The organism is Corynebacterium sp. CCM 9204 (genome assembly GCF_041357695.1).
Classification (GTDB): Bacteria; Actinomycetota; Actinomycetes; order Mycobacteriales; family Mycobacteriaceae; genus Corynebacterium.
This window is the reverse complement of record NZ_JAUERX010000005.1, coordinates 114681-172125: the sequence shown is the minus strand read 5'-3', so window position 1 is coordinate 172125 and position 57445 is coordinate 114681. Positions and strand designations below refer to the sequence as shown.

At 63.7% G+C, this 57445-nt stretch carries 49 protein-coding genes, 1 tRNA gene and 2 pseudogenes (1 of these 52 running past the window's edge); 30 read left to right on the top strand and 22 right to left on the bottom strand.

The features are described 5' to 3' along the window. The first annotated feature begins 704 nt into the window (after positions 1-704). Positions 705-1607 carry an ABC transporter ATP-binding protein gene (locus tag QWU43_RS10690; RefSeq protein WP_370917839.1) on the top strand — a complete coding sequence of 301 codons (903 nt, stop codon included), beginning with the start codon at positions 705-707 and terminating at the stop codon, positions 1605-1607. After that, complete coding sequence (locus tag QWU43_RS10685; protein WP_370915448.1) at positions 1604-2347, top strand: ABC transporter permease; 744 nt, start codon at positions 1604-1606, stop codon at positions 2345-2347. Before QWU43_RS10690 ends, QWU43_RS10685 begins: the two co-directional genes overlap by 4 nt. A 389-nt stretch (positions 2348-2736) precedes the next feature. Here QWU43_RS10685 and QWU43_RS10680 read toward each other — a convergent pair whose 3' ends face one another. Further along, positions 2737-3066 carry a hypothetical protein gene (locus tag QWU43_RS10680; protein ID WP_370917838.1) on the bottom strand — a complete coding sequence of 110 codons (330 nt, stop codon included), beginning with the start codon at positions 3064-3066 and terminating at the stop codon, positions 2737-2739. 193 nt (positions 3067-3259) lie between these two features. On the opposite strand from QWU43_RS10680, the gene QWU43_RS10675 reads away from it, so the two are divergent. The 4 genes from QWU43_RS10675 to QWU43_RS10660 are packed head-to-tail and all read left to right on the top strand — an operon-like array spanning position 3260 to position 7175. Next, entirely contained in the window at positions 3260-3463 is a 204-nt protein-coding gene (locus QWU43_RS10675) for a hypothetical protein (RefSeq protein ID WP_370917837.1), read from the top strand. Between the two features lie 40 nt (positions 3464-3503). Next, positions 3504-4748, top strand: a complete 1245-nt coding sequence (locus QWU43_RS10670) for a hypothetical protein (RefSeq protein ID WP_370917836.1) — start codon at positions 3504-3506, stop codon at positions 4746-4748. Then, positions 4738-5943 carry an iron-sulfur cluster assembly scaffold protein gene (locus QWU43_RS10665; RefSeq protein WP_370917835.1) on the top strand — a complete coding sequence of 402 codons (1206 nt, stop codon included), beginning with the start codon at positions 4738-4740 and terminating at the stop codon, positions 5941-5943. Before QWU43_RS10670 ends, QWU43_RS10665 begins: the two co-directional genes overlap by 11 nt. Further along, the gene (locus tag QWU43_RS10660; RefSeq protein ID WP_370917834.1) at positions 5940-7175 is read left to right on the top strand and encodes an MFS transporter; all 1236 of its coding nucleotides are present in this window, start codon (positions 5940-5942) and stop codon (positions 7173-7175) included. The genes QWU43_RS10665 and QWU43_RS10660 overlap by 4 nt, the downstream gene beginning before the upstream one ends. A gap of 136 nt (positions 7176-7311) precedes the next feature. On the opposite strand, the pseudogene QWU43_RS10655 reads toward QWU43_RS10660, so the two are convergent. From QWU43_RS10655 to QWU43_RS10640, 4 genes and pseudogenes are all read right to left on the bottom strand, one after another. After that, positions 7312-7712 (bottom strand): annotated as a pseudogene (locus QWU43_RS10655) (hypothetical protein). Positions 7713-8117: 405 nt separating this feature from the next. Then, positions 8118-8191 (bottom strand) — tRNA-Gly (locus QWU43_RS10650). A 77-nt stretch (positions 8192-8268) separates the two neighbouring features. Then, positions 8269-10416 (bottom strand): YhgE/Pip family protein, encoded by a 2148-nt coding sequence (locus QWU43_RS10645; RefSeq protein ID WP_370917833.1) that lies wholly within the window; start codon positions 10414-10416, stop codon positions 8269-8271. Continuing rightward, positions 10413-11267, bottom strand: coding sequence for an ABC transporter ATP-binding protein (locus QWU43_RS10640; protein ID WP_370917832.1), 855 nt, complete (start codon positions 11265-11267; stop codon positions 10413-10415). The genes QWU43_RS10645 and QWU43_RS10640 overlap by 4 nt, the downstream gene beginning before the upstream one ends. Positions 11268-11416: 149 nt before the next feature. Here QWU43_RS10640 and dcd point away from each other — a divergent pair, with 149 nt between their 5' ends. From dcd to QWU43_RS10605, 7 genes are all read left to right on the top strand, one after another. Next, on the top strand, positions 11417-11980 hold the full coding sequence (gene dcd, locus QWU43_RS10635) for a dCTP deaminase (protein WP_370917831.1): 564 nt from the start codon (positions 11417-11419) through the stop codon (positions 11978-11980). After that, positions 11977-12783 carry an ABC transporter ATP-binding protein gene (locus QWU43_RS10630; protein WP_370915457.1) on the top strand — a complete coding sequence of 269 codons (807 nt, stop codon included), beginning with the start codon at positions 11977-11979 and terminating at the stop codon, positions 12781-12783. The genes dcd and QWU43_RS10630 overlap by 4 nt, the downstream gene beginning before the upstream one ends. Positions 12784-12797: 14 nt before the next feature. Beyond that, the gene (locus tag QWU43_RS10625; protein WP_370917830.1) at positions 12798-13418 is read left to right on the top strand and encodes an ABC transporter permease; all 621 of its coding nucleotides are present in this window, start codon (positions 12798-12800) and stop codon (positions 13416-13418) included. A gap of 7 nt (positions 13419-13425) precedes the next feature. After that, positions 13426-14100, top strand: a complete 675-nt coding sequence (locus QWU43_RS10620) for an ABC transporter permease (RefSeq protein WP_370915459.1) — start codon at positions 13426-13428, stop codon at positions 14098-14100. Next, on the top strand, positions 14097-15077 hold the full coding sequence (locus tag QWU43_RS10615; protein WP_370915460.1) for an ABC transporter substrate-binding protein: 981 nt from the start codon (positions 14097-14099) through the stop codon (positions 15075-15077). Before QWU43_RS10620 ends, QWU43_RS10615 begins: the two co-directional genes overlap by 4 nt. 179 nt (positions 15078-15256) lie before the next feature. Next, positions 15257-15388 (top strand): hypothetical protein, encoded by a 132-nt coding sequence (locus QWU43_RS10610; RefSeq protein ID WP_370915461.1) that lies wholly within the window; start codon positions 15257-15259, stop codon positions 15386-15388. A 115-nt stretch (positions 15389-15503) separates the two neighbouring features. Beyond that, on the top strand, positions 15504-16829 hold the full coding sequence (locus tag QWU43_RS10605) for a UDP-glucose/GDP-mannose dehydrogenase family protein (protein ID WP_370917829.1): 1326 nt from the start codon (positions 15504-15506) through the stop codon (positions 16827-16829). Positions 16830-16889: 60 nt separating this feature from the next. On the opposite strand, the gene QWU43_RS10600 is transcribed toward QWU43_RS10605, so the two are convergent. The 6 genes from QWU43_RS10600 to QWU43_RS10575 form a co-directional block, all read right to left on the bottom strand. Continuing rightward, on the bottom strand, positions 16890-18209 hold the full coding sequence (locus tag QWU43_RS10600; RefSeq protein WP_370915462.1) for a YibE/F family protein: 1320 nt from the start codon (positions 18207-18209) through the stop codon (positions 16890-16892). A 100-nt stretch (positions 18210-18309) separates the two neighbouring features. Beyond that, positions 18310-19500, bottom strand: a complete 1191-nt coding sequence (locus QWU43_RS10595) for a hypothetical protein (protein WP_370917828.1) — start codon at positions 19498-19500, stop codon at positions 18310-18312. Positions 19501-19656: 156 nt separating this feature from the next. After that, the gene (locus QWU43_RS10590; protein ID WP_370917827.1) at positions 19657-20922 is read right to left on the bottom strand and encodes a pyridoxal phosphate-dependent aminotransferase; all 1266 of its coding nucleotides are present in this window, start codon (positions 20920-20922) and stop codon (positions 19657-19659) included. Positions 20923-21060: 138 nt separating this feature from the next. Continuing rightward, on the bottom strand, positions 21061-22092 hold the full coding sequence (locus QWU43_RS10585; protein WP_370917826.1) for an ABC transporter substrate-binding protein: 1032 nt from the start codon (positions 22090-22092) through the stop codon (positions 21061-21063). Between the two features lie 164 nt (positions 22093-22256). Further along, positions 22257-25250, bottom strand: a complete 2994-nt coding sequence (locus QWU43_RS10580; protein ID WP_370917825.1) for a heterodisulfide reductase-related iron-sulfur binding cluster — start codon at positions 25248-25250, stop codon at positions 22257-22259. A gap of 284 nt (positions 25251-25534) precedes the next feature. Beyond that, positions 25535-25954: a hypothetical protein gene (locus QWU43_RS10575; protein WP_370917824.1), complete on the bottom strand. Its 420-nt coding sequence runs from the start codon at positions 25952-25954 to the stop codon at positions 25535-25537. Between the two features lie 393 nt (positions 25955-26347). Between QWU43_RS10575 and QWU43_RS10570 the strand changes: the two genes are divergently transcribed. Genes QWU43_RS10570 through QWU43_RS10540 form a run of 7 tightly spaced genes read left to right on the top strand, consistent with a single transcriptional unit; the run spans position 26348 to position 32976 of the window. Next, the gene (locus QWU43_RS10570; protein WP_370917823.1) at positions 26348-28024 is read left to right on the top strand and encodes a nitrite/sulfite reductase; all 1677 of its coding nucleotides are present in this window, start codon (positions 26348-26350) and stop codon (positions 28022-28024) included. After that, positions 28021-28278, top strand: a complete 258-nt coding sequence (locus QWU43_RS10565) for a hypothetical protein (RefSeq protein ID WP_248140933.1) — start codon at positions 28021-28023, stop codon at positions 28276-28278. Before QWU43_RS10570 ends, QWU43_RS10565 begins: the two co-directional genes overlap by 4 nt. Then, positions 28275-29054, top strand: a complete 780-nt coding sequence (locus QWU43_RS10560) for a phosphoadenylyl-sulfate reductase (RefSeq protein ID WP_370917822.1) — start codon at positions 28275-28277, stop codon at positions 29052-29054. Before QWU43_RS10565 ends, QWU43_RS10560 begins: the two co-directional genes overlap by 4 nt. Then, positions 29051-30004 (top strand): sulfate adenylyltransferase subunit CysD, encoded by a 954-nt coding sequence (gene cysD, locus QWU43_RS10555; protein ID WP_370917821.1) that lies wholly within the window; start codon positions 29051-29053, stop codon positions 30002-30004. Before QWU43_RS10560 ends, cysD begins: the two co-directional genes overlap by 4 nt. Next, positions 30004-31311, top strand: coding sequence for a sulfate adenylyltransferase subunit 1 (locus QWU43_RS10550; RefSeq protein ID WP_370917820.1), 1308 nt, complete (start codon positions 30004-30006; stop codon positions 31309-31311). Before cysD ends, QWU43_RS10550 begins: the two co-directional genes overlap by 1 nt. Then, positions 31304-32044 (top strand): sirohydrochlorin chelatase, encoded by a 741-nt coding sequence (locus QWU43_RS10545; protein WP_370917819.1) that lies wholly within the window; start codon positions 31304-31306, stop codon positions 32042-32044. The genes QWU43_RS10550 and QWU43_RS10545 overlap by 8 nt, the downstream gene beginning before the upstream one ends. Next, the gene (locus QWU43_RS10540; RefSeq protein ID WP_370915471.1) at positions 32032-32976 is read left to right on the top strand and encodes a sulfite exporter TauE/SafE family protein; all 945 of its coding nucleotides are present in this window, start codon (positions 32032-32034) and stop codon (positions 32974-32976) included. The genes QWU43_RS10545 and QWU43_RS10540 overlap by 13 nt, the downstream gene beginning before the upstream one ends. Before the next feature lie 123 nt (positions 32977-33099). Here QWU43_RS10540 and QWU43_RS10535 read toward each other — a convergent pair whose 3' ends face one another. The 5 genes and pseudogenes from QWU43_RS10535 to QWU43_RS10515 all read right to left on the bottom strand — a co-directional run bounded on the left by QWU43_RS10535 (position 33100) and on the right by QWU43_RS10515 (position 35882). Next, positions 33100-33465: a DUF3887 domain-containing protein gene (locus QWU43_RS10535; protein ID WP_370915585.1), complete on the bottom strand. Its 366-nt coding sequence runs from the start codon at positions 33463-33465 to the stop codon at positions 33100-33102. A gap of 30 nt (positions 33466-33495) precedes the next feature. After that, positions 33496-33597, bottom strand: a pseudogene (locus QWU43_RS10530) (DUF3887 domain-containing protein); the annotation flags it as partial. A gap of 500 nt (positions 33598-34097) precedes the next feature. Next, entirely contained in the window at positions 34098-34259 is a 162-nt protein-coding gene (locus QWU43_RS10525; RefSeq protein WP_370917818.1) for a hypothetical protein, read from the bottom strand. A gap of 276 nt (positions 34260-34535) precedes the next feature. Next, on the bottom strand, positions 34536-34997 hold the full coding sequence (locus tag QWU43_RS10520) for a hypothetical protein (protein ID WP_370917817.1): 462 nt from the start codon (positions 34995-34997) through the stop codon (positions 34536-34538). Positions 34998-35228: 231 nt separating this feature from the next. Then, the gene (locus QWU43_RS10515; protein WP_370917816.1) at positions 35229-35882 is read right to left on the bottom strand and encodes a hypothetical protein; all 654 of its coding nucleotides are present in this window, start codon (positions 35880-35882) and stop codon (positions 35229-35231) included. A gap of 99 nt (positions 35883-35981) precedes the next feature. On the opposite strand from QWU43_RS10515, the gene QWU43_RS10510 reads away from it, so the two are divergent. Then, positions 35982-36623 carry a nucleosidase gene (locus QWU43_RS10510; protein ID WP_370915474.1) on the top strand — a complete coding sequence of 214 codons (642 nt, stop codon included), beginning with the start codon at positions 35982-35984 and terminating at the stop codon, positions 36621-36623. Between the two features lie 550 nt (positions 36624-37173). On the opposite strand, the gene QWU43_RS10505 is transcribed toward QWU43_RS10510, so the two are convergent. Both QWU43_RS10505 and QWU43_RS10500 read right to left on the bottom strand, forming a co-directional pair. Beyond that, complete coding sequence (locus tag QWU43_RS10505) at positions 37174-38586, bottom strand: AI-2E family transporter (RefSeq protein ID WP_370917815.1); 1413 nt, start codon at positions 38584-38586, stop codon at positions 37174-37176. Positions 38587-38701: 115 nt separating this feature from the next. Further along, positions 38702-42178 carry a proline dehydrogenase family protein gene (locus QWU43_RS10500; RefSeq protein WP_370917814.1) on the bottom strand — a complete coding sequence of 1159 codons (3477 nt, stop codon included), beginning with the start codon at positions 42176-42178 and terminating at the stop codon, positions 38702-38704. Between the two features lie 1150 nt (positions 42179-43328). Between QWU43_RS10500 and dnaK the strand changes: the two genes are divergently transcribed. The 7 genes from dnaK (at position 43329) to adhP (ending at position 50989) form a co-directional block, all read left to right on the top strand. Next, positions 43329-45161, top strand: a complete 1833-nt coding sequence (dnaK, locus tag QWU43_RS10495; protein WP_370915480.1) for a molecular chaperone DnaK — start codon at positions 43329-43331, stop codon at positions 45159-45161. Next, complete coding sequence (locus QWU43_RS10490; protein WP_370915481.1) at positions 45162-45335, top strand: hypothetical protein; 174 nt, start codon at positions 45162-45164, stop codon at positions 45333-45335. It begins immediately after the preceding gene. After that, complete coding sequence (gene grpE / locus QWU43_RS10485) at positions 45332-45982, top strand: nucleotide exchange factor GrpE (protein WP_370917813.1); 651 nt, start codon at positions 45332-45334, stop codon at positions 45980-45982. Before QWU43_RS10490 ends, grpE begins: the two co-directional genes overlap by 4 nt. A 121-nt stretch (positions 45983-46103) precedes the next feature. Continuing rightward, positions 46104-47285, top strand: coding sequence for a molecular chaperone DnaJ (dnaJ, locus tag QWU43_RS10480; protein ID WP_370917812.1), 1182 nt, complete (start codon positions 46104-46106; stop codon positions 47283-47285). 104 nt (positions 47286-47389) lie between these two features. Next, positions 47390-47848 carry a heat shock protein transcriptional repressor HspR gene (locus tag QWU43_RS10475; protein ID WP_370915484.1) on the top strand — a complete coding sequence of 153 codons (459 nt, stop codon included), beginning with the start codon at positions 47390-47392 and terminating at the stop codon, positions 47846-47848. A gap of 402 nt (positions 47849-48250) precedes the next feature. After that, on the top strand, positions 48251-49768 hold the full coding sequence (locus tag QWU43_RS10470) for an aldehyde dehydrogenase family protein (RefSeq protein WP_370915485.1): 1518 nt from the start codon (positions 48251-48253) through the stop codon (positions 49766-49768). A gap of 186 nt (positions 49769-49954) precedes the next feature. Next, positions 49955-50989, top strand: a complete 1035-nt coding sequence (adhP, locus tag QWU43_RS10465) for an alcohol dehydrogenase AdhP (protein ID WP_370915486.1) — start codon at positions 49955-49957, stop codon at positions 50987-50989. A gap of 110 nt (positions 50990-51099) precedes the next feature. On the opposite strand, the gene QWU43_RS10460 is transcribed toward adhP, so the two are convergent. Further along, entirely contained in the window at positions 51100-52392 is a 1293-nt protein-coding gene (locus tag QWU43_RS10460; protein ID WP_370917811.1) for an alpha/beta hydrolase, read from the bottom strand. Further along, positions 52385-52633, bottom strand: coding sequence for a hypothetical protein (locus QWU43_RS10455; protein ID WP_370915488.1), 249 nt, complete (start codon positions 52631-52633; stop codon positions 52385-52387). Before QWU43_RS10455 ends, QWU43_RS10460 begins: the two co-directional genes overlap by 8 nt. A gap of 203 nt (positions 52634-52836) precedes the next feature. Here QWU43_RS10455 and QWU43_RS10450 point away from each other — a divergent pair, with 203 nt between their 5' ends. Continuing rightward, positions 52837-53661: a carbon-nitrogen hydrolase family protein gene (locus QWU43_RS10450; protein ID WP_370917810.1), complete on the top strand. Its 825-nt coding sequence runs from the start codon at positions 52837-52839 to the stop codon at positions 53659-53661. 15 nt (positions 53662-53676) lie between these two features. On the opposite strand, the gene QWU43_RS10445 is transcribed toward QWU43_RS10450, so the two are convergent. After that, complete coding sequence (locus QWU43_RS10445) at positions 53677-54831, bottom strand: monooxygenase (RefSeq protein ID WP_370915490.1); 1155 nt, start codon at positions 54829-54831, stop codon at positions 53677-53679. Between the two features lie 87 nt (positions 54832-54918). Beyond that, positions 54919-55701, bottom strand: coding sequence for an L-threonylcarbamoyladenylate synthase (locus QWU43_RS10440; RefSeq protein ID WP_370917809.1), 783 nt, complete (start codon positions 55699-55701; stop codon positions 54919-54921). Positions 55702-56073: 372 nt separating this feature from the next. Here QWU43_RS10440 and clpB point away from each other — a divergent pair, with 372 nt between their 5' ends. Then, positions 56074-57445, top strand: partial view of an ATP-dependent chaperone ClpB gene (clpB, locus tag QWU43_RS10435; protein WP_370917808.1) — the 5' portion only. Its footprint extends 1190 nt past the window's final position; the window shows 1372 of its 2562 coding nt (coding positions 1-1372); its start codon is at positions 56074-56076; the stop codon falls past the right edge of the window.

Sequence of the window (57445 nt, the reverse complement as noted above, 5' to 3'; positions counted from 1 at the left end):
TCGAGTATCACACATGAGGCAACGAATATCGGTTGCAATTCTGATTAGTTGTTAAGTTTTCGTTGTGGTGCTGGAAACGAACCCAAGTGGAGACATTGGCCAGGTTTGCGCTCCCCTAGTATGGGGGTAGTGGTGGCGTCTGATGTCAGTTTCCATGTCCAGGAGAGCTGCATATTTACTGTGGAAGCACGGATCTCGGCTCCTCACGGACCGAGGGCGCGCCATTTGTCCGGAGCTGGGGTGGGCGGATGCGGGATCATTTTTCACCGTTGCCTGTCGTCCTTGACCCGGTATGTGGGCGGGCACTGGCCGACGCGAACCTACCCGGATGCTCGTCGTGTATCCGGGGTGTTTCAGTGGATGTTTAGAGACCCGTTTGGATGCAGACTTTGGGATGGCTGCGCCAGGGCTGCATCGACACCGGTGAGCATGAACCGGAAACCACCATCATGGAGGCGTAGCCCTGCATGGGCCCACCGGCCCATCGGCTTGATGGAGCAAGAGAACGAAGTGTTGCGTCGAGGCGTAGCTGTCCCAGGCGGACGCAGAAACGGCTCGAACGGTTGACCTGCATCGAGTTTGAGACAATCATGGCAACAGCAGCCGACCAGGCTGCGTAACCACTGTCACCCGTTCCTACGGCAGACCCGCGTGAACTGCCGCGCCCACCTCTGCCCGCCTACACACGAAAGAACGGAACATTAATGACCATCGCCGTATCGACAACGGGGCTCAACGTCACGTTCGGTAGCAAAACGATTCTGAACGACCTTGAGCTCGAGGTGGCATCGGGATCCTTCCACGGAATCCTCGGCTCGAACGGCGCGGGAAAAACGACGCTTTTCAACACTCTTCTCGGCTTTATTCAGCAGACTAAAGGTTCCGTGCGACTCCTCGATACGAACCCGTGGCCGAGAAACGCGAACCTGCTTCGCCGCGTCGGAATCCAGCACCAGCGTCCCGCCTTCTTCGTTCGCATGTCGCTCATCGAGCACCTGCACGCTGTCGCCGATATTTTCGGGTCTGACCGAACCTACGTCAGCACGGTCATTGATGCCCTCAACCTGGGGCAGGTGGCCGACACAAAGTGCGAGAACCTGTCGGGTGGCGAACGCCAGCGCCTCGCGGTCGCCTCGGCTCTCGTTCACCGTCCCGAGGTTCTGTTCCTCGATGAGCCGACGGCCGGACTCGACCCGGTTGCCCGCAAATCCCTCGTCGACCTGTTGAGGGACACGGACTTCACCGACGGACTGACGGTGCTCTACACGACCCACTACCTCGAGGAGGCGGAGCGACTGTGCGACGTCGTGTCGATCATCGATAGTGGAACGATCATCGCGACCGGGTCCCCCCGTTCCCTCATTTTCGGCGCCGAGCTCGGGGCGACCGTCCTGCTGCCGGCGGCCGTGCCCCAGGCGGCGACGATTAAGAGCATTTTCGACCGCGTTGAACTGTCCGACGACGGCATCCTCGTGCACACCGAAGACGCGGCGCGCGCCCTCGTCACGCTGAGCGGGGTCGGCGTCGACTGCGCGGGAGCCCAGATCAGCCAGGGCCGCCTCGAGGATGTCTTTTTCAAGCTCACGGGAAGGAACATCGAACAATGACGTCGATACGTTCGCTCAACCGGGTCCTTCTGAAATCGGACCTGCGTGACAGCACAACACTCGCCACGACCTTCCTCATCCCCGCGGTCCTTCTCATCGTTCTCGTCAGGGCTTTCGGCGACGCCGCGCCGGACCCGTCCATGGACTACGTCAGCCAGATCGCGGCGAACGTCATCGCCTTCGGGGTCGCCTACGTCGGCATATTCGCCGGGGCGCTCCACCTGGCCACCTGGCGCGAGAACGGCATGTTCCAGGTGCTCAAAGCCTTCCCGATCTCCACGGGCATGATCCTCACCTCCCAGGCGTTCGTCGGAGCCCTGCTCATGATCGCCCAGGTGATTGTCGTGTTCCTCCTGGCCCTCACGCCGTGGGTGGGGATGAATCCGGAGGCCCTCGCCCCGGTCGGCCTCGTCCCGCTTTTCCTCGGGTATCTTCTCTTCTACTTCGTTGGGGTGCTGCTGGCGATCGTTTTCCCCTCAATCGCCGCCGTCTCCATGCTCTCGAACCTCATCATCATCCCCCTCGGGTTCGTCGGTGGGGCGGTCATGCCGCTCGAGGTCCTGCCTGACTGGGTGGTCACGCTCGCCCCGTACACGCCGATCCACCATCTCCGCGTGGCGCTCTTCAAGCCTGTGCTGGACGTCGGAACCTGGTGGGATGCCGGGTTGGGATGCCTCTATCTGGTGGGCGTCACGCTCGTCTTTTACCTCATCACCCGCAAGACCTTCACCTGGAAGTAGTGCATGGTTCCCGCCATTCTCGAGACCCCTGGGCGGGTGAGGTTGAGTCGGGCGATGTTCTCGAGGGGAGTCAATTGCGATGGAAAACGTTCGCTGGCTTGCCGATCCCGGGAAAAGCGTTGGTGGTGCCGGTGGGCATATTTATGGTTCTGGCCGAGCTGAGGGTCTGCTGTTCCTGTCTTTGCGTTACGTACATACACGCTTTGATCAGGGCTAATAGCAAGTCGCTGGCGGCAATACCTTTTGGCGCTCCACAATCAACGTCGCCCAGCGTGGTTCACGCCACCTCACGATACCTCCGGGACACGCCAACCTTTGGAACCGAGCCATCCATTTGGACCGTCAACCGGCTCGCAATATCCCGCGTTTCCCCAAGTCACGCGCCAGCTTCATCCCATCATCGTCGCGCATGACCAGCAAGGCGTTGTATCTAACTTGATACGGTCTGCGAGCTCGCCTGCGGAAGCGGCAACTTCCTCGTCGTGGTACTGCGGCGGAAACTTACCACGGTCCAGGCCACCTACAAGGCGAGCCCCTTCGAGAAGGAGCACTACACGCTGCTGACGTTGATGAGTATCTACGGCATTGAGCTGCTGGCAGACAACACCGCCGAGTGCCACGCGAATCTGGTGGGCATCCTCACGGATTTCCTCAAGGTGGAACTGGATGCGCCGGTGGCGCGAGCTGCCCGGGGTGTAGCGGAGGCAAATATCGTCCAAGGGGATGCGTTGAGCTACTTTAAGCCCGATCGGGCTCGTGTCAGGGGGGCTGAACCGTGGGACTGGCCAAAGGTGCACTCTCCAAACATTTTACATCGGCGTGAGCCCGTTTGATGATACCATGGCGGAATCCCATCACTTGGGTGAACCCCAATCAAGCAGCTTCGGTTGCCTGCCGATTAAGGGGATTCAGATGATTCCCATGCATTTGCAGATCCGCGATTTCAGCAACGCTGAGGACGTGTTCTCTGCCGAGTTCCTCCCCACCGATGTCGCCGGCGCTCGTTCGCTCTTCGACATCATGCAGAACGTGGCCGAGAACCTCCGGCGCGAGCGCTTCTTCTGCGCGAGCGCCGGCGACATCGTCGCCCACCTCCCTGCTGCACCAGCGTCTTAACCCTGCCCGTCTTCGGCACGCCCCAGATTTAGGATCAAAAATGTACATCGAGTTTCTCGATCGCCTCGATCGCAAGTTCCATCTGGACATCGAGCCTCGAGAGATCATTCGTGAAGTCATCGCCAGGAATCACATCCCCTTCGATGCCGTGATCGTCCGCAAGGACGGCGAGGTCGTCGATGACTGGCGTGAGGTCTACGACCCCTCCCATGACTACAAGGTTCACATGGTCCGGGCGTACCACCTCCCCGACATTCTCGCGCTGAACGGTTTGTGGCAGAGCCGCGCGACTCCCGACGCGGGCGTTGAAATTCCGGCTGAGCCCTTTTACACGAAGCGTCATTTCGCCCACTCCAAGGGTGGTGACTACAACGCGACCCAGATCGTTTTCGGGCGGGAGGAGTTCGTCGAGTGGATCGAGCAGATGTTCGTCGATGGGACGATCTCCCAGAACCTGATCGAGGACGGGGACAAAGTCCTGCTCGCCGTTTCGGGTGGAAAGGACAGCCTGGCCCTAGGTTACTTCCTCTCCCGCACCAAGCACCGCTTGCCCGACTACTCGCTGAGTGCCGTTCACGTGACGGCCTTCTCCAAACCGGCGGAGACCTCGTACGCCATCAAGATGGCCGAGACTTTCGAACACCCGCTGACCCTGGTCGAAGATGACGAGCTGGTGTCTGCCTACCGCCTCCGGGTGACGCCTCGTGAGGCGCTGTCGCAGGTGCGCGACAAGGTGGATCCCTCCTACCTGATCGCTGCCTCGCACTCGATGATGCGCAGCTCCGTAGAGCGCGTGGCGCGTCGTGACGGCATCAAGAAAGTCGGCTTCGGCCTCATGCGCGAAGACATCCTGACCTCGATCGTGAAGAGCATGTTCGTCGGGTTCCCCTTCGGCGGCAGCTACAAGGGGATGCAGAACGATATCGAGTTCATCTACCCGCTGTGGCCGATCGGCAAGAAGGAGCTGACGCTCTACCTGGAGGCCCTCTACCCCGACAGCAACAAGCAGGGATCTCCCGTGACCTTCCAGCGCGGTTCCCTCGTGCGAGACGCCCATTACATGATCGCCGAGACGATGGAGACCATCCTGCCCGGTAGTTCCTTCCAGATGATGGAGGGTCAACAGCGGCTCTTCGAGTCGTACGTTCGAATGCCGGAGTTCCGCGTCTGCAAGCGCTGCGAGATGAGTTTCCAGGTGGGTCCGGGTGCCCTGCCGGAGGCGAGCGGCCTGTGCGAGCTGTGCCAGACGTTCACCAACCTCGGGGTCGCTGACGATGTCGACTGATCAGAAGCTTCACCCTATTCGTCGCTCCACCTGCGCAACTCCGAGCGTTCAGTTCGACTTCGTCGAAGACGGCTATCTGGACTACTTCGGCGAGGGCTTCTGGCGGTTGTCCGACTGGTCCTGCTCTTCGACCGGGGTCATCCAGGTCGAGCTGGACTTCCTTCAGTCCCTGATCGCTGATAACGGGATCCGGTCCGTCTACGATGTGGTGTGCGGTCGTGATCGGCACCTGGTTCCGCTCCTGAACTCGGGACTCACCGCCGTCGGGGTGGAGATCAAACCTGACAGCGTCGAGATCTGCCGCGGAAATCTGATTGAGCATGGGCATTCTCCTGAACTGGTGGTCTGTGCCGACGCGGGGAACTTCGTCGCACCGGAACCGATGGGCATGGCCATCAGCATGTTCTCCTCGTTCGGCTACGGCACGGACGAACAGAATCAGGAGGTGCTGAACAATGTGCGTGCCAGCCTCCGGGAGGGCGGCATCTTCGTGATGGACCTTCCCAACCGCGAGCAGTTGGTGCGTGACTTCGTGGTCAGGAGCTGGACCGAGGTCGGCGGATACCACTACATGATGCACTTCAACTTCGACTTCGAGACCGGCTACAAGGACTCCTGGTTGAGACTGTTCGACCCTGCGGGTCAGATGAAGACGTATTTCCACCGCGTCAGGCTGTACACGACGACCGAACTCAAGCGCATGCTTGCAGATGCGGACATGGAACTCGTCTCGGTGCTGGGCGACTTCGAGTCTGCCGTCTCCAACTTTGACCGAGAGAGCCGACGGCTCCAGTACGTCGCGAGGGCAAAAATGATCGATCAGGATTTCCTGTACGCCCATGTGAAGGCCCCTGTCCACGGGGGTGCGGCCCATGGTAATCGCGGTGTCTCGGTGCTCAACCCGGGCTGTGGGGACCGCCAGCGGATGATGGTTCGCATGGATGGGTCGCAAGCGCTGTTGCTCTTCCAAGCCGCCGGGTGCTCGCTGTCTAGGGCAGCCACGTTGGTGCTGTTGGAGGCCACTGAAGGGATGTCGCGTGAGGAGTGTCTCGCCCTGACCCCTGACTTCTTGGGTGAGCAGATGGGCAAGGATCTTCTGATGAGCCGTCCACAATGCGTCACGTTGGGGCTGCGGGCTTTCAAGCAGATATGCAACGAGACGGACTTCGACCGGCTGGCGGGTGAATCCGCGTGACGCGTCTTCGAGAATTGTGGCAACGGCCCGTAGGAGTTCCACCCCTGGGGCGAGACGCGAAGATCCTCATCGCGGCAAACAGCGTTAACGCCATCGGCAGTGGAATGGCCGGGCCCTACCTGATCCTGTTTCTGGGCCATAGGCTCGGGGGCACGGCGCCGGCGACCTACTTCATGACGATCCTTGTCGTGGACCTCGTGATCCAGAGCCTGGTCACGCCGCGCATTGAGAAGCGGGCGGGCCTCCGAGACACCGCGGTCCTCGGTGCGCTGTTCCAGGCGCTCGGATGGGCTGCGCTGATTTTCGCGGGCCCCGCGACCGTCGTCGCGGCCGCAATCCTGATCGGCGTCGGGAACGGACTCTTCTTCTCCATCCGCTTCAACCTGCAGATGCGCGTCACGGAGCCGGGGAGCCGACCGTACGCGTTCTCCTTGCGATACCTTTGGGGAAACCTCGCGGTGTTCGTTGGTACCGGGCTGGGGGCTCTCCTCATCATGTGGGGCGGAGAGCCGGCCATCGCCGGGCTGATGGTTGCAAATTCGGTGACTTTCGGCCTGCTCGCGTTGGCCCTGGCGATGATGAACAACTACCGGGTCGAGGTCGATGACTCTGTCGACGAGAAGTCGCCTTCCGGCCGCGCATCCTGGAGGCGGGGGCTGGTGCGGGTGAAGGTGCTCGAGTTCTCCCTCTATTACCTGGCGTCGCTGGTGTTCTTCGGCGCGCTGACGGAAAGCGTCCTCCCCACCCAGTGGGTTCTTCACGACGGACTTCCCATCGCCTTTGGCGGGGTCTCCTTCGGGGTGCTCGCCGGCTTGATCTTGGTGATCCAGATGCCGGTGACCGGGGCGACCAACGACATGTCTGCTGCCAAGACGCTGCTCTTGTCAGCGGGTCTGGCAGCAGCCAGCGCGATCGTGTCCTTGGTGCTCCGTCCGCTCGGTTGGTGGTGGCTGCAGGTCCCGTTGTGCGGGGCGCTGGTGGCTGTTGCGGGTGCGGTGTCCGTGGTCGTTCCCGCCAAGTCGTTGGAACTGTTTGACGGCGCAGAGCAGGCGGTGCAGGGTCGGCTGTTTGCGTTTATGCGATCTGTGGGTATCTACGTCGGTGGGGCGGTGGGAGTTCTGGCTCTGAGGGCAGATAACTCCGGTGTCTACGTGATCATGCTTGTGGGGGCCGCCGCACTGGCGGCGTGGGGTCTCCGTGCAGGGGCGCGTGAGCGCGTCCGCACAAAGTAGGCAGAGCCGGCGTCGGTGCCCGAGACGGCGGGTGCCTCCCCGGTCAGCACCGACGCGAGCTCGCAGGACATCATCGTTCGATGATCGATAGCGCCAGAGCGGTCGGCCCCTTCCGGGATTGGGCGCTCTGGCGTCTCTAGGAACTACTGACGACCTTGAGGGTTTGGTGGGCCATGGAGAGCTCCTCGTTCGTGGGAACGACCGGGACTTTGACCTTGGAGGCGTCGGTGGAGATCATGCGGGGATCGCCGGAACGCTTCCGGTTCTCGGCCTCGTCCAGCTTGACACCGAAGATGCAGAGGTAGTCGCGCACGCCCTTTCGGACCATGTCGTCGTTCTCGCCGATGCCGGCGGTGAAGGTGATGACTCGAGCCCTCCCAGCAGCACAGCGTAGGCGCCGATGTACTTGGCGATGCGACGGCAGTACACCTTGTGGGCCAGCGTGGCCTTCTCATCACTCGGGTTGACGGCGGCCTCGACGTCGCGCATGTCGGTCAGGCCGCAAAGGCCCGCCATGCCGGACTTCTTGTTCAGCATGGTGTCGATGTCGGCGACGGACATGCCCTCCTGCTTGTTCAGGAAGATGAGCACACAGACGAACAGTGCTCTAGCCACGCGTCTATAGAAGAAGAACCCCTATGACATTCCTTATCGCAAACGATCAGAGAAAAACTTCAGATCAGACAAAGTGTAGAATGATCAAACCTTTTCGCGGTCGCCTAATCTTTTAGCGAAAGCCAAACATTCTAGCGACAACCACCGCAGTTGCACCACCCAGGCTGCCAGAGCCTCCTAACCGTCCTCGGACCGTTATCACAACCCCAACGACGCGACTTCCAACAAACCCGTACAACCGCCCAACACCGGTAATAACAAGCAAAAACACCCCTCTTGATCCGCCACCCGACCATGCCGGGCTTTGTATCAAAATGGGTGTCTAAGTGGAGCCGATGACGGGAATCGAACCCGCGCCACCTGCTTGGGAAGCAGGAGTTCTACCATTGAACTACATCGGCATCGATGTCACGCTCTCGCGCAACTACCGGACCATGATAACACGGTCTGAACGGGCCGTGAACATGGTGGTCCGTGGTCAGATCTTGATCGGCGGATGCAGGCGTTTCATGGTCCAGCTTCGGTCCCGGCGCGCAACCACCGCGGTCAGGCATATCGAGAGAATGAACACCAGGAGGACCGCCATGATTGCCTCCGGTAAACGGTGATCGACGTGACCGTACATCAACTGTCGGAAACCGTTGACCGTGTAGGTCATCGGGTTGATCGGGTGAACCCACTGGAACAGTGCAGGCTGGGTTTCGACGGGGTAGAGCCCTCCCGATGAGAGCAATTGGAGCATGAGCAGTGCCATTGCCGTAACTTTGCCCGCTCCGGGGCCGAGCGCCGCGTTGAAGAGCTGATTCATCGCCGTACACATCAGTGAGACGAGGATGCAGAAGACGAGCAGGCCGATCGGATAGACCGGTTCCAGGCCCACACCGTAGCGGGTGACCAGGAAGATCGCGGTGGCCTGCCCGATTGCGATGAGTGCTGCGGGAAGCAGCCCGTCGAGTGCGGCACGTAGCGGCGCGACGCCACTGGCGACGGCCCGATTCTGCAACGGGCGCAGGATCATGAAGATGATCAGCCCGCCGACGAACATGGCGAGGGAGAAAAAGAACGGGGCGAGCCCGGCGCCGAAGGTGTGCGAACCGGTGTCATTGGTGGTGGTTAGTCGCACGGGGCCGCCGAGGACACTCGCTGTGCCTTTCCGCTGCTCTGTGTCCCACTTCGGCACCGCCTCGGCACCCTTGGTCAATCGCGTGGCGAGTTCCCCGGCGCCATCGTTCAGTTGTGCGGTGCCGTCCACGAGTCGGTTCGTTCCGTCGACGAGGCGACCGGCACCGTCATCGAGTTTCTGCAGGCCGTTCTGCAGCTCTCCGGTGCCGGTGACCAGGCGGGAGGTGCCGTCCTGGTGGAGTTTGTTCAGGCCGGTGTTCAGCAGTTGCATACCGTCGTTGAGCTGGGTGACGCCGGTCTGCAGTTCCCCGAGCTTGCCGGGGAGGATGGACGTGCCCTCGGTCAACTGGTTGAAGCCGGAGCGGAACGGGGCCTGCGGGTCGGAGAGCTGGTAGGCGAGCTGGCTCGTGCCGTTCGCAAGTTCGTTGAGCTGAGCGGTCGCAGGGGCGTTCTGGCCGAGTGCGTTGTGGTCGACGTCGAAGGCCATTTGATCGAGCTGGCGAACCACGTTCTGTACGTCGGGGTTGGGGATCGGGCGGAGCTGGTCGGCGAGTTGCCGGATGTTCGTCGATGTTGTGGTCTGGATGTCGGTGACCTGGGACAGTGACGCGTTGAGCTGTTGCACCCCGGCGTCGATGCGGACCGCGCCGTCGGCGAGCTGGTCGACGCCGCCGCCGAGCTGATCCACGCCCCTGGTGAGTGCGGTGAGCTTGGCGGTCGCGCCCTCGACCTGGTCGTTGAGTTGCCGGGTTCCTGCGGCGAGTTTGTCCGCTCCCTTACTGAGTTGTACGACGTTCGCATCGAGCTTGATTGCTCCCGCGTTGAGTTTGCCTGTCGCGGCGAGTGCAGAGTCCAGACCGCCGTTGAGCTTCACTGCGCCCTCGCTGAGTTGGATCGCACCGTCGTTGAGTTTCTCTGCGCCGTCATGCAGTTGTGTGGCACCGTCTGCAGCTTTCTCCAGGCCGGCACCGGCGGACTGGATGCCGATGAGTACCTTATCCACGGCTTCCTCGCCGATGCGCTCGGAGATGACGGGAAGCATGGTGCGCAGGACGTTCTCGCCGATGAGTGTTGAGAGGTAGCCATTGGAGTCGTTGTACGTTGTTTGGATGACGGCCTTGCGGGCGTCGCCGGTGGTGGGGGAGGCCACCGCCTCGGAGAAGTCCGGTGTTAGCTGAACCGAGAAGTAGTACCTGCCGTCCCGCACACCCTCCTCGGCTTCCTGCTCGGAGACGAAGTCGAAGTGGACCCGGTCCTCCTTCTTCAGATGTTCGACGATCTGGTTTCCGGCGTTGATCTCCTCGCCGTCGACCTTGGTGCCTAGGTCGCTGTTGACGAAGGCGACGGGCATCTTGTCGACGTGTCCGAAGGGGTTCCAGAATGCCCACAGGTACAGCGCCGAATAAATGAGCGGCATGAGCATGAGGACGACCATGGCGATACGTCCGAGTTTGGAGCGGAGGAACCGGCGCAGTTCCGTGCCGAGTGTGAGTCCGGCGATCATAGTTCCGCCTCCTTGGCGATGCGGTGGATGCGGCTCAGGTCGGAACCGGCGTGACTGGGTTGGAGATGTGACGCATCCGTGAACAGTTCGATCAGCGTGTAGTCCGGCAGGAAATCGTCGGGGAGCCGGTTGACGGCGTTGACGACGACGGGGATGTCCTCCGCGAGCCGACTCAGTACAGTCACGAGGATCAGCCGATCATCGAACTCGTGGACCTGCTCGAGGTCGTCCATGACGAGCATGCCGATCTCCTCGCCGTTAGCGGGACGCAGCGCGAGGGCGATCCGGATGAGTAGCCGGTCGAGGCCGGAGATCTGGGAGACGTAGGCGTCGAGGGGCGGGAGATCGCGCTCGCCGAATACGGGGCGGCAGACCGATTCGTAGTAGTCCTGGTCGGCTCTCGGGGCCCACATGAGCCATGGTGTGGACCAGGCGCGGTGTTCGGTCAGGATGACGTGGATGCGTACGTCGCGGTCGAGGAGGTCGATGTCGTCCACTCCAGCGATGGCGACGCGTTTGCGGATCACCGACGGTTTCGTCTCCCCGAGTACCTCGAGGGTTCCGGTGCGGGGTTTCATCCGTCCGGAGATCGTCAGTGCAAGGGCGGTTCGTCCGCCGCCGCCTCGACCGGAGAGTACGGTCAACCCGGTACCTGGGATCTCCACGTCGAGGGGGCCGTAGACGGGTCCTTCCCCTCCACACACCGAGATGCCCCGGGCCATGACTGCCGGGTGTGGCTCGCCGTCTGCCGGGGTGTTGCGTTGTTCGACGGTGCGTGACGAGGTCGCGGCTTTCCCCACGGACTGTTCTTGGTCCCGGTCGGGTGTGGGGTCGGGGTGTTCGGAGGACATGGGTGCTCCCGGTGGGGCAGGAATGGGTGATTGTGGTGGACCTGACGCTACAGTAGTGCAACCGGAGGTTGAACTTCCACTTAATGTCATTGTGCGAGTTGAACGTGCTACGAATCCCGAATCCGGAGGTAACCGATAGACTCGGTGCTGTGCTGCTCTCTGACCGTGACATCCGTGCCCGCATCAACTCTGGCGATCTCGTCATCGAGCCGTTCGACCCGCACCTCGTGCAGCCGTCGAGCATCGACGTCCGGATGGACCGCTTCTTCCGTGTGTTCAACAACTCGCGCTACACCCACATCGACCCGAAGCTGCGTCAGGATGAACTGACCAGCCTCGTCGAGGTCCGCGAGGATGAACCCTTCGTTCTGCACCCGGGCGAGTTCATTCTCGGTGCCACGCTGGAGAAGTTCACCCTCCCCGCGGATCTCGCGGGCCGTCTCGAAGGTAAATCCTCGCTCGGACGTCTCGGACTGCTCACCCATTCGACCGCGGGTTTTATCGATCCGGGATTCTCCGGCCATATCACCCTGGAACTGTCAAACGTGGCTAATCTGCCGATCATTCTCTGGCCGGGAATGAAGGTGGGCCAGTTGGCGTTGTTCTGTATGTCGTCCCCCGCGGAGGTTCCCTACGGCGCCTCTGAACTGGGGTCGAAATACCAGGGTCAACGCGGACCAACTCCATCAAAGGCGTATCTCAACTTCCAATGATTCAGTTCGATCACGTTGTCAAGACCTTTCCCGGCGCAGCCACCCCGGCAGTCAGGGATTTCACCCTCGACATTCCGGCGCGCTCCACCACCGTACTGGTCGGCAGCTCCGGTTCGGGGAAAACCACTCTCCTGCGGATGATCAACCGCATGGTTGAACCCACTGAGGGGCGGGTGCTCATCGACGGCGAGGATCTTGCCGGGGTCGATCCCGTCAAACTCCGGCGCAGTATTGGCTATGTCATGCAGAACTCCGGGCTGCTTCCGCACCGTACCGTCGCTGACAATATCGCTACTGTCCCACGGCTCAACGGCGTCTCCCGGAAGCAGTCCCGCGAACGGGCCCACGAACTGCTGGACCTGTTGGGGCTCGATGGATCGCTAGCGAAGCGTTACCCCGGTGAACTCTCCGGTGGTCAGGCACAACGTGTCGGCGTTGCCAGGGCACTGGCGGACGACCCGAACATCCTCCTGATGGACGAACCTTTCGGTGCCATCGACCCCGTGGTGCGCCGGGATCTCCAGGAACAGATCCTGGAACTCCAGGCGAAGATCTCCAAGACCATCGTCCTAGTCACCCATGACATTGATGAGGCGTTCCTGCTCGGTGACACCATCGTGCTCCTGGAGATGGGCGCCCGGATTGCGCAGGCTGGAACCGCCGAGGATTTCGTCACCGACCCCGCCAGCGATTTTGTCGCCAGTTTCGTCGGTACCCAGGACCGGGAGCTCACCCTGCAGGAGCGCAACGGTACGACCGTCGCCGTCGACCGGCATGGCCGGGTCAAAGGGGTGGTCCGGTGAACTGGGGGTGGATCATGGCGAACCTCGACCGCATCGGCGAACTGGCTCTCGCCCATGCGAACCTCAGTTGGCCCGCGATTATCGCGTCACTCATCATCGCGCTTCCTCTGGGCTGGGCCGCGAGCCGCAACCGAATCTCCCGAGAACTGCTCGTTACCGCATCTGGACTGCTCTACGCCATCCCGTCGCTGGCCCTGTTCGTGGTTCTTCCCCTGATCATCGGCACGTCCGTGCTCTCTCCGTTGAACGTCATCATCGCGATGACGCTCTACGGGCTCGCGCTGCAGATCCGTACCACCGCTGATGCGTTCGACTCGGTGCCGGAACCGCAGAAGCAGGCGGCCGTCGCCATGGGATATCCGGCCTGGCGGCAGATCCTCACCGTCGAACTCCCGCTCGCTGGACCGATCATCCTCGCCGGTCTCCGCGTTGTCAGCGCATCCACGATCTCACTGGTCAGTGTCGGTGCGCTCACTGGTGTGCAGTCTCTTGGCACCCTGTTCACCAACGGCTTCGCCCGTTCGTTCCCCACCGAGATCATGGCTGGCGTCGCCGGAACCGTGATCCTGGCGCTGCTCTTCGATGCCGTCCTCGTCATCGCGGGCCGCCTGCTCATGCCCTGGGCAGGGAGGTGAGACAAGGATGGACCATTTCAGCGGAGCTGTTTCATTTATAGCCGACCCATCTAACTGGCCCGGTCCCGGAGGAATCACCGTCCGCCTCGGTGAGCACATCCTGTACTCTGCGCTTGCCGTCGGTATCGCACTGCTCATCGCGCTCCCACTCGGTCTCTTCCTCGGGCATACGGGGAAAGGCGCATCTGGGGTGATCGCGGCAACCGGTGCCCTCCGTGCCATGCCGTCCCTTGGGCTGCTGACGTGGCTGACCCTCGAAATCAGCTTCGGAATCCAGTTACCCATCGTGCCCTCCACCATCGTGCTGCTCATCCTCGCGGTACCGCCAGTCCTCGCTGCGACCGTCTCCGGGGTGGCGACGGTGTCGGGCCCCGTCGTTGATGCTGCTCGGGCGATGGGGCACAACGAAGGTCAGATCATGACCCGCATCGAACTTCCGTTGGCGGCCCCCACGATCGTCGGCGGGGTACGATCGTGTGTGCTCCAGGTACTGGCTACCGCCACGATTTCCGCCTACATCGGACTCGGCGGGCTCGGCCGCTACCTCCTGGATGGACTCGCCCTCCGCGACTACGAGCAGATGCTCGTGGGGGCGATCCTCGTCTCCGGGCTCGCACTCGCAGCGGATATGACGCTGGCCCGCGTACAACATCGACTTCGACCGAAAGGCGTCACTTCATGACCTTCCCCAAGAACCAGTTCATTCGCCGCGCAGGAATCGCCATCGCCGGGCTGGCCCTGGTCCTCCCACTCGCCGCATGTGCCGGGTCATCCGACCCGTTGAGTGAGAACAGCACCGACGGTGACTCGAAGCCGAAGCACGCCACCGACAGCATCGTCATCGGTACCGCGAACTTCCCCGAGAGTGAGATCATCGGTCAGATCTGGGCCGAAACGCTGCGTAACGCCGGTTTCGAGGTTGAGGTTAAGTCCGGTATCGGCTCCCGGGACGTCTACCTCAAGGCACTGCAGGAGGGCTCCGTCGATATTGTCCCTGAGTACACCGGTAACCTCGCTCAGTACTTCATGGCCGCCGAGGGCCAGGAGCTTCCGCTCGGGGCGACCGAAGAACAGGTTCTCAACGGCCTGAACAAGGCGCTGCCCGCAGGTCTCGCCACCGGAAAAGCCGCCCCCGGTGAGTCTAAAGATTCCTACCGGGTCACCCGGGAGCTCGCTGAACAAGCAAAGCTGGTCACGATCGCTGATCTGAAGAACCTCGATGACATCCGGATCGCCTCCAACCCGGAACTCAAGGATCGCCCCTACGGCCCCAGCGGTCTTGAGGAATTCTACGGTCTCCCGGCGGATAAACTCACCATCATCCCCATCTCCGATTCAGGTGGGCCACTCACCATCGCGGCACTGACCACGAACAAGGCGAATGTGGCCAACGTTTACACGACCTCCCCGACTTTCAACACCGATGGTGAAGAGATTAATCTGGTCACCCTCGAGGACCCGGAGAACCTCATCCTGCCGCAGCACGTTCTCCCCTTGATGCAGGGCAAGGCGGTATCTGGTGAAGCCCGGGAAGCGCTCACCAAGATCAACGCCGATCTCACCACCGAGGCGCTTCTCGAAATGAACATCCGAAACATCGGCCCGGAGAAAGCCAGTCCAGAGACCATCGCACGGGACTTCGTCGCAGAGAATTCCTGATCCTCGTAGTTAGCTCCGTGCTGTCGGCTGACGCTACAATAAGTGGTGATTCGCGGGGTTTTCTCCCCACCAGTGGCACGGACACCGTGACCCATCGAATAACGCCACCGCTGTCACCGAACCCGGCATTGTTCCGTCCACCGGGTCAGGGAGAGATTATGCAGGAGAGGAGGAGGAACATGCCGACCACAGACGCAAGCTGGTGGACCCCCACCATGAGCGTGATCGTCGTTGTCGCGATCACCGTCATCATCGTGTCGATGGCGCTGTACACGATCTACTGCTACCGCAAGAGCATGCCGAAAGACTGACCGTCTTCGTACTTCTCATCACCGTATCCCGGCCCCCGAATTCTCTCAGGGGCCGGGATACGTCGTTCAAACAGTGTTCACTTTTCCCTCACACTCGCAGAGTACAACTGGTGACATGAAACTGACCGTCATCGGAACCGGGTACCTCGGCGCCACTCACGCCGTCTGTATGGCTGAACTTGGGCACGAGGTGCTGGGGGTGGACATCAGCGACGAACGCATCGAGGCACTCCGTGCCGGACGGGTTCCCTTCTACGAACCTGGCCTCGCCGAAAAACTCTCGGCGAACCTGGCCACCGGCAGACTGGATTTCACCACGGATATCGCCGCGGCGGCCCGTTTCGCAGACGTCCATTTTCTCACTGTCGGCACGCCCCAGCACTCTGAAGGAAGGTCCGCTGACCTGAGTCAGGTCCACGGCGCGGTGACATCGCTGGTTCGGCAGATGCGGGGGCGCCACCTGATCATCGGGAAGTCGACGGTTCCCGTCGGTACCGCCGCGGATCTGCAACTGATGGTCTCCGCACTCGCTGCGCCAAGCACGGAGATACGCATCGCCTGGAATCCGGAGTTTCTCCGGGAGGGACATGCGATCGCGGATACGCTCCACCCGGATCGAATCGTCGCGGGGGTGCCGGGTGATGACGCGGGATACGCGGAGAACACTCTCCGTGACGTGTACGCGGCGACCCTGGCGCAGGGCACGCCGTTCATCGTCACGGACCTTGAGACTGCGGAACTGGTCAAGGGGGCCGCCAACGCCTTCCTGGCGACGAAGATCTCCTTCATCAACGCCATCGCGGAAATCTGTGACCTGAGTGGTGGAAACGTTACTGATCTGGCCCGCGCACTCGGCCACGATGACCGCATCGGGCGGAAGTTCCTCGGCGCCGGGCTCGGGTTCGGTGGTGGCTGCCTGCCCAAGGACATCAGAGCGTTCTCGGCCCGTGCGGAACAACTCGGTGCGACCGGAATCCCCGCACTGCTGGGCAGCGTCGATGACATCAACCTCGGGCAACGCCGGGCGGTCCTTGATACGGTGGTCCGTTCCTTCGATGGCGCGGTTGCGGGTAGGCGGGTGACGGTCCTCGGTGCCGCCTTCAAACCTGACAGTGATGACATACGTGATTCCCCGGGCCTGTTCATCGCAGGATCGCTCGCACGAATCGGTGCCGATGTCACCGTGTATGACCCCCAAGCGATGGGACCGTCGAAACGGGTGCTCCCGGAGCTCACCTATGCGCCAACCGTCTACGATGCGCTGCATCTCACCGAAGCCGTCGTCCTGGCGACGGAATGGCGCGAGTTCATCGAGCTTGATCCCGTGGAGGCGGCATGTCACGCGGATCGTCCTCTGATGATCGACGGCCGCAACTGCCTTCCCGCGCGAGCCTGGATTGATTCCGGCTGGGATTACCGCGGTATCGGACGCCGGTATTGATACCGGTACCACCGAGATACGCGATGCCCGGAGGTTCCGTGTTTCCGGGTGATGGTGAACTCAGTGTGCGTGGGAATGCCCCCGCCCGGAGCAGGTGAAGGCGGCGATTGCCGTGGTGATTGGAACCGACATGGTCAGTGCGAGGGCACCCACGGCGGAGCGCAGGAGTTCGGTGGCCATGATGTCTCCGGTGAGTAGTTCACCGAACGGTCGGTCTGCGACGGTGAGCAGGAGGAGCAGGGGGAGTGCCGCGCCGGTGTAGGAGAGGACGAGGGTGTACATGATGGAGGCAATGTGGTCACGGCCGACACGGATGGCACCCTTGAACAGCCTCCAAGGGGAGGCGTTGGGGTCGATGGCGGCGAGTTCGTTGACGGTCGATGCCTGCGAGATGGTGACGTCGTTGAGTACGCCGAGTGACCCGATGATGAAGCCACACAGCATGAGCCCCGTGACGGAGACGTCGGGCAAGTAGAGCTGGATCATCAGGTTGTCTTCGGACCCCAGGCCACGGAGTTGGGTACCGCTGATTGCGAACTGGGCGAGGACTGCGGCGATGCCGAGGGCGATGAGCGTGCCGCCGAGTGCGGAGGACGTCTTCCAGTTCACCCCGTGCACGAGATAGAGGGCCGCGAACAGGACGGCGGAGCCACAGACAACGGCGAGGGCCAGAGGTGGTCCGCCGCGAAGGAGCGCTGGGAGCAGGAATACGCCGACGCCCGCCAGCGTGACCGCGAGACCGACGAGGGACCGCGCACCCAGCCAGGAACCGAGAAGCACCACCCCGAGGGCAGTGATCAATCCCCAGACGAGAAGGGTGGAACCGCGCTGGTAGTCGGCGAAAGTGTATCCGGTGGTGTCTTCTGAGGTGGTTGATTCATAGAGGAGAATCTTCTCACCCTCTGAGAGTTCAGGGTCGCCGGGTTGACCGGAGAGCATGAGCATCGTTCGTTTCCCCTCGTTGACACCGGACGTGATGTCGATGATGGCCTGTTCACAGACCCGGTCAGAGTGCTCGAGGGGGACGATGGGCGAGGAATCGAAGATCCTGCCGACGGATGGTGAGGTGCAGGAGCCCTCGGTGATGAGGGCGACCGTGCCGGTCACCTTCTCCTTGGACAGTGAGGAGATGTTTTCGAATGAGGGGGTGACGTTGGGTTTTTCGGTGGTTGGCCAGAGCGCCACGACACCGACGATGGTGCCGATGAAGGTGATGATCAGGAAGACACTCAGTATCCACTGAGGACGGGTGAAAGGTCTTTTCTCCCCGCGTCGTTTCGGCAGTGGATTTCCATCGGGGCCGATGCCATGTGCCGCGAGATGGCCGACGATGTGCTCGGTGGGGTCCTCGTGGGTATCGGATCGGGAGTGTCGGCCCATCGCGTGCTCCTTGGATTTTCGGGAGGAGTGTCGTGGTCAGTGACAACAGTAAAATGCCCGCCACGGTCCGGTGTAGTCGGGGTGGCGGGCTGGGTGGGCTCTACCAGCGTGCCCAGTCCTCGATCTTGTCGATGTGGCTGAGACCAAGGTTGCGGATGAACTGGTCATCCTGGTGCCAGTCGCCGTCGATCCACCGGACAGTCATCGTGACAACGGAAACGACATCGCCGTCACGGGCTGTCGCGAAAGCGATGGAAGCGGTCTCCCCGTCGAAGGATTCGACCTTGTAGGCGATCGGGATGGCTGCGGAGTGGTCGGGGGTATTCGGGATCAGGGACGGATCAGCGATCACGGCATCGAGCCGCGCTGGATCGGTGCTGGGTGGAATGAAAGTACGCGCGGTACGGGCGGCGTCGACTCCACCGCGGTTTACACCCTGGTAAATGTGCCAGATTGCGAGCGCCGCTCCTTGAGGGGTTTGGCTGAATCCGTGTGCGATTCCGTCCGTGACCTGCCACGGGCCATCGGACGCGCTGAAGGGGAAATCCCAGGCGGTGTCGCTGGCGGGGTTTTCCTTGAGACGCTGCCATTCGACGGCGGGGGCGGCGGTCAGCCAGTTCTCGTCGTCCGGGGTGAGTGCTTCACCGTCGTCAGTGAAGATGTCTCCAGCCGGATTGGATGGATAGTAGACGGTGGTGCCGTCGACATCGGCGGTACGTCGTTCCCCCGGGTTGATTTCCGCAGCGTAGGCCTTGTCACCGAGTGCGGAGGGCTCGGGAGTGGCGGTGGGCTCGGGAGTTTCGCTTCTTGTTGACGTTCCGCTGGTGCGGCTGCTGTTCCTGTCGCTGGAGCGTGTACTCGAGCTCTTAGAAGTAGAGGAAGTCGGTGTCTTTGATGCGCTTTCCGAGGTGCTTTCCGGGGATCGTTGATTCGACGAAGTCGGTTCAGTCGCTGAGGATGATGTGCCGCTCTTTGAGGTCGTCGATGAGGCGGATTCAGATTCAGAGGAGGTGGTTGAACTCGCGGAGGTTGAGGAGGTTTTCTCCGGGGAAGAGGTGGTAGAGCTGGCAGAGTTTTCCCCGGATGTCTCCGACGTTGATTCCGGTGCCGTGGTTGAGGTCGTGCTCGTTTCCCCCCGTGGTTTCCCCGAGGTGGCGGCACCCGCTTCCTCGTCACCGATGTACATGTAGACACTGGTGGCGATAAGTCCTGCGACAGTAAGGGTGGTCAGGGTCGCGAACATGCCCCGTGGGGTCAGGGTGGAGCTGTCGTATCCGGCGCTTTTCCGCACGCTGGTCCTCATCTCGTCGTCGTTTGTGCGATTATCCGGCGGGTGTGATCGCCGACGCCGGTCATGTGTCCGGCTGCATGATGTCAATGATAGAGAAAACGGCCCGTACACCACGCCGGCGTCCGGGGGACGCCGATGAGACGGGCGCGGGCATTATCACTGACGGTAGTGCGCGAGGAAGTTGCCGAGCCGTTCGATGGCCTCGGAGAGTTCCGCCGTGGAGGGCAGCGTGACCACACGGAAATGGTCTGGTGCATCCCAGTTGAATCCGGTTCCCTGAACCATCAGGATGTGCTCCTGACGGAGGAGATCGAGCATCAGCTTTGCATCATCGTGGATGTCATGCACGTTGCGGTCGATGCGGGTGAAGTTGTACAGGGCACCCATCGGCTTCACGGTACTGAGACCGTCGATGGCGTTGATTCCCTCGTAGGCTACGTTCCGCTGTTCGAGTAGTCGACCGCCGTGCACGGTCAGATCGAAGATCTCCTGGTGCGTCTCCAGGGCAGCGGGGATCGCGTACTGTGCGGGAACGTTGGAGCACAGTCTGGTTCCCGCCAGCAGTTCCAGCCCCGAGATGAACTCTCTGGCATGGTCCTTCGGCCCAGTCAGAACCATCCATCCGGCGCGGTAACCGGCGGCGAGATAGGCCTTGGACAAGCCGTTGAAGGTGATGGTCAACAGATCCGGGGCCAGTGTGGCGACGCTGATGTGTTTGGCGTCCTCGTAGAGGATGCGATCATATATTTCGTCCGCGAACAGCATCAGATCATGTTCCCGGGCAACATCGACGATTCCGGTCAGTACATTGTGGGAGTACACCGCGCCGGTGGGATTGTTGGGATTGATGATGACGATCGCGCGGGTCCGATCGGTGACCTTCGACCGCAGATCTTCCAGATCCGGGTTCCAGCCGTTGGACTCGTCACAGAGATAATGCACGGGAGTGCCGCCGTTCAGTGTGGTCGCCGCCGTCCACAGGGGATAATCCGGCTTGGGCACCAGGATTTCGTCACCGGGGTTCAGCAGGCCGGCCGTGACCATGAGAATCAGCTCGGAGACCCCGTTCCCGATGAAGACATCCTCGACGTCGAATTCCGGGAAATTAGGATCCTCAGCGTAGCGGCGCACCACGGATTCCCGCACCGGGATCAATCCCTTGGCGGTGCAGTACCCCTGTGCGTGGCCGATGTTGTCCATGATTGCCTGGACCGATGCCTTGGGGGCCTCGAAACCGAAGATTTCCGGATTACCGGTGTTGAGTTTCAGGATTTCGACGCCTTGTTGCTCCAAGCGTTCAGCTTCGGCACTGATCGGCCCCCTGATCTCGTAAACGACATTGTCCAGGCGGCTGGCCTGTCGTACCAGGCGTCGTTCACTGCCGGTGGTGGGGTCATGGGAAGGAAGTGTCGCTTCAGTCATGGTTCCTATCGTGCCATCTGAGAGGTGGCATGCGGGGAGCTTCGGGAAAACAGCCCCTTTGTTTTTAGGTAGGTACCCCATGCGAAACTAGTGATTAAGGGGGGAATGCGGGGGAGAATGTTCGCGTCCCCTCCGCCATTACCGGGGCTTCAGTTCATCGGGAACGACGGGGCCGGACACATCGAAAGCTCGGGCCAACTCCGCGAGGATCGCGTACGCACCGGGGAGAGACTCAGAGGTGATCCAGGCCGCGTCATCGGCAATGACCGTCCGCTGATCCAGTTCTGTCCACTGGGGTGTCGCACGGAAACTGTCCAGGGAACGTTCCCCACCGAGTGGACTCATCGTCATGAAGATCCGGTCGGCGGCAACCGCATCGACCTGATCAGCAGTGATCTTGATGAAATTCTGGGTGCCCCGCTGTGACTTCGGTCTGGACAGTCCGGCGTCGGTAAGTACCATGCCGGGGAAGGACGCGTTCGCGAAGATTCTCGTCGGCCCGTTCTGGAAACGTACCACCGAAATAGTTGGGTTCGCTGACTTCACGTTGATCTCGTCACCGATACGTCGTGCCTGTTTCTCGTACTCGGCGAGTAGCGCCGCAGCTTCAGGCTCCGCGCCCATCGCTTTACCGAGTACGAGATACCCGCTTTTCCAGGTTGTAGGAGCACCCTCCGACATCACCGTCGGCGCAATCTCTGACAGACGGTCATAATACTCACCGCTTGATTCCCGGGTTCCCACGATCAGATCGGGTTTCAACGCCGCAATCATCTCAAAATCCGGCTCCCGAGGTGTTCCGATGACTTGGGCATCGGCACCGTACTCATCCAATAAACCCCCCAGGTAATTCCCTAGAGTGGCGCCCTGTGCATGTGTGTCTGCGTAACCGACGAGAGTCCCGTGCAGCATCAGAACGGCATCCGCCCACGGGTCGTCGAGCGCAACGATGGTCTGCGCCGGGGCATCCAACTTCGTCGTACCGAGTGCGTGCACGATGCTGATCTGCCTGGTACTCGTCTCTTGCACGGAACTGTTGGTCGCAGACATCTCCGTTCGGGTCTCCGTTGTTGGGTCCGGAGTATCAGGCTTCGCAGTGCATCCGGAGAGAGAAAAGGACATAGCGACGAACAGAACTGCGGCGCGACGGACGGCAGGCGGTGATATCACGGGCGATCCTTCAAGAGACCGCAGGAATTGCGGTGAATGGATAGTGAGATATTTCCGACGTTAACAGCGTGTGTACCGTTGCGCCGCCCACCACGGAAGCGGTGTCCCCGTTCCTTCCTGGTCCCCTGTCTTTCTAATTGAGCAAAGGAAAGCCCCAAAGTTGTTCAGGCGTTCGGTTGATCGTCGGACATGCCTGTCCCAGCGGGCCGGGCAATGGGGCTGGTCTTACCGGGTGGTGTGGGTGCTCCTGATTGGTGAGTGAGGGAGGTTCCTGGGTTGGGCGTGCCGCTCGGGGCCTGCGGAACACCGGGAACCTTTGAGATCCCGGGGGCTGGGGGGATGCTGGCGCCCGGAGCCCGGGGTATACCCGGTTGCGAAATCCCGGGCGCTTTGGGCGCTCCTGGAACACGGGGGGTGCTGGGGCCTGTGGGTGCTGCAGGTGCACTGGGGGCGGTTGGTGTGGGTGTTGGGGGGACTGGTGGCACTGCTGGTGTGGGGGCTGACGGTGCTGTGGGGCCTGCTGGTGTGGGGGCTGTTCCGGGTGCCTTGGGCGCCCTGGGTACGCCTGTCCGTGTGGCTGGGGGAACAGGTGGAGTCGCGACTGGTGGGGTTTTGGGGACAGCCGGTGGCGCAGGAGGCGCGGGTATACCGGGTGCTGCGGGAACTCCCGGAGCTGGCGGTCGGGTGGATATCCTGGGTGCGGCCGGAGCGGAAGGAACTCCGGGTGCTTTCGGAGGCGCAGGTGCCGTCGGGATCGTGGCTCCGGGCACGCGCGGGGCCGACGGTGTACCGGGGACAGTCGGTGTTTTTTCCGGTGCCGGGACTGTGATCTGTGGGTCTGGGAAACTATCGGGAACAGGGGCTTCGTGGCTGGCCTCTGCACTGCCACAAGTCCCCTCCTTCCGGGGCTTCACCGAGGTCAGGCCGAGGTCCGTTGTGCCTCGGCGGGGTGGTGCAAGGAAGGCGCGCTCGCGGGGTTCCGGCAGTTTGCCGTCGACGAGGACGGCATCGCGGAGCATCTGGGCGACATCGCGCACCTTGGGTTGATCGGCGGTCGGCTTGTCGGAGAGTGCCTTGACCCCGCCGGTGAGCATGACGGTGCAGAAGGGGCAGCCGACGGCGATCTCCTCGGCGCCGGTGGCGAGCGCCTCGCTGGTGCGGTTCTCGTTGATGCGGGTGCCGATGGTCTCGTCCATGAACATGCGGGCACCGCCCGCGCCACAGCAGAATCCCTCGTTCCGGTTGCGGTCCATCTCCCGTAGATCGTGCCCTGTCGCGCCGAGCAGCTCGCGCGGTGGGTCGAAGACCTTGTTGTGGCGGCCGAGGAAACAGGGGTCGTGGTAGGTGATGGGCCTGCGGTCCTCGGGGCGGCGGGGCACCGGGGTGAGGAGTTTCTCGCGGACCAGCTTGTTCAGGATCTGGGTGTGGTGGACGACGTCATAGTGGCCGTCGAAGTCCGGGTACTCGTTGCGCAGGGTGTTGAAGCAGTGGGCGCAGGTGGTGATGATGGTGCGCTGGCCCTTCGGTACACCCTCGAACACGGTGTTGAGGGTGCTGATGTTCTCCTGGGCGAGCATCTGGAAAAGAAATTCGTTGCCGGCGCGCCGGGCGGGATCACCGGTGCAGGTCTCGCCCTTGGAGAGCACCGCGAACTTCACGCCTGCGGTGTGGAGGAGTTCGACGACGGCGCGGGTCGTTTTTACGGCCTCATCGTCGTAGGCGCCTGCGCAGCCGACCCAGAAGAGGTATTCGGTGTCGTTGAAGTCGGTGATGTCCTCACCGAACACGGGTACCTCGATGCCGTCGCGGCGTGCGGCGTCGATCCAGGTGGCACGGTCGGCGGAGTTCCGGCCCCAGGGGTTGCCCTTGGCCTCCAGGTTCTTGAACAGGCCCGCCAGTTCGGAGGGAAACTCCGATTCTGCGAGTACCGCGAAACGGCGCATGTTGGCGATGTGGTCAATGTGCTCGATGTCCACCGGGCACTGCTCGACGCAGGCCCCGCAGTTGGTGCAGCTCCACAGCACGTCCGGCTCGATGGTGCGGCCCTCGCCGACGAGCTTGAGGACATCCACACCGTCATGGGAGGTGTCGGCGTCCAGCAGGGACGGATCGAGAAGATAGGGGGAGTTGGTCACCATCGCGTCGCGGAGGTCGGTCATCAGCAACTTCGGGGACAGTGGCTTCGCGGTGTTCCAGGCGGGGCACTGCTCCTGGCAGCGACCGCAGTCGGTGCAGGTGGTGGCGTCGAGAAGCATCTTCCAGGAGGCGTCCCGGAGGGTGCCCGTGCCGATGGGGTCGGTGTCGGGGTCGAGCTCGTCGACGCTGTCGAGGGTGACTTGCTCTCCGCGCGAGACCATCGGTGCCAGCGCGCCGAGTGCCGGTGCACCGTCCGCGTTGCGTTGGAGGAAGATGGTGAAGAAGGCGGTGATCCGGTGCCAGGCCACACCCCAGGACAGTTGCCGCCCGACGACGAAGAGCCAGATCGTGCCCGACAGCAGTTTGATCAGGGCGAATACGCTGACCATCACGGGGCTTGCGGGGAGGAGCTGCGCGATGTGCATGGTCAGGAAATCGGACCACAGGTGCGGGTGGATGTCGTCGTAGGTGGCGATCTTCGCCGACTTCACGGCGATCATTCCGAGCCCCTCGATGAGGACGACGCCCTCGACGAAGTGCGCGGCGCGGGCGTTGGACCCGTAGAACCGGGACATGCGTTCGCGGGTTCCGGTGTGCAGGCGGGCACCGATCAGGAAACAGATGCCGGCGACGGTGCCGATACCGAGTAGTTCGTCGGCGAGGTGGTACATGCCCCATTCGCTGACGATGGGCCAGCCACCGCGTGGCCAGAAGGTCTGGATGTAGGCCTCGAACCAGAGGACGAATCCGATGAGGAAACCGACCATGACCAGCCAGTGAGCTGCCGCGATGGCGGGTTTCCGGGCCAGTTCGCTGTGGAAGACGACTTCCTTGAACAGCGTGCCGACGCGCCGTGCGGGCCGGTCGGTGCGGCCCGGCAGGGGTTGTCCCGCACGGACGAGACGGAAGAGTCGGCTGGCGCCACGGAGGAAGTAGAACCATGCGGGAAGTGACAGCAGGAAACCGATGATTCCCAGCACGACAGTCGTGCTGGTCATCGTTGGGGCTGCGGCGAGCATCATCGCGGGAGAGGTCCTTGGCGTGGGCAAAAGAATGGGTGTTCAGTGCCTGTCACGAGCGGGCTGGCTGCGTGCGGGCATGGTGCTTCCCACTCTAAGCGGTGCCGTGGTCATCTCCCCAACGGAGTCTGCTTGCCGCGCCACCGGAGAACCCGGTACAGCGGGGAACATGTCTGTTCAGCCAACGTCCGGTGATGGTTCGACAAGTCTGAAAATAAACTTGCCCTGCTGCCAGCTCCGGGACGTGGAGTTGGTAGCAGGGCAGTCGGACGTGTGTGTGGGAGGGTTTACTCGGGGCTTGTCGCTCCGGTGAACAGTGAGCTGATGAAATCGAGGAAACCGAGCACGAGGCGAACTGGTGCGGTGATGAGGGAAAGAACTCCGGTGGTGATGCGTGCGTTGACGAGCTCTTCGTCCGTGATGGGGCCGGCGGGGCAGGGGCGTTCCATCCAGTTGATTGCTTCGGTGGTGACGGGGAGATCGGGGTCGCCGGCGTGTTCCGCCCGGCACTGGTCGACCTCCTCCTGGGTCATCACACCGAACTTCACCACGGCTTCGGCGGGCATGCCGGAGGGGTGGGCCGGGGCGATTGTCGACGACAGGTGCGCGACTGATGAGCCGGTGGCGCCTTCCTCGGCGTGGGCGGGGGTTGCCAGGCCGAGGAGCAGTGCGGGGAGCATGATTCCGGCGAGCAGTTTCTTGGACATTGGGTACTCCTCTGGGGGGGGATGTTGTTTCTGAATATAAGCGACATCGGACTATCGCTGCTAGCGGGTGTCCCCACTGGTTTTTGACGTCGCGGGCCTGGTGGTTGGGAGCGTTACGGCACCGGGGCTACTGCGGTGGGGAGCGTCGCCTGACATGAGGGGTTGGAAAGGTTCAGCAATGTACAGAACGGTCTATTTCATTCATGAATGATGGTCTGTGAAGTTTGCAGGTAAAAGGGCATAAATGGGAAAAAATAGACCGACCTGTTCATAAAAAATGCCGCTTTTATGGCCGTAAAAGTGTTTCCTGTGTCAGACTTGGCCGCACCAACAGCACCCCCATCGCGGCCCCGGCCCCGGCACTGCCGGAACCGGGCTTTCCAAGGAGCACCCATGGCACCGACCACCGTCAAGGAACGGCCCGCCCGGCAGCACAGGCCGGACGGCCAGTGGAAGATCGACGGCACCGAACCGCTCAACGCCGACGAGCGGATCAAGGCCGAGGACCCGGGGATGTCCTGCAAGCAACGGATCATCGACATCTACTCGAAGCAGGGCTTCGACTCCATTGCGGAAGACGACCTCGCACCCAGGTTCAAGTGGGTCGGCCTGTACACGCAGCGCCGCCAGGATCTCGGCGGTGAGCACACCGGTACCGCCACCAACGCGGAACTGCAGGACACGTTCTTCATGATGCGGGTGCGTTTCGACGGCGGCATTGTCAGCACCACGCAACTGCGCACCGTCGGTGAGATCTCCCGCGACTACGCCCGCGGCACCGGTGACTTCACCGACCGGCAGAACATCCAGCTCCACTGGATCCGCATCGAGGACGTTCCCGCGATCTGGGAGAAACTTGACGCCGTCGGACTGTCCACCCTCTGCGGCTGCGGCGATGTGCCGCGGGTGATCCTCGGATCCCCGGTCGCGGGAATCGCCGCCGACGAGATCATCGACGCGACCCCCGCTATCGAGGCGATCACCTCGGACTGGCTACACCGCGAGGAACTCCACAACCTGCCTCGCAAATTCAAGTCCGCCATCTCGGGTTCCCCGCGCCAGGACGTCACCCACGAGATCCAGGATCTCTCCTTCATCGGCGTGAACCACCCCGAACACGGCCCCGGCTTCGACGTCTACGTCGGCGGCGGCCTGTCCACCAACCCGATGCTCGCCCAGCGCCTCGGCGTCTGGGTGCCGCTCGATGATGTACCGGAGGTCTGGGCGTCCGTGGTCAAGGTGTTCCGCGACTACGGCTACCGCCGCCTGCGCAACCGCGCACGCCTGAAGTTCCTGGTGGCGAAGTGGGGCGTGCAGAAGTTCCGCCAGGTTCTCGAAGAGGATTACCTCGGACGCCCGCTCCTCGACGGCCCGGCGGCGCCCGTCAATCCCGGCAACCGTGACCACCTGGGCGTCCACCCGCAGAAGGACGGCCGCTTCTATGTCGGCGTCAAGCCCACCGTCGGCCACGCTTCCGGCGACCAGCTCATTGCCATCGCCGATGCCGCCGAGGCCCACGGCGTCACCCGGATCCGGACCACCGTCGACAAGGAGCTGCTCTTCCTCGACGTGGAAAAGCGGCAGGTCGAGCCCCTCAAGGAGGCGCTCCACGCCACCGGACTGTACCCGGAGCCGAGCGAGTTCCGGCGTGGCGTGATCTCCTGCACCGGCCTCGAGTTCTGCAAACTTGCCCTGGTCACCACCAAGGCGCGGGCGATCCAGCTCGTCGACGAACTGGAGGACCGGCTCGGCGACATGGACGTCCCCCTGAAGATCAGCCTCAACGGTTGCCCCAACTCCTGCGCCCGCTCCCAGGTCGCGGACATCGGACTCAAGGGCCAACTCGTCACCGACGATGAGGGCAACAAGGTCGAGGGCTTCCAGGTGCACCTCGGCGGCGCCCTCGGGTTCGACCCCGACTTCGGCCGCAAGCTGCGCGGACACAAGGTCACCTCCGCGGAACTCGGCGACTACGTCGTTCGCCTCGTCGAACGCTACCGCGAGCAGCGCACCGAGGGTGAGCAGTTCCGCGACTGGGTTCTGCGCGCCGACGAGGGGGACCTGCAGTGAGCTACCGCGTCGACAAGCCCAACCCCAACCGCGGCTTCCCCCAGTACTGCGCCTACTGCGGCGGAACTGACCTCTTCCCCGACGAGGAGACCGACTTCGCGTGGGCCTGCCAGGAATGCCGAAGAGTGTTCTCCGTGATGTTCCACGGGCGCAACGACCCGGCGAACCGGCCCGCGCCCGCGCCCTCCACCGCGGAGGCACTCGCCGCATCCCTCGACCACCACGGACACACACCGGGGGTGCGGGTACCGTGACCGACCTCAGCCGCTTCGCCCGCCCCCGCGCCCACCGCGACCCCGAGGTCTCACCCGCCGGGGCGGCGACCACCGCACCACTCGACCCCGGGACCCGCGCCGAGCTCGCCGCCTTCGTCGACACGCACGCCGACGCACTGTACGACGCCGACGCGGAGACGATCCTCGCGACCGTCGCCGAACACGTGCACGGTCCCGTTGCGGTGACCATGTCGATGGAGAATACCGTCCTCGCGGAACTCGCGTCCCGGTACCTTCACGACGCCGACCTACTGTTTCTCGACACCGGCTACCACTTCGACGAAACCCTCGACGTCGCAGATGCGGTGCGCCACCGGTACCCGCTCCCGCTGGTCACCGCCACCCCGATCCTCACCCGCGCCGAGCAGGACGCCACCTACGGACCCGCGCTCTACCGCCGCAACCCCACAGCCTGCTGCCGAATGCGCAAGGTCGAGCCACTCGCCGCCGCGATGAGCGGCTACGTCGGATGGGTCACCGGACTGCGCCGCGCCGACTCCCCGCTGCGCGCCGACACCCCGGCCGTCACCCTCGACAAAACCGGCCGACTCAAGATCTCGCCCCTGGTGACCTGGTCACTCGAGGAGACCGAACGGTACATCGTCGACCACGACCTCATCCGGCACCCCCTGACCACCCGTGGCTATCCGTCCATCGGATGCGCCACCTGCACCCTGCCCGTCGCCGAAGGCGAAAACCCCCGGGCCGGCCGCTGGGCCGGACAGAACAAGACAGAATGCGGACTCCACACATGACCACCACCCTCACCGACACCACGCCCGACGCCCGTACCGACCGGGGCACCGGCTCGCCGCTGTCCCCGCACCTGAGGGACCTGGAGAACGAGGCCATCCAGATCCTCCGCGAAGTCGCCGGACAGTTCGACAAGGTCGCCCTGCTGTTCTCCGGGGGCAAGGACTCCGTCGTCGTCCACGAACTAGCCCGCCGGGCGTTTGCCCCCGCCGCTGTACCATTCGAATTGCTACACATCGATACCGGGCACAACTTCCCCGAGGTTCTCGACTTCCGCGACCGCCTCATCGAACGCACCGGCGCCCGACTGCGCGTCGCGAAGGTCCAGGACTGGATCGACCGAGGGGACCTCACGGAACGCCCTGACGGCACCCGCAACCCCCTCCAGACCATCCCCCTCGTGGAGACCATCGCCGAACAGGGCTACGACGCCGTGCTCGGCGGTGCCCGCCGCGACGAGGAACGGGCCCGCGCCAAGGAACGCATCTTCTCCGTCCGCGACAGCTTCGGCGGCTGGGACCCCCGCCGCCAGCGGCCCGAACTGTGGAATCTCTACAACGGCGGACACCTGCCCGGTGAGAACATCCGCGTGTTCCCGATCTCCAACTTCACCGAGGCCGATATCTGGGAGTACATCGGGGCTAGGAACATCGAACTGCCGTCCATCTACTTCGCCCACGATCGCGAGGTGTTCCACCGCGACGGCATGTGGCTGACCGCCGGCGACTGGGGCGGCCCCCGTAGGGGTGAAACCTTGGAGACCCGCCGCGTGCGGTTCCGCACCGTCGGGGACATGTCGTGCACCGGCGCCGTCGACTCCGACGCCGACACCGTCGACGCCGTGATCGCCGAGATCGCCGCATCGACCCTCACCGAACGTGGCGCCACCCGAGCCGATGACCGCCTGAGCGAATCCGCCATGGAGGACCGCAAGAAGGAAGGCTACTTCTGATGACCAGCACCCTCACCGCCCCCACCCCGACCGAGGCGCTGTACGACCGCCAGACCCTCCGGCTGTGCACCGCAGGCAGCGTCGACGACGGCAAATCCACCTTCGTCGGTCGCCTCCTGCACGACACCAAATCAGTGCTCGCCGACCAGCTCGCCGCCGTTGAGGCGACCTCCCGGGCCAAGGGCCTGGACCACGTCGACCTCTCCCTACTGGTCGACGGCCTGCGCGCCGAACGCGAGCAGGGCATCACCATCGACGTCGCCTACCGCTACTTCGCCACCGCGAAGCGCACCTTCATCCTCGCCGACACCCCGGGCCACGTGCAGTACACCCGCAACACCGTCACGGGTGTGTCAACCTCCCGCGTCGTCGTGCTGCTCGTCGACGCCCGCAACGGCATCGTCACCCAGACCCGCCGCCACCTCACCGCTGCAGCCCTGCTCGGCGTGGACACGGTGGTCCTCGCGGTGAACAAGATCGATCTCGTCGGCTTCGACGAGTCCGTGTACTGCGCCATCGAGGCCGAGTTCACGGCTCTCGCCCAGCGGCTCGGTGTGACCAGCACCTTCGTGGTTCCCACCTCCGCTCTGCTCGGGGACAATGTCGTCGAGCGTGGCGCCAACACCGACTGGTACACCGGCCCCACCGTCCTCGAGATCCTGGAGACCGTGCCCGCAGGCCCCGAGGCCACCGAGCTGGGTTTCCGGTTCCCCGTGCAGACCGTCATCCGCGATCACGCCACCGACTACCGCGGCTACGCGGGCCGGGTGAGTGCCGGTCAGGTCCGCCCCGGCGACACGGTGCATCTCGGGTCGGGGCGCAGCACGACGGTCACCGGCATCGACACCCCGGACGGGGAAGCGGCGCTCGCGCTGCCCGGCGACTCCGTCGTGCTGCGCCTCGCCGACGACATCGACCTCACCCGCGGTGACCTCATCGCCGGTGCCGACCGCCCCGACGACGTCCGCGAGTTCACCGCAACGCTCGTCGGACTGGCCGAGAAAGCCGTCCGCCCGGGTCAACTGCTCAAGCTGCGCTACGGCACGTCACTGGTCCGGGGCCGGGTCACCCGGATCACCGAAAGCCTCGACATCGACGCCCCGGTCGGTGACGTCGTGCGGGACGCCCCGGGCGAACTCGCCCTCAACGACATCGTGCGCGCCGAGATCCAGGTCGCCGAGGCCCTGCCCGTCGACGGTTTCACCGCCCGCGGTGCCGTCGGCTCCCTCCTGCTCATCGACCCCGCCTCCGGGGACACCCTCGCCGCAGGCCTGGTCGACGGCACCGGCGGTGGTGGCCGTGACTGACCCGCGTCCCGCACTGATCACCCTGTCTCACGGATCCCGTCACCCCCACGCCGACGCCGGTATCGCCGAGCTGACCGCGGCCGCCGGTGACCTCCTGGACCTGCCCGCGCACCCGGCCCACTTGGACCTGTCGACGCCCACCCTCCCGGACGTCGCCCTCCGGCTCGCCGTCGCGGGCGTCCGGGAGGCCGTCGTCGTGCCCCTGCTGTTCACCCGCGCGTTCCACGCCACGACCGACGTCCCCGAGGAAGTGCACGCGGCCACGGAGGTCTCCGGGTTACGGATGACCCTCGCGGACGGGCTCGGTACCGGCCCGGATCTCGTCGACGTCCTCGCGGAGCGCCTGATCACGGATGCCGCGGATCGACGAGACACCGTCCTCCACCCGGTCGGAACGTCCAGCAAGCGGGCATCGGCTGACCTGGCGCGACTCGGGGCGGAGCTCGCCGAGCAGACCGGTCGCCGTGTCGACGTCATCGCCGCCACCGGGCCGGGCGGCGGCCCCGGGGCGGTCCTCGACCGCGCCCGCGCAGCCGGTTCGCTGCACGTTCTCCCGCTGTTCGTCACCCACGGGCTGTTGCTCGACCGGCTGACCGACCGCCTGCCCGCCACCCGCCCCGGGGGCCCGGACATCTCGGTCAGCGCACCGCTCGGCCGCGACCTCGCCGGAATCGTCGCCACCCGCTACTCCGACGCCCTGACCAGCGACCGGACACCGGCATGCGTACCCTGATCCTCATCGCCCTGGCGGGGGCGATCGCGCAGCTCGTCGACGGCGCACTCGGCATGGGCTTCGGCGCGACGTCGACGACCATGCTCATCCTCGCCGCCGGCCTCGGCCCCGCGCAGGCGTCCGCCGTGGTGCACACCGCGGAGCTGGGGACGACCCTGGCCTCCGGGATCAGCCACTGGCGCTTCGGCAACGTCGACTGGCGGCTCGCACTGCGCCTCGGCGTCCCGGGCGCGGTCGGCGCGTTTCTCGGGGCCTACGTCCTGTCGAACCTCTCCACCGCTGCCGCAGCCCCCGTCACGGCGGGGATCCTCACCGCCATCGGGCTGCACCTCCTGCTGCGCTTCTCCCGCGGCGCCCCGCACCACGCGATCGCCACGGAGACCCGCCGCCGGGGACGGGTCCTCGGCCTCCTGGGCCTGACCGGCGGATTCATCGACGCCTCCGGCGGGGGTGGCTGGGGACCTGTCACCGCCTCGACCCTGATGAGCCTCCGGCACGCCGAACCGCGCCGGGTCGTCGGCACCGTGAACACCTCCGAGTTCCTGGTGACCGCCGCCGCCACCACCGGGTTCGCGATCGGCATGCGGGAGGAGCTGCTCGCCCACCTGCCCGCCGTCGCCGCTCTGCTCATCGGTGGTGTGATCGCCGCGCCGTTCGCGGCGTGGCTGGTCAGCCGCATGCCACCCGGTCTGCTCGGCGGGGCGGTCGGTACCGCGCTCATGCTCGTCAACGCACCCCGGGTGGTCGGTGCGCTCGACACCGCGACGTGGGTGCTGCCCACCGTCGAGGGAGTGCTGCTGGCCCTCGGCGTGGGCCTGACCTGTTGTGGCGTGCGGCGGCTCCGGAACCGGGTGCGGGTCATCGATGAAGCTGCGCCGGAGATCCCTGGTTCCGTGGAACGGGGATGCGTGGTGGCCGGGACGGCCAGATGAGGCCATGCCGGTGCCCTGGGGGCGCGGACGCGACGACGTGGAGGAGGTCACCCGTCACCCGGATTCAACGGGGCGCGGGTGATCTCCTCCACGCGCAGTCAGTGGTGGGGCACTGTCGCTGGGTCAGTGGGACCGGTCTCCGGTGAGCGCCTGGTCGGCGGGGAGAAACCAGAGGCCGACCATCTCACCTTCCCGGTTGTAGCTGATCCGTCCCACGAGGTCGGCCGCCTCGAAGTCGAGGAGCTGTTCGACGACGAAGACCTCGTCGGCGAGGCTCACCGTCTGCGCCGGATGCCGGGCCTCCAGCTCGCCGCCGAGGGCCACGACCTGGGCCCAGGCATCCGCCAGGGATTTTGCGTCGAGTTCGTTGCCGAGTACCGGGCCGAGCAGGCGCGCCGCGCCGTCCCAGTCGTGAGCTGTGAGGACGTCGAGGAAGGTCACGGCGCGGGTGATTGCCTCCTGCTGTTGGGTCGGGGTGGGTTTGTTCATGGGGTTTCCTGTCCGTGGGTCGATGGGGTTGCCGAACCTCTGGAACGCCGCCTGTCGGCTGATGCCGAGGGCGTTTCCGATGCTCTGCCACGTTGTGCCCCGTTCCCGGGCCGCGAGGACCAGTGCCCCCAGCGCCTCGGTGGACAGCAGTTGCATGGTGTGTGCCGTGGCCAGGGAGTGGGTGACGTCCCGGGGCGGGGTGTTCCTCGAGATGCTTTCGGTGCCGGGGGTGTCGATCTCCCGGAGTTCCGTGGCGAGCAGGGACGCGACCTGGGTGAGGAGCGTGGCGAGTGTGGTGGTGTTCAGCGGTTCCGACATGTGTAAAGGATATCTTTACGTCGAGAGAGTGTCAAGGAAATGTTTACACGACCCCGGTGGGGATGCGCGACAGGACTGTCGGACCTGGGCGCACGAGCGGTGGGATGTCAGTCGGGGCCCGCACCCCGACACGTCGCACGTATCCTGCACCGTCTGGTGGGGCGGTTGTCGGGAACTCGCAGGTGGCGGGCCGGTGACGAGGACCGTCACCTCGGGTATCCGGCTCTTCGCGTATGAGAGGGGGCTGGTGCGCCGTGGGTAATCACGGGGCTTGAGTGGTCGTGTGGGTCAGGATGGTCTCGTGTTCGATGGGGTCAAGCGGCTGAGGTGGTCTTGGTGCCGGCGGCGATCTGCTCGATCGTCACGCCGTCCTCGGAGGACCGAGCCACGCGAACCGGAACTCCTGGGGGTAGAGCTTGGGCACGGCAGTCACCCTTCCAGCCCCAACCCGAAGGGCATGCCAGATCAGATGTCACCTACTCGTACACCAGCCCCCACTAGATTCTGCGAACCACTGTGAAACATGAAGAGCGCCGAACCGTGTCAAGCACATCACCAGGTGCTAGGTGGCACGGCTAACCATCTCATCGGTGATGGGTGGGCCTAACCATGCTCAAAGCCTACTGATCCCAGCATCGTCCACCCAACATATACAGGTCCGGGTCTGCATCCCTGTGCACACCAAGGCTCCTGGTTCTGGTCACGTACCCACCGCAAAATTGACCATGGCAAACAGATTCTATCCAAAAGCCCTAGTTGTTTGACAGAAGCGCTGCGAGACGTTTAGCCTGCGACATTCCTGTCGTGACGATGGTGAAGCGGTGTTTCCCATCGGCCAGGAACTTTATGTGGGCTGCCCCTCCCAAGTTAATGCGGACCCCTTTCTCCGAGTTGGCACTACCGGTAACCGGCCAGTTAATTAAACCAGAATTCATCCCCGAATCCTCACCAGTAGAGATGTCGCTAATCGATTTGTGATTGAAGCTTCTAGAATAAAAGGGTGCTCTGATTTTAACTAGACTTGATGAGGTGTCTCGCACGACTTCGACCTTCATGGAGTAAGCCGCCCATGCAGAAAAACCTATAACGGCAGCATTGGTAAGGGCTCCCACAATCCAGAAAGAGAAAGGGATTGGCTTCGGCATTGAAGCGACGGCAGCCAGAGAAGAGGCTAAACACATAATAGGCGGTACCGCTGCGCTGAGCTTGACCATCTTGCTAGGTTTAATCAGAATCTGATCTGATTCTTTTGGAAAGTCTTCACACACGGCATTCCCCCCACAGCCAACAACAAGGTCTGCATGAAACTTAGCACTGTGAAACGTGAAGAGCCGGGTATCCCGGGGTCAGCGCGGTTGTCTTCGTCCGCAGTGCAGGCCCGGAGAGCGATGGTCACGTCACGGCCCAGGGAACGTACGGGATTCCGCGGTCCCGCAGGGGACCGGTCACTCGCAGATCGGCACGCCGCGGGCGAGTCGGGCGATGCCGTCCCAGTCGATGGAGCCGGCCAGCGTCGCCGCGGACGCGAGTGCGGCGGCGGTGGGTGGGGCCGAGATCATCGTCTCCGGTAGCCACCAGCCCTCCCACGAGGTGTAGGCCACATCGCGTGTGTCGAGTAGCTCGCGGATTCGGCCCGCGTCCGCGAGGAGCGGCGTGCCCAGCGTCCCGACCCAGGCGTCGGTGGCGATGCGGGTGGTGACGACCCGCGCCGCGGTTAGGGGGTTTTCCGTGCCGGTGGTGTAGACACCGGGGGTCAGGCGCCCTGCCTCCCGCGTGGCGGAGAAGCCCGCGCCGGAGGCGACGTCGGGGGAGATCACGACGGCCTCGTAGTGGCGGCGGAGCTCGGCGACGGTGATGTCCCCGCCGACGCACACGTTGCCGAACAGTTTCAGCCGCGGTGTTGCCGGTGCGTCGGGTTTCTCGGTGAGGGTGTCCCCCGGGGCGTGTTCGGCCAGCCCGTAGCGGATGAGGCCGAAGGGGGCCGGGGTGCGTTCGAAAAGGTCGACGTAAATGTTGCAGCCGCACCCGACGAGCAGTTCGGCGGTCTGGATGCCGACCGGCCCGGCACCGACAACGGCGATCCTCTTGACGGGGTACATGCGTGTCCTTTCCTGTGACGCAGGTTTACGGCACTCCGGTTGATTCTAACCGCACAGGTTCACCACGCCGGTGTCTTTTCTGTGACCTAGAGTGTGGGCATGGAACTTCGCGGAACAATCACCAACGGTCGGCCCCTCCTCGTCTTCGCAACTACCAGTGAGACGCAGGCTATCGACACCGATCTGCCTGTGCTCGTCACGGGGGTTGGCGTGCTGCGTGCGGCGATCGGCTTGACCGAGGTGCTCACGGAGGCGCGTGTCGACGGTCGGGTGCCCAGTGCGATCATCAACCTGGGAACCTGCGGTGGGCTCGTCGACGGCCTGAACGGTGTCTATGAGGTGCGTGAGGTGTACAAGCACGACTTCTCCTCCGAGCTTTTGGAGGAGATCGACGGTAAGCCGGAGATCAACGCCCTCACGCTCGGCACGTCGGGACTGCTGCCCACCGCCCGCCTGGCGACGGGTGACAGTTTCATCGCGGACAGTGCCATCCGGACCCGGCTCGCGGAGCGTGCGGAGCTCGTGGAGATGGAGGGCTACTGCTTCGCCAGGATCGGATACCGCTACGGCATTCCCGTCACCCTGCTCAAGCAGATCAGTGACGGCGCGAACGAGGAGTCCGTGGGCACGTGGGCCGACGCCGTGGCGGAGGGCTCCCGCCAGTTGAACGACGCCCTGCGCACTCTTCTGGACGCCGATGCACTCGTGCAGAACGTCCCGGTCCCTGTGGCGCGTTCCTGACCCCGGGACCTGGACCGAGAAAGCCCCGCGCCCGGGAACCGGGCGCGGGGCTTTCTGACGTGTCGGAGACTAGGGAGTGTCTTCTAAAAGGCGTACTCAGGTCAGGATTGCGCAGAGGTGGACCGCGGCGCGGTCGGTGATGGCGGGTTTGTCGTAGCAGGCGGCCGGGCCTTGCCGGTCGATGGTGCTGTGGATCGTGCTCGTCAGTCCACCACGCGAGCGGCCAATACGGTGACCTGCAGGTTCACACTCCGCGATTGGCTGGTTCTTGTGATTCGATTGAGCCCTCTGTGTCCTGCTCAGGGGCGCGTTGTGTTCGTGCCATGGTGGTGGGCGCGACAGGTGGTGGTATTGATCGAGACGTTCCAGTTGATCATCCCGGGTGCATCCGCGTCAGCGAGAATCGTGTGCAGGGCCCGGTCCCAGGTGCTCTCGGTGTGGCGACCATGGCGCGTGCATACCGTCTGCCATGGGCTGAACTCCTCCCTTGGCGGGTCACGCCATACGGCCGCCGTCTGGCGAATCACCGCTCAGCTATAGGAGACACGTCTTAGTCGTTGCTTGGAATGTCATGCCGTCTGAAGCGTCGCCGGACCGAACGCATCGCCTGGGCGATGTCTATGAGGGCCTTGGAACCGGCTGCGGTCTCGGTCTCGATTTCGTCGATCGTCCGTTCCCCGGATCGGAGGCTGACGATTTCCGCGTGGTAGCGGAGCCACACTGCGACGGTTGCTGCGGCAGGCACGGCGAGGAAGGCCCCGACGATGCCGAACAGTCCGCCACCGACGGTGATGGACAGCAGCACGATCACGGGGTGCAGGTTCATGGCTTTGCTCTGCAGCATCGGGGAGAGGATGTTCCCCTCGATCTGCTGTACCGCGAGGATGAGAAGCAAGACAAAAATGGCGGTGGTCAGACCGTTGGACACCAGGGCGACGAGAACCGCGATGGCGCCCGCAGAGATCGCGCCGACGATTGGGATAAAGCCGGCGAAGAAGGTGATCACCGCAAGCACCAGTGCCAGGGGAATGCCGAGGACGACGAGTCCAATGCCGATGAATATTGCGTCGATGAGTGACACGAGTGCCTGTGCCCGGATGAACCCCGAGAGTGTGTTCCATGTTCGGGTGAGTACCTCGGTGAGATGCCAACCTGCTTTGGTCCCGACATTGCGGCGGAGCCAGGGGAGGAAGGTGTGCCCGTCTTTGAGGAAGAAGAAAGTGAGGACGAGCATGAGGACCATCGTCACCACCATCGAGGTGGCGGTGGAGACCCCCGCGAAGACGCCGGAGGCCAGTTTATTCGCGACCCCTCCCGAGAGAAGCCCGGATGCGCCGTCCTGCAGTTTCAGGGTGATCTCGTTGACGGCGTTTCCGATTTGGTCGGTATTGATGTTGAACGGAGGTTCGGAGAGCTGGCTCTCCAGCTTCTCCAGCCCCGCGAGTCCCTGTTTGAATAGCAGCTTTGACTGATCCGCCACTCTCGGAGCCATTGCCGCGAATACTCCGCCGATGGCGCAGAGGGAACCGAGTAAGACGAACATGGAGGAGACTCCGCCGGGGACACCGTGTTCCTTCAGCCAGCGCACCGGTGGCCACAGCACCGTGCACACGAGGATGGCGAGCAGGATCGGAAGGACACCCGTCCAGATGATCCCGAGCCCGAGCCAGGCGATTCCGCTTGCCACCGCGACGATGATGAAACGCAGTGCCCAGCCTGCGAGCCAACGCCCGTCACGTCCGATGATCACGGCACGGTCGAGTTGACCGGCGCCCGGGTTGGCTGATGACGGTGCTGAGTGTTTGCCCGTGGTGGGGGATTCATCACGGTCGTGGTTGGCCGCGTTGAAGATGGCGTCCCTGGATTTGGCTGAATCATTCGACTTGGGGACGTTGCTGTCCTTCGACTGGGGGGCGAGGTCGTCGGAATGCCCCGGAACCCGGGGGTGCTGATTATCACTCATAATGCTTGCCAACTATGCCAGAGTCTCGGCATTGCGGGTAGTTCATGTGCTCCGGATTTGGGAGGGGAAACTCTGCAGGTAAAAAGCGATAGTCTCCCCTCCGTAACTGGCTGGGTCAGTTGGCCAGGCCCTTGATGTATCCAAACCGGTGCTCGGTCTTGGAAATTGCCTGTTCCAGGAGGAACGGCAGAAGTTCCCGACGACCGTCCGCCAGAACCGGCTGATCCAGGATCACGGAACCTGATTCGACTGCCGCCAGGTACAAATCTTCGGGTACTTCGCCGAGAGCACGGACCCGAACGGACTGTGCACCTGCGAGTTCCGCGGCGAAATCCTCATCGGAGGCCACGCGGATACCGGCACCGAGGGCGCCGAACTCCGCTACGGTCGACGCAGTGGCCGATACGTCGATGACGGTCCCCGTAATCTCGGCCGCGAGTTTCATCCGGAGCAGGTCTCGTACGGTGGCGCCAGCCCCGACTCGTATCTGCAGTGGCTGCAGGAGTGGTCGGTAGCGGAAGACGTTCGATTCGGCGAGGAGTGCAGTGCGGTCGTGCTCCACGCCGAACTCCGTCTGCCACGCGTAGGCGTCGGCCTCCGCTGCACGACGCAGCCAGTGGTTGTCCGCCGGGGTGAGAGTCGGGCCGAGCTGTGCCTTGAACTGTCGCAGCATCTGGGCGATCTGCGTGCTTAAGGAACCCGAGTGCAGCTCGTTGAGGTCGCCCTCGGACCAGGTTCCCTGCTGCCCGATGTAGTTCGGGCCACCAGCTTTCGCGCCGGAGCCCAGGGATGAGTTCTTCCAGCCGCCGAACGATTGCCGCTCCACGATGGCGCCGGTGATGCCGCGGTTGATGTAGGCGTTGCCCACCTCGACGTGCTCGCGCCAGTAGGCGATCTCGTCGGTGTCCAGGGAATGCAGTCCCCCGGTCAGTGCGAAACCGGTGGAATTCTGCCATTCGACGGCCTCTTCGAGGGAATCCGCCCGCATGATCCCGAGCACGGGGCCGAAGCACTCGTGGGTGTGGAACCAGGACCCCGGTTCCACACCGTCGCGTAGGCCCGGCGACCACAGGCGGCCACTGTCATCGAGCTGTCGTGGCTTGACCAGCCACCGCTCGCCCTCGTCCAACTGGGTCAGCCCGTGGGCCAGCTTCTCACCGGGGGCCTCGATGAGGTTATTCATCGTCGTGGAGACGTCGGTGCCGTAGCCGACGTGCAGGGATTCGACGGCGTCGATGAGCTGGTTGAGGAAACGCTTCGACCTGCCCACTGATCCGACCAGGATCACCAGCGATGCCGCCGAACATTTCTGACCCGCGTGCCCGAATGCACTGCGGTAGACATCCGCCACCGCGAGATCCGGGTCGGCGGACGGGGTGACGATGATGGCGTTCTTGCCGCTGGTCTCCGCATTGATGATCATGCGCGGCTTCCAGCTCCGGAACAGCTTTGCGGTCTCCGATGCGCCGGTGAGGATCACGGAATCCACGTCCGGGTGGCTCACCAGGCGCTTACCGGCCTCGTCCTCGTCGGCGTTGACCAGTTGCAGCAGGTCCTCACCGATACCGGCCTCGCGTAGTGCGGCGACCGCGACTTCGGCGCAGCGCACCACCTGCGGTGCGGGTTTGATGATGACCGCGGCACCCGCGGCGAGTGCCGCGAACACGCCACCCATCGGGATGGCGACCGGGAAGTTCCACGGGGGAGTGACCACCACGACGCGGTAGGGCTCGAAGCGGACGCCGCGCACGCGGTCGAGGGCGCGCGCCGACTCTGCGTAGTAGCGGGCGAAGTCGATGGCCTCCGAGACCTCCGGGTCCGCTTCACCGACGGTCTTCCCGGCCTCATGGGTCATCACCGTGATGAGTTCACCGCGGGCGTTCGCCAGTGCCTCGGCGGCACGGTCGAGCAGTTCGGCGCGCTCGGCGCCACTCTTCGCGCCCCAACCCTCGCTTGCGGTCGCCGCACGGGTCACGGCGTCATCAATCTCGCTCACGGAGGTGACGCGCGCGGACTCCACCGGGCCGGGATCGCATGACAGGGCGTCGAGGGCCCATTGCCGGTTCGCGGGCAGGGACGGGTCGGTGTCCGGTTCCCCGATGAAGTGGCCCGGTACCGCACCGGAGGAAGTGCCGACCTTCCCCGTTTCCTCGGCTGTTCGGTCCTGGGTGCGGCGCGGACCGGCGGCCGTGGACCAGCGATCCGCCACGGATGAGCGGAACCGTTGCCGTTGACCCTGCATCGGCGTCAGTCCCTCATCGCCGGTGACATCCGGAGCGAACAGGGCATAGAGGAAGTTCTGCTTCGCGCCGTTCTCTTCGAGGCGGCGGACCAGGTAGCTCACCGCGACATCGAAGTCCTCGTCGTGGACGACCGGGGTGTAGAGGATCAGATCACCCACGACATCCCGCACGGCCCGGGCCTGCGAGGGCGCCATCCCCTGAAGCATCTCGACGTCGAGTTGGCGCTCCACACCGCGCTCCACGGCGAGCTCGTGGGCGAGCGCGACGGTGTACAAGTTGTGCGACGCCACCCCGATACGCACGTTGTCCGCGTGCTCGGGTTGCAGAATCCAGTCCAGCAGTCGGACGTAGTTCGCGTCGACCTCGGCCTTGGTCAGGTACGGTGCCTGCTTCCAGTCGTGGATCTCCGATTCGACGCGCTCCATTGACAGGTTCGCGCCTTTGACCAGCCGGATCTTGATCTTGGCTCCTCCTGCAGCCCGTCGTGCCGCCGCGAACTCCGCCAGCTCCCGCAGCGCGCCGAGTGTGTCTGGAAGATAAGCCTGCAACACGATGCCCGCCTCCAACGGCAGGAACTCATCCTCGGTCAGAAGTTCGGTGAACAGGCGGATCGTCAGACGCAGATCCTTGTACTCCTCCATGTCCAGGTTGATGAAGGGGTGCGGGTCACGCGATAGCGCCTTGCGGTACAGCGGACGCAGGGTCTCCTTCAGTCGTTCGGTGTTGCCGTCGATGTCCCACGGGTTGAGCTGCGCACACACCGAGGACGCCTTGATGGAGACGTAGTCGACGCGGGGATTGTCCAGCAGATCGAGTGTCCGGTCCAAGCGTGATTTCGCCTCCCGGTCTCCGAGGACGGCCTCACCCAGGAGGTTGAGGTTCAGACGGAACCCCTGCTCGCGGGACCGGTCGAGTAGCTTGTTCAGGGCTGAGCCCTCGGCGTCGAGAACCAGGTGCCCGACCATCTGACGCAGGCGTTTCCGGGCGATCGGCATGACGATGTTCGGCAGCCAGGGCGCGACGATCGACCCGGCGGTGACCAGCCCACGGTCAACCGTGCCGACGAAGTCCGGGACGGAACCGCGGCCCTTCAACGGGCTGGCGAGATTGGCCAGTTCCCGGGCGGAGACGTGATTGTCCTCGGGGCGGGCGACCCGGTCGACGAAGCCCATCGTGAAGTCGATGCCGTCGGCGTCGTGCACCAGGGCGGCGAGCTGCTCGGTGGACTTCGCCTCCTTGCGGGACTCGTCGGATCCGGTGGCATTGAGCCACGTCTCGGCGCGGGCGATCGCGGCTTCGCTGACCTTCTCTACGTCGCTGGTGTTGGTGGGGGCCTGGGGTAGGGACATGAGTGGGTGTGCTCGCTTTCATGAATGGTCACCGACATCCCGACGTCCGCCAATGCGGCGGGTCGGTGGGTGATTCAGAGAACCGGACCCTCTGTGCGGGGGCGCGGCGGGAACGCGGAGCGCCGGTGGCGGTCCGTTGGGAAACCCGAAGTGGGTGATCGGCTGGACCGGGTCAGACAGGTGGACGATCACCGACGGGGCGGCGACGGCCGCCGCACGCCTGGGCGGTGGCCGTAGTGGCCTCATGTGCGGGAGGCTGTACGGACGTGGTGGATGAGGTCACGTGTCACGCACCGCCTTTCCCGGGTGTCGGCATGTGTCCGGCAGAGAAACCACGGGAACCGTGAGGGGATGTCGGGGTGTTCCATCCCACTGTTGGCTCTGCGGAGAAGTCTGTTTGCATAGTAACCCCTCACCCGAATCAGGGAAAGATGTGAAGGCAGGATCGGTGTGGTGTGGTGGTTCCGGGCGTGGTGGGGGTCCGGCGGACCTTTCACCGGTCGCGTGGTTTCCAGTACTTTCATCGGGCGACCCCGCATCGGTTCCCCGATGGTCAGGATATTTCCCGGCCCTTAGTATTGGGTCCGGCAGAATCTGCCCGGGCGCGGGATTTGCCGCTCCCGCACAGGCGGAGCAGCTCGATGCCGAACTGGTGCTGTGGGCCACCACCCAAATGAAGCTGACACCGTGTGACGCGATCACGCAGCAGGTGAAGGACATCGCCGGCACTTCCCCCATGTCCGCAGCGCAGCTCCGTGAGAAGATTCTCGCGAATGTGGGGTGGAACTGAATGACCTGGATCCGACCATCGAGAAGATCTGCAACGCCTACTCCGATGCGTTGGTCTCACGCGGTCGTGAATGCGGCGCAGTGACCGGGGCGCGTTTGGTTTGCTGTCGAGCGGATCGAGTGGCTTCAACTTCGGTTCCAGCTAGTCGCATATCCGGTGTGTCTCGAAGCGTTATGTGTGGCAGGGGTCACACCAAAAAGTTGAGCGTATCGGGAACAACTTTGTGTCGAGCACCGTTGTGATGGGTGAACAGGTTGAGTGGACTGCGCTCAAGGAGATTGTTAACATCATCTCCGTAAGTTGAGTCGGGGACAGTCAACCACCGATAGACGACACAGGCATACAAAGGAGAACCATCACATGGGACGCGCAGTAGGTATCGACCTCGGAACCACGAACTCGGTTGTTTCCGTTCTTGAGGGTGGCGATCCCACCGTCATCGCGAACGCCGAGGGTTCCCGCACCACCCCGTCCGTCGTTGCCTTCGCCAAGAACGGCGAGGTCCTCGTCGGGCAATCGGCCAAGAACCAGGCCGTGACCAACGTCGACCGGACCATCCGCTCCGTCAAGCGCCACATCGGTGAGGACTGGAGCGTCGACATCGACGACAAGAGCTACACCCCGCAGGAGATTTCCGCCCGCATCCTGATGAAGCTGAAGCGCGACGCGGAGGCCTACCTGGGTGAGGACGTCACCGACGCCGTCATCACCGTCCCCGCCTACTTCGAGGACGCGCAGCGCCAGGCCACCAAGGAAGCCGGCCAGATCGCCGGACTCAACGTTCTGCGCATCGTCAACGAGCCCACCGCAGCGGCCCTCGCCTACGGCCTGGAGAAGGGTGACAAGGAACAGACCATCCTGGTCTTCGACCTCGGTGGCGGTACCTTCGACGTCTCCCTGCTCGAGATCGGTGACGGTGTCGTCGAGGTTCAGGCGACCTCCGGTGACAACGACCTGGGCGGCGATGACTGGGATCAGCGCATCGTCGACTGGCTCGTCGAGAAGTTCAAGTCCGCTCACGGCATCGACCTGACCAAGGACAAGATGGCTCTGCAGCGTCTGCGTGAGGCCGCCGAGAAGGCCAAGATCGAGCTGTCCAGCTCGCAGCAGGCATCCATCAACCTGCCCTACATCACGGTCGACTCCGAAAAGAACCCGCTGTTCCTCGACGAGACCCTATCCCGCACCGAGTTCCAGCGCATCACCTCCGACCTGCTCGACCGCACCAAGAAGCCCTTCAACCAGGTCATCAAGGACGCCGACATCTCCATCAACGATGTTGACCACGTCGTCCTCGTCGGTGGCTCCACCCGGATGCCCGCCGTCGTCGACCTGGTCAAGGAACTGACCGGTGGCCGCGAGCCCAACAAGGGCGTCAACCCGGACGAGGTCGTTGCCGTGGGCGCCGCCCTGCAGGCCGGTGTGTTGCGCGGTGAGGTCAAGGACGTGCTGCTTCTCGATGTCACCCCGCTGAGCCTGGGCATCGAGACCAAGGGCGGTGTGATGACCACGCTCATCGAGCGCAACACCACCATCCCCGCCAAGAAGTCCATGACGTTCACCACGGCGGAGGACAACCAGCCCGAGGTCGGCATCCAGATCTACCAGGGTGAGCGCCAGATCGCCGCGCACAACAAGCTGCTCGGATCCTTCCAGCTCGCAGGTATCGCCCCGGCACCCCGTGGTGTGCCGCAGATCGAGGTCACCTTCGACATCGACGCTAACGGCATCGTCCACGTGACCGCCAAGGACAAGGGCACCGGCAAGGAGAACACGATCAAGATCCAGGACGGCTCCGGCCTGTCCCAGGAGGAGATCGACCGGATGATCAAGGATGCCGAGGCACACGCCGAGGAGGACAAGAAGCGCCGCGAGGAGCAGGAAGTCCGCAACTCCGCGGAGTCCATGGTCTACCAGACCCGCAAGTTCATGGAGGACTCCTCCGACAAGATCGGCGAGGACACCAAGGAGAAGGTCGAGGCAGCTGCCAAGGAGGTCGAGGAAGCTCTCAAGGGCGAGGACATCGAGGCCATCAAGACGGCCGTCGAGAAACTCTCCACCGAGTCCCAGGAGATGGGCAAGGCTATCTACGAGGCAGAGGCCGCGGCGGGAGCCACCCAGGCTGACGCCGGTGACGCCGACTCTGATGTCGTCGATGCTGAGGTCGTCGACGAAGACGAGGAGAAGAAGTAGATGACCGATCCGATCGGCACCGACAAGAACCCGGACGAGGTTCTCGAGGGCGACGCCGTCGCCGCCGATCTCCGGGAGGCATCGGACACTGAGCATGAACGTGCGGTGCATGAGCGGCAGGCCGTCATCGACAGAGAAGAACACCGCGACAACGACGAGGAGGCCACCCAGTGAGCCAGGATGACGCAATGCCGGACAACCCCGGCGATCCGGCCGCAACCGACCCGGAGGCCACTTCCCCGGAAAGTGCTGAGGCGGCGGTGGCGGACGCTGAGGCAACCGCTGACGCAGAACTCGACGAGGCGCTCGCCACCGTTGCGGCGGACGAAGCCGCGGAGGACGCGGAAACAGATGCGGTTGACGGTAGCCCGGACCTCTCAGCGGAGCTTGCCGAACGCACCGAGGACCTGCAGCGGGTCACGGCGGAGTACGCCAACTACCGGCGCCGTACCGAGCGGGACCGGCAGGCGGTCATCGCCACGGCCAAGGCCTCCGTGGTCAACCAACTGCTCGATATCGTCGACGACCTCGAACTCGCGGGGCGGCACGGAGACCTCACCGGCCCGTTGAAGTCCGTGAATGACAAGCTCCGCGCCGTGCTCAACCGACTCGATGTCGTCGAGTTCGGTGCGGAGGGCGATGAGTTCGATGCGGAACGTCACGAAGCGGTCCAGGATCTCTCCGAGGGCGATGACAAGGTCATCGGAACGGTTCTGCGCCCCGGCTTCGCGATGGGTGAACGACTGCTGCGCACCGCGATGGTCATCATCACCGACCCTGCGGTGGGCGCTCCGGCGGAAAACGACGACGTCGACAACTGACGGGTGCGGTGGCGGCACCGCACCCACGGCTCGCGGGGATCGATTCCCACAGATCCCCGCGAGCACCACATACCCTGAGTTACACCGACCCCGTGCATGACGCGGAAGGAGGAGATGCCCAATGGCTGAGCGTGAATGGGCTGAAAAGAACTACTACGCGGACCTGGGTGTCTCCTCGTCCGCGTCATCTGACGAGATCAAGCGGGCGTACCGCAAACTTGCGCGCGAGAATCACCCGGATAACCATCCCGGTGACAAGAACGCGGAAGACCGCTTCAAGCGCATCGCCGAGGCATACGACGTCGTCGGCGACGAGAAGAAGCGTAAGGAATACGACGAGATGAAAGCCATGCTCGCGTCTGGGGGGCTGCGCGGCTTCGGCGGAAATGCGGGGTCCGGCTTTCCGGGCGGGTTTCGCCAGGCGCAAGGCGACTTCGATGTCTCGGATCTCTTCGGCGGAGGCGGAGGTTTTACTTCGGAAGGGGGCCTGGGTGATATCTTCGGTGGCTTTTTCAACCGCGGCAACGGTCCTCGCCACGCAGCTCAACCGTCGCGGGGGGCCGACGTCGAAACTGACATCACGCTTGATTTCCGGGAAGCTGCGCAAGGGGCGACGATCCCCGTAGAACTCAAGGGGCCGGCCCCCTGTACCCGGTGTCACGGCTCTGGCTCCCGTTCCGGCAAGACCAACAGGTGCGACACGTGCAACGGCACCGGATACACCAGTGAGAACCGGGGAGCCTTCGGGTTCTCCGCCCCCTGCACCGACTGTGGCGGCAACGGCCAGAGCATCTCCGATCCCTGTGCCGATTGCTCCGGGACAGGCACGGTCAACCGGACCCGATCCATCACCGTGCGGGTGCCCGCAGGTGTCATCGACGGGCAGAAGGTACGCCTCGCCGGACAGGGTGAAGCAGGCCCCAACGGTCGCCCCTCCGGTGATCTCTTCGTCACCGTGCATGTCCGCAAGGACAAGGTGTTCACCAGAACCGGCACCACACTTGAGGTCGAGATTCCGGTCTCGTTCGCGGAACTGGCTCTGGGGGACACGATCACCGTGCCGACACTCGATTCGCCGGTTCGGGTGAAGGTTCCTGCGGGGACCCCCGATGGTCGGACGCTCCGTGTCCGGGGACGTGGGATTCCGAAACGGGATGGAACGAAGGGTGATCTGATGGTTACCGTGAGGGTCACGGTACCGAAGAACCTTGGCCCCGCGGCGACCAGTGCCCTGCGTGCCTATGCGCAGGCGGAGAAGGAATCCGGTTTCGATCCCAGGGCGGACTGGGCGGGATCGGTGTAGTACCGGGTGTGGTCGGTCCCCGGTCAGCGGGGCAGACCACACCCCATGACCGGGCATGGTGTCGGCCGTGCCCACGGACGAACCACGAGGAGGTGAACGGGCAGATGCCGCACAGTGATCAGCCGCCGATCCAGCGTCAGGACGGTACTTCCCCGGAGCGTGAGGAAGTGTTCGTCATTTCGGTGGCCGCGGAACTCGCGGGGATGCACGCCCAGACCCTCCGGACCTATGACCGGATGGGGCTGGTGACCCCGATGCGTACCCGTGGTGGAGGACGACGCTACTCCCGCTCCGATGTTGCTCTCCTCCGGGAGATTCAGCGGCTCAGTCAGCAGGAGGGAGTGAACCTCGCTGGTATCAAGGCGATCATCGACCTGACCCAGGCGAACGAGAGACTGCGCCGGGAGATCGAGGTTCTGCGCTCGGACAATCGACGCTTGGCTGATGCCCTGGAACGGGAACGTCGAACCTCCCGTCCGCGGGGTGAACTCGTGGAGGTTCCCGAGTCCACGGCTGTGGTCATCTGGGAACCGCGCCGCAAGCGCCGTAATCGGCGTGCATGAGAAAAGGTAATGCAGTGTGGCCCCGGACGATATGTCCGGGGCCACACTGCATTCCGAGGTCTGCACAGATTCCCGGAACGGGTGTTTGTGTGACATCAGATTCCTGAACAAGATCTGATGATCGAGAAAAACACCCCCTAATGGGGTTGGCTTAGGCATTATTTTTGAAACTTGCATGGAATGTAGTGAAAGGCCTGCTGCGCATTGGTTTTTGGGGCCGTAGCACTTCTGTGTTCCAGCTCACTATGTCTGCTGATGCTATAAGTGATGTGGAACACAGAAAAAACCGTTTATTGTGGGGGGCACTACGCGGTCGGGTTTCGCTGATCCGTCGATGCGGGGTACTGAACCCCGGTGCGGATCGCGGAGTTGGCCGTCATCGTCGAACAAGTGAGGATCCACATGACTGTCTACGCCAATCCCGGAACCGAGGGTTCAATCGTCTCCGTCAAGGAGCGCTACGACAATTACATCGGTGGTGAATGGGTCGCCCCGGCGGACGGTGAGTACTTGGACAACATCAGTCCGATCACCGGAGAGGTCTACACCCGCTTTGCGGCAGGCAAAGCTGCTGACGTGGAGAAGGCGCTCGACGCGGCCCATGCGGCGGCCCCGGGCTGGGCCTCGACCCCGCCTGCCGAGCGGGCGCTGATCCTGCACCGCATCGCGGACCGTATCGAGGAGCATCTTGAGGAACTCGCGGTCATCGAGACCTGGGACAACGGTAAGCCGGTGCGGGAATCCCTCGCAGCCGATCTGCCGCTGGCGGTCGATCATTTCCGCTACTTTGCCGGGGTGACCCGCACCGCTGAAGGTCGACTCTCGGAGATCGACGACAATACCGTTGCCTACCACTTCCAGGAGCCGCTCGGGGTTGTCGGCCAGATCATCCCGTGGAACTTCCCGATCCTGATGGCCACCTGGAAGCTCGCCCCCGCGCTGGCTGCAGGCAACTGCGTGGTGCTCAAGCCCGCTGAGCAGACCCCGGTCTCGATCATGCATCTCATGGAGGTTATCGGGGATCTGATTCCCGCCGGTGTGGTGAACGTGGTCAATGGCCTCGGAACCGACGCCGGTGTGGCACTCTCCGGGTCCGACCGGATCGCCAAGATCGCTTTCACCGGCTCCACGGAGGTGGGTCGCCTCATCAACAAGGCCGCGGCGGACAAAATTATCCCGGTCACCCTTGAACTCGGTGGTAAGTCCCCGAACGTGTTCTTCGCTGATGTCCTCGACAAGAAGGACGAGTTCCTGGATAAGGCCGTCGAGGGTATGGCGATGTTCGCGCTCAACCAGGGTGAGGTCTGCACCTGTCCGTCGCGCGCGCTGGTCCAGGAATCCATCATCGATGAACTGATGGAGCTCGTCGTCGCCAAGGTGGAGCAGGTTCGGATGGGTAACCCGCTGGACACCGCCACCATGCTCGGTGCGCAGGCGTCCGAAGAGCAGATGGAGAAGATCACGGGTTATCTCTCGTCGGGTCCCGGTGAGGGGGCCAAGGTGCTCACCGGTGGTTCTGTCGCCAAGATCGACGGCCTGAACGGCTACTACATCCAGCCGACGATCTTCCGTGGTGACAACACGATGGCGTGCTTCCGGGAGGAGATCTTCGGACCTGTTCTCGGTGTCACGACATTCACCGACTTCGACGACGCCATGCGCATCGCGAACGACACCAACTACGGCCTCGGTGCCGGTGTGTGGACCCGTGACAACAACACCGCGTACCGTGCGGGCCGGGCCATCCATGCTGGTCGGGTCTGGGTGAACAACTACCACTCCTACCCGGCTCACGCTGCGTTCGGCGGGTACAAGGAATCCGGGATCGGCCGTGAGAATCACGCCATGATGATGTCCCACTACACCCGCACCAAGAACATGCTGGTGTCCTACAGCACCAGCCCCACCGGACTCTTCTGAGTCTCGGTGACGCCGGGCGTTCGCTGAACCGCCCGGCGTCACACCGCAAACTCCGGTCAGGTACACGCGTCCCGTGTGACCTGGCCGGAGGCATGTTAACCCACTCTTGAAAATAGTTGCCAATTGGCTTTGATGCAAGGGGGTGGACCCACCCACCCCTGCCCATCCCTACACGAGGAGATTCCCATGAGTAACGCCCCCGAAAAGTTCACCGCCGCCGTCGTCGATGAATTCGGCCCCGATGTCACCGTACGCGAGGTTGAACTCCCGGAGCCCGGTCGCAACCAGGCCCTGGTCAAGCTGCAGGCCTCCGGTATCTGCCACACAGACCTGCACGCCGCCGAAGGTGACTGGCCCGTCAAGCCCCCGCTGCCGTTCGTTCCCGGGCACGAGGGCGTCGGTGAAGTGGTCAAACTCGGTCCTGGTGACCACGACATCGAGCTCGGTGACATCGTCGGCAACGTCTGGCTCTGGTCCGCCTGCGGAACCTGTGAGCAGTGCCGCACCGGCTGGGAGACACTGTGTAACGACGCCGAGTACGGCGGATACACGATCGATGGTTCCTTCGGGGAGTACATGCTCGTCGATACCCGCTACTGCGCCCGTATCCCGGAAGGCTCCGATCCCCTGGAGGTTGCCCCGATCCTCTGCGCCGGCGTCACCGTGTACAAGGGACTGAAGATGACCGAGACCCGCCCGGGCCAGTACGTCGTTATCTCCGGTGTCGGTGGTCTCGGGCACATCGCCGTCCAGTACGCCGTCGCCATGGGTATGCGCGTCATCGCGGTCGATATCGCCGACGAGAAGCTGCAATTGGCGAAGAAGCACGGTGCCGAGTTCACCATCAATGCGCGCGAGCAGGATCCGGCCGAAGCGGTCATGGAGTTCACCGGCACCGGTGCCCACGGTGTCCTCGTCACCGCCGTCCACGAAGCCGCCTTCGGGCAGGCCATCAACATGGCCCGCAAGGGCGGGACGATCGTGTTCAACGGTCTGCCCCCGGGAGAGTTCCCCGCTCGGATCTTCGACATCGTCTTCAAGGCGCTCACCATCCGTGGTTCCCTGGTGGGAACCCGCCAGGACCTGGAGGAGGCTCTCGACTTCTACGCACGCGGCCTGATTAAGCCGACCGTCGCAGAATGCAAGCTCGACGACGTCAACAGCGTCTTCGAGGATCTGCGCAAGGGCAAGATCGACGGACGTATGGCCATCCGGTACTGATCACCGGTCCGGTCAGCTCCGGCATTCGTCACTGATGGAAGCTGACGTGACACGCACGCAGATCCCCACCCACCCGCACACGCAGGAGAGTGGGGATTTGCGTGCGTCGCTCACCGGGTGTGGAGCCCGCGCAGAGCCGCCAGCACCGATGGATCATCCAGATAGTCACTGTGTCCGCCGTGCGCGGGAATCACCTCCGCGCCGAAATCGGGAGCCGCGGGGTCCGGCCCGTGCAGACCCCGATCCGCGGAACTCACCAGACTGATCGGGTCAGTCGGGCTTCTGGCGGCGATGACACGGGGGTTCGGTGAATTCAACTGAAGCTCATCCACATGGGAGACACCCGCGCCGGGGCTACCGAGCAACACGATGCCGTCCGCGTCGATCCCACCGTGGTCCTTCGCCGCAGCCAGGCCGACGACGACCGAACCGTAGCTGTGTCCGAGAACGGTGCGGGCTACTGACGGGCCGTACCGGAGCGTCAGGGAACGCTGGAAGTCACGCAGCGCGACCGCCCCGAGCTCAGCGGACACCTCCTGAGTTCCGTCAACCAGGTGCCCCGGTGCCCGGTAGCCGTTCCACACCACCACCGTCTCCCCCAGCTCCCGCTGGAGTGCTTGACCGCGTTCCAGGATTCCGGGAAGAGCCTCTGGTTCCGCCGAGCCGACGCCGGAGACCATCGTCAGTATCGACTTCGCGTTATCGATGTCACCGAACGCCGCTACCAGGTGGTGCTCACCGACTTCCAGGACGTGCATCTCGGGGAAGCGCTCCGCGAGGCCGGTGAGATCAGGCCCCGCATTCCTGATGTTCGTCTCGTGCAGTTCCGCGGCGGACACGTCGAGGCTCGCGGGCAGTGGCCGCTGTGCGGTGGACGGTGCGTACAGGTCGGTCAGGATCTCGCGGCACCGGCGCCGGTCCATGTGCCACGGTGTCCGTGGCGGAAGGAGAGTCATCAGCCGCATCCCGCAGTGTCGGTCGAGGAGATTCGAGTGCCGCCTGATCTCCGCCACAGCAGCATTGAATAACACGGCTTCCTCGAGTTGTGCGTCGGTGGCCGCGATGAACCTTCCCGCGACCTCCCGGAGATTCCGGGACCGGGCTCGTTCGATGATCGCCTCGTACTCAGCTTCCAACTGCGCCTGTGCGGAGGCAACCCCGGAGAGAATCTTCGCGGCTTCAGCGATGAGTGTGGCCGTCAACCGTTGGCGGTCGGCCATCCGTTCCTCGCTCCGCCGTGCCGAGACGAAGGATTCCCCATACAGCCCGGTGCGGAGGGCACTGCGCCACTGCTTCGCATTGGTTTCGTGGCTACGGATGATCGCCTGCCCACCCCGGTCCAGCTCCACCGTGACCGCCGCGAGCGTCCGTGACCAGGGGAGCGTCAGCGGCGAGTCAGGCATTCCCGATTCTCCGGGTCTCCTCGGCCCAGATCTGATCCGCTTCGTGGAGGTGGGCAACCAGATCCAGGATGTCACTCCGGAGGGCGAGAACCTCGGAAGTGGCCTGTTCAAGGACCTCGGACCAGGATTCCGTCAGCGCGGTGAATACTTCCGCGGTGAGAGAACCCGGTGGCAGAGCGGGAAACAGCGTCGGTGGTGCGTCGGGTGCACGCAGATGTCGGGCTGCGGCATCTGAGGACATGAGCTGATTCAACGGAAGATCCTTTCGTGGCGGGGTCTGGGTACGGGATACCTGCCCCATCGTTAAGGATCGGACCCCGCACAATCGGTGCGATACCGTGACGTCTGTGGAGGGCGTGGAATTCCGGTGGTTGATCCACAAGTGGATTGGTTCCAATGCCGGAATTGTCGGCGGAGTTCCCGGAAAACCCATATCGTGGAGCCATGCGAGTAGCCCTGGTACAGATGCAGTCCACCGGTGATGTCTCCGCCAATCTCGACGCTGTGGTGCGGTACTCCCGTACCGCCGCCGGACAGGGTGCGGAACTCATCGTCTTCCCCGAGGCGACGATGCGGGCCTTCACCACGGGACGCCTGGACACCGTCGCGGAGCCCCTCGACGGCCCCTTCGCCTCCACGGTGCGGAAACTTGCGGAGGAACTCGGGGTCACGGTGATCGTCGGTATGTTCACGCCCGCCGATTCCGTCGAGGTGGACGGGAAAACCATCAACAGGGTCCATAACACGGCGCTGCTCACCGGAGGTGGGAAGCATATCGGTTACCGCAAGATTCACTGTTACGACGCCTTCGGTTTCCGCGAGTCCGACACCGTCTGCCCTGGGAACGAACTGGTCACGGTGAAGATCGGCGACCTCACCGTCGGCCTCGCCATCTGTTACGACGTCCGCTTCCCGGAACAGTTCGTCGCTCTCGCGGAGAATGAGGGAGCCGAGGTGATCGTCCTCCCGACCTCTTGGTCGGACGGACCGGGGAAACTGCAGCAGTGGCGGGTGCTCACCGGCGCCCGCGCACTCGACTCGACCTGCTACGTGCTGGCTGCGGGGCAGGCTCGTCCCGGAGGGGAGGAATCGGCGGGGGAGAATGATGGGCCGACCGGGATCGGGCACTCGGCGGTCATCGGCCCGGATGGCCTGCGCATCGTCGAGGCCGGATACGGAGAGGACATCATCTACGCCGATATCGATGTTGCCACGGTGGTCGAGACCCGGCGGTCCATCCCCGTGCTCGGTGTGGAGCGCTCATTCTGAGGGGTTGAGGGCCTGTCACACCGGGTCATGCCGAATGTTTTCCGGTGGGGTGCCCGCCGCCCGCATCGCGTCGGCGATCTCCGACACGATGGTCCCGGGTCCGGCGATGAGAACATCCCGGTCTTCCCAGGTGCCGTATCCGGAGACCACCTCGGAGAGGCGCCCGGTCTGCCGCAGGTGCAGCCCACGGGGGGCGGTGCAGTGTTCGGTGGGGCGTACCCACCAGGGATCCTCGTCCCTGGTTACCACCGGGGTCACCGAAAGCCAGGGGGCGCTGGCGGCGAGCTGCCAGAGGCCGCGAAGATCATAGAGCTCCCCGGGACTGTCAGCCCCGAAGAAGAGATGTACGCGGCAGCCCGTTCCACGCATGAGCAGATCGAGAAGAATCGCCCGGAGCGACGCGAGACCGGTGGAGTGCGCGACCATCAGCACATCCCGTTCCCCGTCGACAGACATCACGCCGAGCGGAGACCCGATCCGCCACCTGTCTCCAGGGTGCGGAGAGGCGAGGAAACGTCCCGTGATGTCGTTCCGTTCCGCGAAGACATGGAATTCGAGTTGCCCGAACTCGTTCGCCGGAATCGCGGGTGAGAGGTGCCACCACAATCCGCGGGTTGTCGTGTCACTGGTCACGGGAAGATACTGTCCCGCCGCGTACGGGAGAGGCGTATCGGTGAGCAGCCGGACGACGGAGATGCGGGCGCAACGTCGTTCCACCTCGATGACCTTCGCCGACCAGGAGTCGGGGACACCGGCTGCGTCGAGTTCCGCCGCGGCAGCAGCCATCACCCCGAAGCATTGGGCGGCGGCGGTGTCGGCCCCTGCTGCGAGATCCGGGGGAAGATTCGCTGTGAGAAGGGCCAGTTCCGCCCGGGTGGCGTCGGCGAGCGTCCCGTAGTGGGCCGTGGGCATCCTGATCCGCCGATTCTCCCGTCCGAGTTGAGCGAGGACGGCCCGTACCCGGTCGGTGAGTGCACCGTTGACGGGTGTGTTCACCAGAACCCAGTCGAGCACCGTGGGGAGATCGGTGTTGATGTCGTGGCTGTCTGCGGGAAACAGCCTCCGGTCGGTGGGGTGTGCACGGAAGAAACGCGCGTTGATCCCCGTGCGGAAGGTGTCTGCGTGGGGGCGCAGCCGGGCGGCGACCGGCTCCAGATTCTTATGGTGCACACACGACATTGTGCACCATAACGTCCGAACCCGCACTGCACCACCAGTTTCGGTGTGGCATGCGGTACGGGTCCGGAGCAGGTGGAACTAGTAGTACTCGCCCTGGCGGTAGTCCCAGCTCAGGAAGAACTCGGACAGGTTGTTCATGATGCGGTCACCGTCCAGGCCGTTGCGGATCAGGACCGGGCACGGGGTGATGGAGCGCTCACCCTTCTGCTCGGGGACGAGCTTGCCGTCCTTGTCCACCAGGGACACCATGACGCCCTGCTCGTGGCGGGAGTCCTCGTCCTTGTCGGGCTGGATCGAGGCGACGTAGTCATCGGCGGCGACGATGTAATCGGCCATGGATTCGATGCGCTCACCGATGAACGCGACCTGGCCACGGTTGCCGATGCCGGAAGGGTTGGCGGAGGACGCGAAGGTGACCTTGCCCTGCTCCCAGTTCTTCGCCGCGATCTGCTCGGCCGGGCGACCGAAGCGGATGACGAAGCAGCTCGTACCCCGGCCGTCGCGGGCCAGTTCGCGCACGGTCTCGTCGGGCATCTTCTCGATGGCGTCCTCGCGCCAGGGCAGGATGCAGCCCAGCAGGATGTCCTGCTCCCAGTGGCGCTCGTAGAACGCGACGATCTCGTCGTTGACCTGCGCGAGGGCCTTCAATTCGTCGATGTTCGCGCACAGGACGACGGCGGGCTTGTTGCGCTTGCGCTGCTTGGCGTCGAACTTACGCTCCAGGCCCTTACCGTCGGTGGCCATGAGGATGTAGCCGACCTTCGTGGCGCAGACGATCAGGCCACCGTCGGCGGAAATCGCGTCGAAGGCCTCGGGGATGATCTCGCCGGTCCACTGGGTTTTAGGAGTTGCTTCTGCCATTTTCTTCGGAGTCCTTTCTTTTGGCCACTGTGGTGGGCGGGTCGGTGATCACTGATTGCCGCCGGGGCTCACCATGACACTGTTTCAATATGTGGAATGTAATTCCTACTATATGGGATTTATGAGTATTGGGCAATGTCGGGGGCGGGATGGGGGATCGATTCTGGGATTGGGGTCGGTGTGTCACCGATGCGTAAAGTTGAGTCGAGCACTATAAAGGTGGGTGGTGAAAAAAGTTTGAGTTGAGTGGAACAGACTCAACCCTTGTGGCGTTGTACGGAGTGAAAGGCCGACTACCGGGACGAAACCCCGTAGGCGGTGACAAAAACACACGATAAAACGACACCGAAAAAGAAGGGACAGACGAAGAACATGAGTTCTTTCACCCCCACCACAAAAACCCAGGAAGCGATGCAGGCCGCCCTGCAGTCCGCTTCCGCCAACGGCAACCCCGATATTCGCCCCGCCCACCTCCTCGTCGCCATCCTCGACCAGACCGACGGCATCGCCGCCCCAGTCCTCAAGGCCGCGGGCACCGACCCCAACATCGTCCTCGCCGAAGCGAAGAACCTCGTGGCCGGCTACCCCAAGGCACAGGGCGCCAACATGGCGAACCCGAACTTCAACCGGGACGCCCTCAACGCACTCACCGCCGCCCAGGAGCTCGCCGGTGAACTCGGCGACGAATACGTCTCCACCGAGGTGCTCCTCGCCGGAATCGCCCGCGGCGCCGGTGAGGCCGCCGACCTGCTGAAAAAGCACGGCGCAACCTACGACGCCATCAAGAGCGCCTTCACCACCGTGCGCGGCTCCACCAAGGTCACCACCGAAGACCCCGAAGGCCAGTTCCAGGCCCTGGAGAAGTACTCCACCGACCTGACGAAACTCGCCCGCGAAGGCAAGATCGACCCCGTCATCGGCCGCGACTCCGAGATTCGCCGCGTCGTCCAGGTTCTGTCCCGCCGCACCAAGAACAACCCAGTGCTCATCGGTGAACCCGGCGTCGGTAAGACCGCCATCGTGGAGGGCCTCGCCCGCCGCGTCGTCGCCGGTGACGTGCCCGAGTCCCTGCGCGGCAAAACCCTCATCAGCCTCGACCTGGGCTCCATGGTCGCGGGCGCGAAATACCGGGGCGAATTCGAGGAACGCCTCAAGGCGGTGCTCGACGAGATCAAGAACTCCGACGGCCAGATCATCACCTTCATCGACGAGCTGCACACCATCGTCGGCGCCGGAGCCACCGGCGACTCCGCCATGGATGCGGGCAACATGATCAAGCCGATGCTCGCCCGTGGTGAACTACGCATGGTCGGCGCCACCACGCTCGAGGAATACCGCAAGTACGTGGAGAAGGACGCCGCACTCGAACGCCGCTTCCAGCAGGTCTACGTCGGCGAACCCTCCGTCGAGGACGCCATAGGTATCCTCCGCGGCCTGAAGGAACGCTACGAGGTGCACCACGGCGTCCGCATCCAGGACTCCGCCCTCGTCGCTGCCGCAACCCTCTCCGACAGGTACATCACCTCCCGCTTCCTCCCCGACAAGGCCATCGACCTCGTCGACGAGGCCGCCTCCCGCCTCCGCATGGAGATCGACTCCTCCCCGCAGGAGATCGACGCCCTCGAACGCGTCGTCCGGCGCCTCGAAATCGAGGAAATGGCCCTGGCCAAGGAGAAGGACGCCGCCTCGAAGGACCGCCTGGACAAGCTCCGCCAGGAACTTGCCGACGAACGCGAGAAACTGA

What these genes read in the sequence shown, in the direction of transcription:
- QWU43_RS10615 (WP_370915460.1), top strand. Translation starts at nt 14,097, where the DNA reads ATGACCTTCCCCAAGAACCAGTTCATTCGCCGCGCAGGAATCGCCATC.
- QWU43_RS10590 (WP_370917827.1), bottom strand. Translation starts at nt 20,922, where the DNA reads ATGACTGAAGCGACACTTCCTTCCCATGACCCCACCACCGGCAGTGAA.
- QWU43_RS10540 (WP_370915471.1), top strand. Translation starts at nt 32,032, where the DNA reads ATGCGTACCCTGATCCTCATCGCCCTGGCGGGGGCGATCGCGCAGCTC.
- QWU43_RS10475 (WP_370915484.1), top strand. Translation starts at nt 47,390, where the DNA reads ATGCCGCACAGTGATCAGCCGCCGATCCAGCGTCAGGACGGTACTTCC.
- QWU43_RS10690 (WP_370917839.1), top strand. Translation starts at nt 705, where the DNA reads ATGACCATCGCCGTATCGACAACGGGGCTCAACGTCACGTTCGGTAGC.
- QWU43_RS10450 (WP_370917810.1), top strand. Translation starts at nt 52,837, where the DNA reads ATGCGAGTAGCCCTGGTACAGATGCAGTCCACCGGTGATGTCTCCGCC.
- dnaK (WP_370915480.1), top strand. Translation starts at nt 43,329, where the DNA reads ATGGGACGCGCAGTAGGTATCGACCTCGGAACCACGAACTCGGTTGTT.
- QWU43_RS10665 (WP_370917835.1), top strand. Translation starts at nt 4,738, where the DNA reads ATGTCGACTGATCAGAAGCTTCACCCTATTCGTCGCTCCACCTGCGCA.
- QWU43_RS10470 (WP_370915485.1), top strand. Translation starts at nt 48,251, where the DNA reads ATGACTGTCTACGCCAATCCCGGAACCGAGGGTTCAATCGTCTCCGTC.
- QWU43_RS10550 (WP_370917820.1), top strand. Translation starts at nt 30,004, where the DNA reads ATGACCAGCACCCTCACCGCCCCCACCCCGACCGAGGCGCTGTACGAC.
- QWU43_RS10630 (WP_370915457.1), top strand. Translation starts at nt 11,977, where the DNA reads ATGATTCAGTTCGATCACGTTGTCAAGACCTTTCCCGGCGCAGCCACC.
- QWU43_RS10605 (WP_370917829.1), top strand. Translation starts at nt 15,504, where the DNA reads ATGAAACTGACCGTCATCGGAACCGGGTACCTCGGCGCCACTCACGCC.
- dnaJ (WP_370917812.1), top strand. Translation starts at nt 46,104, where the DNA reads ATGGCTGAGCGTGAATGGGCTGAAAAGAACTACTACGCGGACCTGGGT.
- QWU43_RS10645 (WP_370917833.1), bottom strand. Translation starts at nt 10,416, where the DNA reads ATGATCGCCGGACTCACACTCGGCACGGAACTGCGCCGGTTCCTCCGC.
- QWU43_RS10460 (WP_370917811.1), bottom strand. Translation starts at nt 52,392, where the DNA reads ATGCCTGACTCGCCGCTGACGCTCCCCTGGTCACGGACGCTCGCGGCG.
- QWU43_RS10600 (WP_370915462.1), bottom strand. Translation starts at nt 18,209, where the DNA reads ATGGGCCGACACTCCCGATCCGATACCCACGAGGACCCCACCGAGCAC.
- QWU43_RS10670 (WP_370917836.1), top strand. Translation starts at nt 3,504, where the DNA reads ATGTACATCGAGTTTCTCGATCGCCTCGATCGCAAGTTCCATCTGGAC.
- QWU43_RS10440 (WP_370917809.1), bottom strand. Translation starts at nt 55,701, where the DNA reads ATGGCAGAAGCAACTCCTAAAACCCAGTGGACCGGCGAGATCATCCCC.
- QWU43_RS10575 (WP_370917824.1), bottom strand. Translation starts at nt 25,954, where the DNA reads ATGTCCAAGAAACTGCTCGCCGGAATCATGCTCCCCGCACTGCTCCTC.
- QWU43_RS10610 (WP_370915461.1), top strand. Translation starts at nt 15,257, where the DNA reads ATGCCGACCACAGACGCAAGCTGGTGGACCCCCACCATGAGCGTGATC.
- QWU43_RS10580 (WP_370917825.1), bottom strand. Translation starts at nt 25,250, where the DNA reads ATGATGCTCGCCGCAGCCCCAACGATGACCAGCACGACTGTCGTGCTG.
- adhP (WP_370915486.1), top strand. Translation starts at nt 49,955, where the DNA reads ATGAGTAACGCCCCCGAAAAGTTCACCGCCGCCGTCGTCGATGAATTC.
- QWU43_RS10675 (WP_370917837.1), top strand. Translation starts at nt 3,260, where the DNA reads ATGATTCCCATGCATTTGCAGATCCGCGATTTCAGCAACGCTGAGGAC.
- QWU43_RS10620 (WP_370915459.1), top strand. Translation starts at nt 13,426, where the DNA reads ATGGACCATTTCAGCGGAGCTGTTTCATTTATAGCCGACCCATCTAAC.
- QWU43_RS10510 (WP_370915474.1), top strand. Translation starts at nt 35,982, where the DNA reads ATGGAACTTCGCGGAACAATCACCAACGGTCGGCCCCTCCTCGTCTTC.
- QWU43_RS10535 (WP_370915585.1), bottom strand. Translation starts at nt 33,465, where the DNA reads ATGAACAAACCCACCCCGACCCAACAGCAGGAGGCAATCACCCGCGCC.
- cysD (WP_370917821.1), top strand. Translation starts at nt 29,051, where the DNA reads ATGACCACCACCCTCACCGACACCACGCCCGACGCCCGTACCGACCGG.
- QWU43_RS10505 (WP_370917815.1), bottom strand. Translation starts at nt 38,586, where the DNA reads ATGAGTGATAATCAGCACCCCCGGGTTCCGGGGCATTCCGACGACCTC.
- QWU43_RS10455 (WP_370915488.1), bottom strand. Translation starts at nt 52,633, where the DNA reads ATGTCCTCAGATGCCGCAGCCCGACATCTGCGTGCACCCGACGCACCA.
- QWU43_RS10500 (WP_370917814.1), bottom strand. Translation starts at nt 42,178, where the DNA reads ATGTCCCTACCCCAGGCCCCCACCAACACCAGCGACGTAGAGAAGGTC.
- QWU43_RS10640 (WP_370917832.1), bottom strand. Translation starts at nt 11,267, where the DNA reads ATGTCCTCCGAACACCCCGACCCCACACCCGACCGGGACCAAGAACAG.
- QWU43_RS10570 (WP_370917823.1), top strand. Translation starts at nt 26,348, where the DNA reads ATGGCACCGACCACCGTCAAGGAACGGCCCGCCCGGCAGCACAGGCCG.
- QWU43_RS10520 (WP_370917817.1), bottom strand. Translation starts at nt 34,997, where the DNA reads ATGGTCAAGCTCAGCGCAGCGGTACCGCCTATTATGTGTTTAGCCTCT.
- QWU43_RS10625 (WP_370917830.1), top strand. Translation starts at nt 12,798, where the DNA reads ATGGCGAACCTCGACCGCATCGGCGAACTGGCTCTCGCCCATGCGAAC.
- QWU43_RS10515 (WP_370917816.1), bottom strand. Translation starts at nt 35,882, where the DNA reads ATGTACCCCGTCAAGAGGATCGCCGTTGTCGGTGCCGGGCCGGTCGGC.
- QWU43_RS10490 (WP_370915481.1), top strand. Translation starts at nt 45,162, where the DNA reads ATGACCGATCCGATCGGCACCGACAAGAACCCGGACGAGGTTCTCGAG.
- QWU43_RS10685 (WP_370915448.1), top strand. Translation starts at nt 1,604, where the DNA reads ATGACGTCGATACGTTCGCTCAACCGGGTCCTTCTGAAATCGGACCTG.